This window comes from Paenibacillus macquariensis, assembly GCF_900156375.1.
In the GTDB taxonomy this organism is placed as follows: Bacteria; Bacillota; Bacilli; order Paenibacillales; family Paenibacillaceae; genus Paenibacillus_AQ; species Paenibacillus_AQ macquariensis.
Genome location: NZ_FTNK01000006.1, coordinates 230685 through 288355 on the forward strand (window position 1 = coordinate 230685; position 57671 = coordinate 288355).

Genomic DNA, 57671 nt, shown 5'->3' on the forward strand with positions numbered 1-57671 from the left:
GATACTCTCAAGAGCTCTTTCTGCTAGCACTTGATTCTTTTCTTGCTTGTTACGCATTCTTTTCTCTAGGCTAGGCAACAATCCGAAGTTTGCATTCATCGGTTGAAAATGATCTGGATCCGCATTCGTAATGTAGTGTGACATACTTCCTAAAGTACTTAGTTCAGGGAATACTAGGCATTCTTCACCTAGTGCCATTCTAGCTGCGTTAATGCCCGCTATAAGACCCGAAGCCGCAGATTCCACATAACCTTCCACCCCTGTCATCTGACCGGCAAAGAAGAGCTTCTCATTGCTTTTCAGTTGATACGTAGGCTGAAGGAGTCTCGGTGAGTTAATAAATGTATTACGATGCATCACACCGTAACGAACAATTTCTGCGTTCGCAAGTCCTGGAATCATGCCAAACACACGCTTCTGTTCGCCCCATTTAAGGTGAGTCTGAAATCCAACTAAATTATATAGTGTGCCCGCTGCGTTATCCTGACGTAACTGAACAACTGCAAACGGTAGTTCACCTGTATGTGGATTCACCAATCCCACGGGTTTCATTGGGCCAAACAGAGCCGTCTGCTTACCACGTTTCATCATGACTTCGATCGGCATACATCCTTCGAAGTAAATTTCTTTCTCAAATTCTTTAAGTTCAGCAACCTCAGCGGTGATCAGCGCATCATAAAATGCATTAAATTCTTCTTCATTCATAGGACAGTTTAAATAAGCGGCTTCACCTTTATCATAACGAGACGCTAAATATACTTTATCCATATCAATAGAATCTTTTTCTACAATCGGTGCCGCAGCATCATAAAAGTAGAAATACTCTTCACCCATTAATTCACGGATCTGTGCAGATAATGCAGGCGATGTTAGAGGACCTGTCGCCATAACAACAATCTCTGATTCAGGTATATGTGTAAATTCTTCATTAATGACTTCTATTAAAGGATGATTGTGAAGTGTATTTGTTATTTCTCCTGAGAACCCATCACGATCGACCGCTAAAGCCCCACCAGCAGGCACTGCATTTCTATCAGCTGCTCCAAGCACTAGAGAATTCAACATTCTCATTTCTTCTTTCAATACACCTACTGCGTTAGTTAAGCCATTGGCACGTAAGGAGTTACTACATACTAATTCAGCAAATTTATCCGTATGGTGTGCCGGCGTCTTCACAACTGGACGCATTTCATATAATCTTACTGGAACGCCACGGCTTGCGATCTGCCAAGCCGCCTCACTTCCTGCTAGTCCTGCTCCAATGACCGTTACTCTTTGTATTTCTGTCAACTTCATTACCCCCTGCAATTGTTCATTCTGCGATATCATCGGTGTCTTCAACTAACTCAACATGGTCACACACTGTACATTGTAATTTATTCCCTTGTTTATTCCGTTTCTCTACCATCATAGCATCACACTTTGGACAAGGCTTCAATGATGGACGATCCCATGATACAAAATCACATTCAGGGTATCGATCACATCCAAAGAAAATACGCCCTTTCTTGCTACGTCTTTCTACCACGTGACCTTCTTTACATGCAGGACAACTAACGCCTATATCTTTAATGATAGGTTTCGTATTCCTACAATCAGGAAATCCAGAACAAGCTAAGAACTTACCGAATCTACCTAATTTGTATACGAGATGTTTACCGCATTTTTCACAGATTTCATCGGATACTTCATCTTCGATCTCAATTTCCTTCATTTCTTCCTCAGCGACCGTTAGACGTTTCTCGAAAGATTCATAAAATTGTGCAAGTACTTTCACCCAATCTTCTGAGCCTTCACCCACGTGATCCAGATCTTCTTCCATATGTGCTGTGAATTCCACATCTAGAATCTCTGGGAAAAACTGTTCCATTTGCTCAATAACTAATTCACCCAACTCCGTTGGCATGAACTTTTTCTCTTCCATAGCAATATAGCCGCGTTTTTGTATCGTCTCAAGTGTCGGTGCATATGTACTTGGACGACCTATACCGAGTTCCTCAAGCGTTTTCACAAGACGCGCTTCCGTATACCGTGGTGGTGGTTGCGTAAAGTGTTGTTTAGGTTCTATTTCTGTATTCACTAATTTATTCCCCGCTTCAAGAGCAGGTAAGAACTTATCATCATCCGTTGTTCCGTCGTCATTTCCTTCTACATATACCTTCATAAACCCAGGAAAACGTACCTTAGAACCAACTGCTCGGAACGTCGCCGTACCCACACTAATATCGACAGAGAGTGTATCCAGTATGGCTGATGCCATCTGACTAGCAACAGCACGCTCCCAGACTAACTTGTAGAGTCTTAGTTGATCACGACTTAAGAATGCCTTAACACTTTCAGGTTCTCGTAGAACTGATGTTGGACGAACGGCCTCATGCGCCTCTTGTGCATTTGCCGATTTCTTAGAGAATTGACGTGGAGTCTCTGGTACAAAAGCTTCTCCAAATTTATTCCCGATAAATTCTTTGATTTCTTCGGCTGCAGAAGCAGCAATTCGTGTGGAATCCGTACGCATATATGTGATAAGACCCACGGTACCCTCTTTACCTAATTCGACACCCTCATAGAGTTGTTGAGCTACTGACATCGTCTTAGCTGCACGGAAATTGAGTTTTCTTGCTGCCTCTTGTTGTAATGAGCTCGTCGTAAAGGGAGCCGATGGATGACGCTGACGCTCTTTCTCTTTGACCTCACTTACCGTATAAGAAGCTCCATCAATCTCTTTCAATACCTCTTTAACATCCTCTTCGCAAGACAACACTTTCTTCTCACCGTGAAGACGATGAAATTTTGCTTCAAATGTCGTATCACCCTTAGCTAACTGTGCTGTGATACTCCAATATTCTTCGGGAACAAAGCTGTCAATCTCATTTTCGCGGTCCATAATAATCTTAACGGCGACAGATTGAACACGCCCTGCGGACAAACCCTTTTTGACTTTCTTCCATAATAGAGGGCTAATTTTGTACCCTACTAATCTGTCCAGGATTCTACGTGCTTGTTGCGCATTCACTAGATCCATATTAATTTTACGTGGTGTTTTAAAAGCATCCTTCACTGCTTGCTTCGTAATCTCATTAAACACTACGCGACAATTCTGTGTCAGATCAACATCAAGTGCATGAGCCAAATGCCAGGCAATAGCTTCACCTTCGCGATCCGGATCGGCTGCGAGATAAACATATTTCACTTTTTTTCGAGCATCTTTCAATTCTTTCAATATAGAACCTTTTCCGCGAATCGTGATGTATTTAGGGTTGAAATCATTCTCAACCTCTACGCCAATCTGACTTTTAGGCAAATCCCGTACATGACCCATAGATGCTTTAACGATATATTTACTTCCTAGATATTTGCCTATCGTCTTCGCCTTAGCAGGCGACTCTACGATGACTAGTGAATCTGCTGCCATGGATTCATCTCCTCTCCAACAATCAAACCATCATTCTGTCAAACAACCATATTATATGATCTTATATATAGCACCAGCTAATTGGGTAATTTGCTTTTTTATGATTAAAGATAACAGAACTGAATGCAAATGTCCAAAATCCCAATGGCTTAGTAACAGCAACTGATCTAGTGTAAAAGGACCCTGCTCGAGTATATGGTATAGTTCAACCTCATCAGTTGTCAAATCTTCAAACAATGAATTTTTCATTTTGGCCCCTTCTTTACTCCCTCCCTTAGGCTTTTCTTTGCTTATTTCAAGCAGACGAGATTCATACTCTTCCATTATATCTCTACCACAGGTTACCATCTTTGCGCCTTGCTTAATCAATTCGAGTGCACCCTTGCTCTTAGGCGAAGTTATCGGCCCAGGAACAGCATATACATCTCGCCCTGCTTCCATGGCTGCATCCGCTGTAATGAGTGATCCGCTTCGAACATCTGCCTCAACAACCAACGTACCTACACTCAATCCTGCAATAATTCGATTTCGCTGAGGAAAGAGACCCGGATGTGATGGGGTACCCAGTGGGTATTCCGTCACGACTAAACCACTTTTAGAGATTTTCTCAAATAAAGAACGATTTTCGGCCGGGTAAATAACATCCATTCCCGTTCCCATCACTGCAATCGTATTCCCACCACATGCGAGTGATGCTTCATGACATACACTGTCTACACCTTTTGCCATACCACTCACAATGGTTATATCCGCTTGACACAGCTCTTCTGCCAGAACTGATCCTACTTTCCGTCCATACGAGGTAGGGATTCGTGTACCTACCATAGCTATGCAAAGCGTCATTAGTAGATCGCGTTGACCGAGACAGTATAACACCCATGGCGGCTGATGTATTTCTTTCAATAAATCAGGATATTCATCATCCCATATCGTAATCACTTCTATTCCCCGCAAGGCAAGCTGTTCCCAGCGTTTCTCCATCCGTTCCTTCGACAATTGCCTAACGACAGATTCTGCCCTTTCTCGCGTTAAACCAACATTCTCCCAATCATGATGACTATAATTCAACATTTGATACGAAAGCGAAACATGTTTCAATACTCGATCAATCGTTTTCCAACCGATTCCATCCAATTCATGTAATGCGACAAGCATCAATCTTTCTTCATTAATACCCATAATTACCTCCTTAAATGGTTCGAGAAACCCGCTCCCGCAATGGATTAAGCAACACAATAGAAAAACGCAAAAAAAGCAACCTTCCATTCCTTAAAAGGAAATAAAAGGTTGCTTACCTTGTAAGCTCATTATACATGAAGAAATATTACTGTGTCATACATTTATCTAGCATACCGCGTTCTTCTAGAACGCTAACTAATGTAGATCCCATTTCTGATGGTGTAGGAGCGACCTTGATGCCACACTCTTCGAGCTTAGCAATCTTCTCAGCCGCAGTTCCCTTACCTCCGGAAATGATCGCACCTGCGTGTCCCATACGTTTTCCTGGAGGTGCAGTCACACCACCAATAAACCCAACTACAGGTTTCGTCATGTTCTCACGAATCCACTCTGCGGCTTCTTCTTCCGCTGTACCGCCGATTTCACCAATCATGATCACAGCGTACGTATTAGGATCTTCATTGAAAAGATTCAAAATATCAATGAATTCCGATCCTTTGACAGGATCTCCACCGATTCCTACAGCGGATGATTGACCAATACCACGAGTCGTCAGTTGATGAACCGCTTCATAAGTCAATGTTCCACTTCTAGAAACGACACCCACATGTCCTGCACGATGAATGTAACCAGGCATAATTCCAATTTTACATTCCCCTGGCGTAATAACACCTGGACAGTTAGGTCCGATTAGAACCGTCTTCTTACCTTCTAGATAACGAGAAACTTTGATCATATCCAGAACAGGTATTCCTTCAGTAATACAAATGACTAGATCTAGTTCCGCATCTACAGCTTCCATGATGGAATCAGCTGCGAAAGCAGGTGGAACATAAATCACACTTGCTGTTGCTCCAGTGGATTGTTTCGCATCTACAACGGTATTAAATACCGGTAAGCTAACCGTCTCACCGTTCTCCAATGTAATATCTACATTCGTACCACCCTTGCCTGGAGTTACGCCGCCCACCATTTGGGTTCCATAATCCAATGCGCCTTTGGTGTGAAATAGACCTGTCGCACCCGTAATACCTTGGGTAATGACTTTTGTATGTTTATCGACTAAAATGCTCACGATTACTTCACATCCCCTATCGATTTAAAGGTAATTATTTTACTAGCGCGACAATTTTTTGTGCACCATCAGCCATTGAATCCGCAGATACGATGTTAAGTCCTGACTCTGCTAAAATTTGCTTGCCAAGTTCAACATTTGTTCCTTCTAGACGTACAACCAGCGGACGAGTTAATCCAAGCTGTTTAGCAGCTTCAACAACACCATTAGCAATTACGTCACAACGCATGATTCCACCAAATATATTAATAAATATTCCTTTTACTTGCTCATCGGATAAAATGATCTTGAATGCTTCCGTAACTTTCTCAGTTGTAGCACCGCCCCCAACGTCGAGGAAGTTAGCGGGTTCTCCACCGTAATACTTGATGATATCCATCGTTGCCATAGCAAGACCAGCACCATTAACCATACAGCCAATGTTACCATCTAATGAAATATAACTAAGATCATATTTCGAAGCTTCGATTTCCTTCAAGTCTTCTTCATCTAAATCGCGAAGTTCAAGAATGTCTTTATGACGGAATAAAGCGTTAGAATCAAAATTAAGTTTAGCATCCAGTGCCATAACGTCACCAGAACCTGTAATGACAAGCGGATTAATTTCAGCAATTGAACAGTCTTTATCAACAAAGGCAGTGTATAATGCCATCATGAACTTGGCAGCTTTGTTCACTAGTTCGTTCGGAATATTAATCGCATATGCCAATTTACGAGCTTGGAACATTTGCAATCCTACGGCCGGATCAACCACTTCTTTAAAAATCTTCTCTGGCGTTACAGCAGCAACTTCTTCAATCTCAGTGCCGCCTTCCTCAGACGCCATGATAACAACACGTCCCGTATCACGGTCAACAACAGCACCTACGTAATACTCTTTTCGAATATCACAGCCTTCTTCGATCAAGAGACGTTTAACCTCTTTACCTGCAGGACCAGTCTGATGAGTCACTAATACTTTACCAAGAATTTCTTCAGCATAAGTACGTACTTCATCTAAACTTTTAGCTACTTTAACACCGCCAGCTTTCCCGCGGCCTCCAGCATGAATTTGGGCTTTAACGACCGTTACCGGGCTTCCCAAAGATTTGGCAGCTTCTACCGCTTCTTCCACGGTGTAGGCAACTTTTCCGTTAGGAACGGAAACACCATACTGTTTTAAAACTTGCTTACCTTGATATTCATGGATATTCATTAACGGATCCTCCTATCAACATGACTGCAACAAGTCGAGACTCCCAAGTAGAATTGGCAGTAGTCTCCTTAATACATGAGACTTTGCGCTTTTCTGCGAGAAATATAGGTTATGTATACTATTAAAAGTATACCTCTTATATTTAAATTGGAAATAAATATAAACCCAACTCATTGTATCATGTTTTTAAAACGCTTTCCTTAATATACTCACTTGAATAGACACTCTTTTGATATCGATTTCATCCCTTATTGCGAACAATTGGTAAATATAGTAAATAAATTCGAGTTAATAATAAACACTTTCTAGATCAACCTATCACATTGACAAATACTCCTATTCCAACTAAGCTTTATCTAATCATTTCATTCGCAAAAAAAAGGAAGCACCTTTTTCTAATGCGGTATACGGTCTACAGCGTATCCACTATATAGAAGAGAGGTGTTTTTAATTATGTACGGTAAAATGTATAGCGCTTGTTTATATGGGATTGATGGCGTAATTATTCAAGTCGAAGTGGATATCTCTAACGGCCTACCACAGACTTCTATTATTGGACTACCTGACTCTGCCATCCGCGAAGCCGTTGAAAGAGTTCGAGCATCCATTAAGAACTGTGGATTTCGATTTCCAATGCAAAGAGTTACGATCAACTTAGCTCCAGCGGACCTTCGAAAGGAAGGTTCAGCATTCGACCTAGCCATTGCACTCGGAATTCTCGTTACTAGTGGCCAGATTATCCTTCCATCAGATATCCGACTACTTATGATTGGTGAACTTGCATTAGATGGGACTTTGAGACCCGTGTCCGGCGTCCTCTCTATGGTAGATCGTGCGAAGCAAGAAGGCTTCAATGCCGTTCTATTGCCCGAGGAGAATGCTGCCGAAGCAGATCTAATTAAAAATATGAAAGTCTTTAGTCTAGGACACCTAAGAGAATTATTATATCCCAATGGCATTCTGCCTAAGACTGTGAGAAAGGAAACAGATCCTCCGGTCATTCTTCATTCATTAGATTATCTCCAGAAGCCCTCCTCCTCTGTGACTATCTCATCAGCTTCCAAAATCTACACAGCCGGTTGTGAAGATTATAGCGATGTGTTAGGTCAACAACCCGTCAAACGAGCACTAACCATCGCAGCGGCTGGCATGCATAATATTATGCTTATCGGTCCACCCGGTACAGGTAAAACCATGTTGATCAAACGTCTACCCACCATTCTACCTGCTTTAACTGAACAAGAATCACTAGAGACGACCAAAATATTCAGCGCGGCCGGCAAACTAAAAGAACCATCCACAGGCCTACTGAGACAACGTCCCTTCCGCTCACCACACCATACGATTTCATCTGGAGGACTAATTGGCGGGGGCACGATTCCTAAACCAGGAGAAGTAAGCCTTGCTCACCGTGGAATATTATTTCTAGATGAACTCCCCGAGTTCTCTCGAAATGTGTTAGAAGTCTTACGCCAACCTTTAGAAGACCGAGCAGTTACGATTAGTCGTGCACGCGCAGTGCATACATTTCCAGCACACTTTATGTTATGCGCATCCATGAATCCTTGTCCTTGTGGCTATCTTGGAAGCCATCATCCTGAACACCGTTGTACATGTAGTAGTTCACGTATTGCTCATTATCGAGCCAAAATTTCCGGTCCTTTATTGGATAGAATCGATCTTCAAGTGGATGTTCCTCGTCCAAAAGAGTGGACAAAAGAGTCCTTTAGCTTATCTTCACAAGAAATGAAAGAGCATGTGATGCAAGCACATAGCATACAATTGCGACGTTACCGTCACTTACCTTTCTCCTATAATAGTGAATTAGCAGGTAGACATCTTCGCAACTTCGCCGCTCTTTCCTCCGATACGGCAACGATGCTGCAAGAAACGCTGGAGGCATTAGGTCTTAGCATGAGAGCCTATGACCGCATTCTAAAATTAGCTAGGACAATTGCTGATCTCGATGGCAGAGATAAGATTGGATCTTCGCATGTCGCGGAAGCCATTCAATATCGGAATTTGGATCGGCAGCAAAATCCCGGGGAGGAAGTAATGTAATAAATGCATCTACATCATTACTTGATAGATTTCATATGAATTTAGTAACAAAAAGAATCACTGATCAAGGCTAATTTTCAATGCCGAAGTGATGATTTTATTTAGAATAGTCCTTTTTCAAGTACTTTGGATTTGAATTAGGACTAGCAAAAATATAAAAGCACATAGTCTCAAAGACTATGTGCTTTTAATACTGAAATAATCTTTAATTTCAAAAAGAGGAGTTCTTGATATTCGACTTATTATACTTGTTAGTTGAGAAAAAGATTATTTCAACTCTATGTGTATTAGCTTAGCTGAAGACTAAAATGCTTCCACGATGTGATCCAAACTAGATACCGTCATATCAGCATTCAGAAGTACTGCAATAACATCAAATCGAAACATTATGGTGGCGAAATCGATCTGTTTATATAATAGATAGACTTCAGCCGTTTTGCGTACTTGAATCATTTTATGTGTATTTACAGACTCTGCCGGTGTGCCATACCTCGTGCTTCCACTACGGCTACGCACCTCAACAAAGACTAAACAATCCTCTTTGCGAGCGACAATATCTAATTCTCCACTGCGGCAGCGCCAATTACGATCTATAATTTCATATCCTTGATCTACTAAGAAAACGGTAGCCTGCTCTTCTGCAAATGCACCTTTTTGCTTACGTGTGTCCCTCTTACGCGGCTCTTCCATCAGCTTGGCCTTCTTTCTTTGGCTAGTCCATCTGTACGATAGATGTATGAAAGCACTTCAGCCACAAGCTGATACAGTTCAGCAGGAATCTGTTGATCTAGATCCAATTGAGAAAGAACCTCCACTAAAGCTGCGTCTTCTTGGACAGGAATACCATTTTCTTTCGCTTTCGCAAGAATAGTCTCTGCAAGTCTACCGCTACCTTTAGCTACTACGATTGGCGCCTCGCTCTCCCCTGGCGTATATTTCAAGGCGACTGCCTTTTTCATAGAAAGAGCTGCTTCATCTTTCGTCTTGTCACTCATATCCGCATATCCACTCCTTTATAGGTAGGAGGAGTATATTCCGAGGTCACGCTACCTTGTTTGCCATCTACTTCAGCGACAGTAGGTATGGGTAGAGGTTCCGCTTTGAGACTTAACAGCTGATACCCAATAGAATGAATCGCTTGCGAGATCTCCTCACGACGATCTTCAATGAGGGATGTCATCCATTCATGATCATTATGAATTTTCAGACTGACGATTTTATCGACGACTTGTACATCTACAAGTGTTGACCCTAGATGTTTCATATCTAGATCGAACCATAGACGGCAGTTAGATGCATCGAGTTCCCCTTTTTTCCCCCGACGAGCCTGAATGTGAACAGATGCCGTCTCCTGACCATCCTGACCATTTAGGGGAATAAACATCGTGACTTGAGCAAACGGAGCAGTACGATCCGTATTTAGTAAAAGTTGTTGTCCTGTCATCTGCTGGACAAGCTGTTGTGCAGCTTCTCTCAGCGCTGGAGGCAGATCCGTTCTATCTAACATTTCAAGCAGAACGCCTTTTAGAGAATCATGCGCCGGCGTATCTGCACTATTACCATTCCCACCCACTATAGGCAAGGTGGTAGCTACATGAAGTATCGCATCCGATGTACCTTTGGCAACATGTGCAAAAGATGCTCCCTGCGCAGGCTGCGCATCTTGACCCTGAGTAGTCAAAGGCGCGTTAGCGGTTGGTTTTGTACCCTGTGGCTGATTTGTTGTCGGCGCGTCAATGCTTGAAAGAATCGCTGGAGGCACAGCATTCCCTGCGGTCGAAGTCGCCTGGGGCTGCGGCACTGGCACAGCCGCAGCCATGTTGCCTAGCGGCACATTCCCTGCCGCGGCTGTGCCCTGCGGCGCTTGTTGCGCTTGCGGCGTTGCGCCGCCGCGCACGGCCTGTTGCTCGTGCTCCGCACCGAGCAACTTCAACATGCGCCCCACCCAAGGTTCTTCACCTTGGGTTGGCGCAAGCTGTTGCGAAGCACCTGCGGGTGCTTCGCCCGTAAATGCCGCCGTCTGCGTAGCCGGCGGCACAATTGCTGCTGTCCCTCCGGGTGCAGCAGCAGTTGCACTTGTCGGCGGTGTTACAACGCCGGCGAAAGAATCAACCACTGGCATAGCTACGCCAGTGATGTTTCCACCGCCACTTGGCGAAGCCATGGCGGGTAGAACTACGGCCGTCGCGCTCTGCGACGGCTGATTAGACAACTGCGTGCCATGCAGCTGCTGAAGCACGTCCTGCAGCTTCGCTAGAAGCGGCTGAAGGGGTGAAGATGCGCTAATTGAACCTGTAGTTCCAGATGTACTCCCCTGCGGTGTAGTACCCTTCCCAACAGCTTCATTTGACATCCCTGTCAATGCTTGCGCCCCTTGAGATCCTTGTTGAACTTGCGCTCCTACCGTATTCCCTATTTTCCCAACCGTGTCTTGCGTGCCGCTTGCTCCTGACACTTGCGTTATTCCTGTACCTACTTGCGATTCTAACATTCCTTTTGATGGTAAAGATTCTCCTCCTTGTTTAGCTAACAAGGTAAGCTGCTCGCTAAGTCCGGATAACAATTGATGTAATGGAGGACCGAAGACAGCTTGTTGTAAACCTCTTACACTCTCACCGGTCATAGGTAGCCCACGCTGAAATGCGATTGCAGCAGACTGAAGCCATTGCTCTGGCGGAACACCCGCAGGCTTTTCCATCAGAATCGCTTTAAATAACGTAGCATTCTCCTTCGTTAACGGCACACCGCTGGCCTGTAGTGTTTGAATCATTTCACGATTCGCTTTCGTATCTGTCAAACCTACTGCGGTTAACACCTCGCCCATAGATTTAGCAGTTAACGACGTATATGGAGATTCACTTAGAGGTTTTAGTACCATCATGCCACTCTCATCTGGAGGTTGCACTTGCATCATCGTAGCTTGTCCCTGTTGTAGAGGTGTCTCTAACTTAGCATGCACTTTGACGCCCTGAATTTGGATTTCAGCTTCTTGACCATCGTCCGAGACGCTAAGAACTACGCCACGTACCACCTGTCCCGTCTTAACATCTAATTGCTTAACATCCCCAGCTTTGCTGTCACCCAGCAAACCACGGATTAATGATCCGATGTTCACAGTTCTTCCTCCGTTTTCAAATCGCTCTTTCTCTCTTTATCGGCGCTAGACTCCATTCGCTTAAGCACTTCTTTTTTAGAACAATGTCTGCTGCTCAGCTTCAAGATTTTTGAGGAAGCTACGACGATGCATCGGTGTTGCTCCCAAATCCGTAATTTGCGCTCTATGTAACTTCGTTGCATACCCTTTGTGTATGGAGATGCCGTATTCAGGATACATCGCTTCCCATGCGCCTTCACACAATCGATCACGTGTAACCTTTGCAATAATAGAAGCTGCCGCGATGGATTGACTGTTAGCATCCCCTTTAATGATAGATAGCTGAGGTATATCAGAATCTACCTTTTCTGCATCTACTAGTAGAAAGTTAGGTACAACCGATAAGTCGTCTAGCGCTCTTTTCATAGCAAGTCTTGATGCCTGCTTGATATTAATACGATCTATGGTAGCTGCATCCGCATATCCCACACTCACTGCTATTGCCTGCTCCATGATGACATCGTATAACGCATCACGCTTCTTCGCGCTTAATTTCTTAGAATCATTAACACCTTCTATAAGGAGACCTTGAGGAAGGATCACAGCAGCTGCTATCACATCACCAAATAGGCATCCCCGTCCCACTTCATCTATACCTGCAATATGTTGATAGGATTGCTCCCAATAAAATGACTCATGTTTCAGCAAATCTACCACTTCTATATCACTCATTCTCTTCACACAATCCTTCCGTACATATTTTGCATCAATCTGTACATTTATTTCACATCATTTTAACATATTCTCTTATCCTATATTTCAACAATAAAAAAACCACCGAAGAATCGGTGGCTTCAAACCTCTTATTTATTAATAAGGTGCTTCCATTGAGAATCGGCCTAATTTACCAGCTCGGAGCTCTCGCAGTAACGTCCCACAAGCTTTCTCCAAGTCAACTCTGCCACCACTAATGATACAACCACGTCTACGGCCAACCTCTTCCATAATCGCGATAATTTCATCAGGATTCTCGAAATCTGATGGTTGATCACATTGAAGATCAAAACGCTCTTTGAAAGGAGTCCAATAGTATTTCGCTAGATATTTGATTCCGAAAAAGGCTACATCCTCTGTATTGAGAGTTTCTGCCTTAATCGCTCCAGTTACCGCTAGACGATAACCTACATTCATATCTTCGAACTTAGGCCACAGAATCCCTGGAGTATCCAGCAGTTCCATTTCTTTGCTCACTTTAATCCATTGTTGACCTTTGGTCACACCAGGGCGGTCACCTGTTAGGGCAACAGCCCGTCCAGCAAGCTTATTGATCAATGTGGATTTACCTACGTTTGGAATACCCACAATCAATGCCCGAATAGCTCTTGGATTCATACCTTTAGAAATTTGCTTGTCAATCTTAGCTTTCATCAGCAATTTAAGCTGCGTTGGGATTTCTTTCATCCCCGTACCTGTTGATGCATCAACAGGGAAAGCTACATGTCCTTCTCTTTTAAAATAAGCTAACCATTCTCTCGTCACTTCCGCATCCGCTAAATCCGCTTTATTCAAAATGATAAGCCGAGGTTTGTCCCCGAGAATCTCATCAATCATCGGATTGCGGCTTGAAAGTGGAAGACGAGCGTCAACCAACTCAATGACTGCATCAATCAGCTTTAATTGTTCTTGAATTTGGCGGCGAGCTCTGGTCATATGACCAGGGAACCACTGAATCGTCACCGTCATCACCTCTTCTTCTTTACCACAACTAATCCATAACCTTCATGGGGTTTAATGGTTGATCCATTCCATATCTTTCACTGGCCAGAAAATTACATCTGCGCGACCTACAATATCACCAAGTGGAACATAGCCAATCATTCGACTATCCGTACTATCTGAACGGTTATCTCCCATTACAAAAATGTGTCCTTCAGGTACTTTACCATCTGGAAAACTTTCGTTAGGGAAATCTTTATTGTTATAAGTCATGTTTTCTTTGTGTCTGTTGTCTATTTCAGCTTGTATGTAGGGCTCTTTAATAGGTTCCCCGTTTACGTAAACGGTATCCCCTTCCACCTTAACTGTGTCTCCAGCGACGCCAATCACTCGCTTAATGAAATCCCTACCTTCGGAAGGAACATGGAAAACAATGACTTCGCCCTTCTTAGGCTTACGAATATCATACAAAATTTCATTAACAATTAGACGTTCTCCCGTATGAAAGTTAGGCTTCATAGAAGGTCCATCTACAATAAATGGTTTAAAAAGAAGCCACCGAATAAGTACAACTAGGATCACAGCGATCACAATGGCCTTAATCCACTCCACAATTTCATTATTTCCTTTTTTCGCTGGTTTATCATCATGCTCTTTTAATTCAGCTACATCTGGCTGAACTCCTAAGTCCTGCTGCATCATTCATCGCCCTCTCTGAACCTAATGAAATGCAAATGGATAAAGAATATAAACCCTCTTTTTGGCATTTAAGAAAACAAAAGCTCCTTAACGGAGCTTCATCACCTACTAAATATAGGCACAATTCATCCATATGCCCTATTTATCCTAAAACGAAAGGGACTTGAAATCAAGCCCCTTAACGTTGTCCGTTTATTAACGGCGAATTTCTTTAATTCTTGCTGCTTTACCGCGTAGATCACGAAGATAGAAGAGTTTAGCACGACGCACTTTACCGCGACGAGTCACTTCAATACTCTCGAGTTTAGGCGAGTTAAGCGGGAAAGTTCTTTCCACACCAACACCGTAAGAGATTTTACGTACTGTAAAAGTCTCACCGATTCCGCCACCACGACGCTGAATAACAACACCTTCGAACAATTGGACGCGCTCACGTGTTCCCTCGATAACTTTTACATTTACTTTCAAAGTATCTCCAGGGCGAAAGTTTGGCAAATCTGTGCGAAGTTGATCTTGAGTAATCGCTTGTAGGATATTCATTTTAGAATTCCCTCCTTCCATACAGGCGTTCTTGCCTCTTCCAAAGAAATAATATTCTTCTTCATTATCGACAGAGGACCACCGTATTCATACACAACAGGAGTAATTATAACATAGTTCTCTATCTGCTTGCAAGAATTTTTGTATTCTATCATTATAGTAAAATTTAACATGCAGAATCAATTGAATTTCACAAAGTACATAAACAACCATTGACAAATCATGGATACATATTAAAATAAACATAACGTTAAAATTATTTTAACGTTCATAAAATTTTATAGGAGTGTTCCCTATGACAGATGTTGCACTAACCAAGAAACCTGGACTAAGAGAATTAAAAGTTAACAATCCTTTTATGTTATTTCTTACTGCCAAGATCATCTCGCGCTTTGGTGATTCCATTGATTCGATTGCATATAGTTGGATGGTCTATTTACTCACAGGTTCCAAGGTTCTCATGGGTACCTTGTTTGCCCTTAATTTTGTTCCGGGAATATTATTCAGCCTCTTTACAGGTGTGCTTGTAGATCGATGGAACCCACGTATGATTGTTATGCTCGCTGACTTAAGCCGCGGCATTATGGTTATCATCACAGGATTACTATATTGGCGAGGACTTTTGCTTCCATGGCATTTATTCTTGTTCACATTTATCAACTCAACATTTGAATGTTTTGCTATGCCCGCAGAAATGTCCCTCGTCCCTCGTATACTTCCCAAGAATCTTCTACTCAGTGGCAATTCCGTCTCATCCTCTGCTGGGCGAATCGCCGAATTAGCTGGACTCGCAACTGCCGGAGCCCTTATAGGACTTATCGGTATGTCCGGAGCTATTATCATCGATGGATTAACTTTTGTAATCTCAGCTTTACTTATTGCTTGTATCCGGGTTCCACTTGAACCAACTACTCAGACAAGCACAAGTAATCAACCAACAACTTATTTTCAAGAATTTAAAGTAGGATTGAAATTTATCACTTCTCATAAACTTCTACTTATCATAATGTGTGTAGCAACCTTTGTTAATTTGTGCCTTACGCCCTTTAATGTCCTTAATACCGTTTATGTGAAGGAACTCCTTCATGCAGGTCCTATAGGATTATCTATCCTTGGTACCTCTCTTATTTCAGGTATGCTTATAAGTGGATTATGGCTTAGTGTCAAAGGTTCCAACTTTAGAAAAAGTGTTCTAATTGTTAGTGGGTTCATTATTCTAAGTATAAATTATGCATTATTATTTATACCTGTAGCTTTCCCTATCTACCCCCTATATTCAGCAGCAATCTTTATCTTCGGAATGGGCATAGCTGTTCCCCTCGTAAGCACACCAACAGCAACTTATTTGATGGAAGTTACACCGAAAGAAATGCTTGGTAGAGTCGGATCGTTATTCAATATGGTCTGTACCTGTGCTATGCCGGTGGGAAGTCTCATAGCAGGATCTGTTGCAGAATTCATACCTGTGCATATGCTGTACCTCATATTAGGTGGATTACTTATGATCCCAGTTTTCTTTTTAATAACACAAAAGAATTTTATGAAAGTATAATAGGTGGCATTCTTTGAACTTTATCTACCTACAGATTATAATGAATACGTGCATAATTTGCATAAATACCGGATCTTATGACTGAGGTGCACGTGGATGGATACAATCACATTAAAGACCCTTGCGGATATCAGAATATATTCGGATCCATACCGAATGGATATCATGAATGAATTCCAGAAGTTAGACAGACCCGCCACCGTCAAGGAAATTGCCGATATCATGGGTGAAGTTCCTGCCAAGGTATATTATCACGCCAAAAAATTAATAAGTATTGGCTTACTCACTTTGGACCATACCCAACAAATCAACGGCATTACAGCGAAGTATTATCAAGCCTTTCAGGGCATAATCGCTGTTAAACGTAGTGAAATTGACGCTCCTATCGAGAATGTTCTATCCGAAACACAGAAATTACTTGTTGATATCTATGACAAGAGCAAACAGAAATTTATCAGCTTGATGGATATCAATATCCCTTTCGGTAATATATCCAATCGATCTATCTACTTAACTAAAGAGGAAGCCGATCAATTCCATGTCATGATTAATGAATATTGTGATAAACATCAGAAACAACACCCTCATCTCGAACAAGCGAAATATGAAATCTTCGCCACGATCATCAAAGAATCTTCTGATGAGATGAACAAACCGTCCTAACTTCCTACATAATCATTCTCCACATAATTAAAGCCACCGAAGATCAAGATGTTATCAACACATCAGGATCCCAGTGGCTTTTTTTATATGATATTTCGATTAACGCTTACTCCTCTTACACCTGTTTCAGAAACTCTACAATTGTGAGAAGGCCTTTATCAAAGTTATCTAAATTGAAGTGTTCATTCGGTGCATGTAGATTCTCATCAGGTAAACCAAAGCCCATCAATACGACTGGCACATTTAATAGGCGACCAAATGTTTCGACAATCGGGATAGAGCCTCCGTCTTTAGTAAACACCGGACGAACTCCATACACTTGATTAAATGCATCCGCGGCCTTCTGAAGCATAGGTGAAGATGTATCCATCGTAAACGGATTTCCCTTTTCACGTTGAACAACCGATACTTTAGCGCCTACAGGGACATTAGCATGAATATGGCGTTCAATTTTATTCAATATATCTTGTGGATCCTGATGTCCTACAAGACGACAAGTAATCTTCGCATGTGCTTCTCTTGGAATCACAGTCTTTGACCCTTCACCTTGGAATCCACCATACACCCCGTTTAATTCAAGTGTTGGACGAGCTCCGGTTCTTTCAACGAAGGAGTACCCTTCCTCTCCATAAAGCGTATCCAGACCCAAATCATCCTGTAATTTGTTCTCATCGATCGCTTGCTTCACGAACTCCGCTCTCATTTCAGGAGAAAGTTCAGGGACATCCGCATAGAAGCCTTCAACACTCACTTGACCTTTATCATCATGAAGTGTAGATAGTAGAGAAACAATCGCATGGAGTGCGTTAGGAACTCCCCCACCAAAAGTACCCGAATGAAGATCGGTATTGGCTGTCGTAATCTTCACATCTAGCGAACAAAGTCCACGTAGTCCAACACATATCGCTGGTTTACCTTTTTCAAGCAAAGACGTATCAGAGATTAAGACCACATCTGCTGACAAAGCCTCCCGATGTTCTTCTAAGAATGAAGGTAAGTTCGGACTCGTTACTTCCTCTTCACCTTCGATACAGAATTTAATGTTTACAGGAAGCTCCTTCTCTTGCTTTAGAAGCGCTTCAACGGCTTTAATATGTAGAAATACTTGACCTTTATCATCCGTTGCTCCACGAGCATAGATCTTATCTCCACGAATAGTTGGTTCAAATGGAGGCGTCTCCCACAGATGGAGAGGGTCTACCGGCTGTACATCATAATGTCCATATACAAGTACAGTAGGCTTACCTGGGGCGTGTAAATGATCTGCACACACAATAGGATGTCCTTCAGTTTGATGAACAGTTACGTTCTCTAAACCTGCCTTAGTTAATGAATCTGCCAACCAATCAGCTGCACGTAATACATCTGACTTGTGTTCAGATAGTGCAGAGATACTCGGAATGGATAACCATTCTTTTAACTCGTTCAAATGTTGTTCTCTTAGGTTTTCAAAATAGACTTTATAATCCATCTTGTTCCTCCCCTTCCATTCTCATCTTCTATTGCTCCTGGTTACGAAGTTCTCGTAGATACTTCTTATCTTGAACCGTAAGTTCTAGCTTATCCAATAGGTCTGGACGACGAGTAAACGTACGCTTCAGTGCTTGTTGTCTACGCCACACATCTATATTAGCATGATGACCGCTAAGCAACATATCTGGCACCTTCCAACCTCGGAATTCAGCAGGTCGTGTATAATGCGGATACTCAAGTAGCCCCGTACTAAATGAATCTGTCACTGCTGACATCTGATTACCTAATACACCCGGCAATAACCTTACGACAGAATCAATAACAGTCATAGCCGGTATTTCACCGCCAGTAAGAACATAGTCCCCGACGGACAGTTCGTCTGTGACCAGATGCTCGCGAATTCGTTCATCATAACCTTCATAGTGTCCACATATAAAGATGAGATGTTCTTCTTTAGACAATTCTTCTGCTTTCTTTTGTGTGAATGTTTCTCCCTGTGGACACATCAGGATCACACGTGGAGGATTGATGGTAGATGTCTTGACATGTTCTACCGCAGCAAAAATAGGCTCCGGCTTCAACACCATACCACCGCCACCACCATAAGGCGTATCATCGACAGTGTGATGTTTACTTAAAGAAAAGTCTCTGAAATTAATCGCATTCAAAGACACAATTCCCTTCTCATTCGCCTTGCCTAAAATACTACTCTCGAACACCCCTGTGAACATCTCAGGAAATAAGGTAAGCACATCTACCTTCATATTTATAACAATCCTTCCATGAGGTAAATCTTAACCTTCTTGTTACTAACATCTACATCTAATACAACATCATCAATCACCGGGATTAGAATGTCCGAACCTGAGAGAGGTTTAACCACCCATATGTCATTTGCACCCGTAGACATAATTTCAGTAATAACACCTAGTGGCTTATCTTCATTATCATCCGTAAACACATTACATCCAATAATATCGTGATAATAATACTCGTTGTCAGGTAGTTCAACAAGATCATCCTGAGATACTTTGAGCGTACTGCCTTTATACTTCTCCACCTGATTAATATTCGTGAAGCCTTCTAATTTTACAATATAGGTATTCTTATGAAAACGTGCAGACTCTACAGTAATCCAAAATGACGGAGTTCCGTCTCCAGGAATCAAGTATAAACGTTTCCCTTTAGCAAAACGTTCTTCTGGAAAATCCGTAATCGCTAACACTTTAATTTCACCCTTAATGCCGTGTGTATTCACCAATTTACCAACTGTTAATAATTGTTCCGACATATTCTCCTCCTAAAAAAAGCGCTCGTTCGCGCATAATACTTTTGTCCATGCTAGTATTATGTCTTCAGCATGTACGAAAAAGGGCTAGGACATTCATCCTAACCCACTTTCGTAAATCTTTAAGATATAATATCCACGGTTACTCGTTTGTCCATTTTGACTGCTGCAGATGTGACAACCGTGCGTAATGCTTTGGCGATCCTACCTTGTTTACCAATAACCTTGCCCACATCATCAGGATGAATGGACAATTCATAGACAACAAGATGATCCTTCTCCACCGTCTTCACGGTCACATCTTCAGGATGATCCACCAAAGCCTTAGCAATAACACTAACTAATTCTTCCATAGATACCCCTCATCAGTCATTATTTCTGTAACTTAAGTTCATGGAATTTCTTCATAACGCCTGCTTTACTAAGCAAGTTACGAACTGTATCGGATGCTTGTGCACCTGTTTGAAGCCATGCCAAAGCTTTATCTTCATCAATTTTAACTACTGCCGGTGATTCAATCGGATTGTAGTAACCAATTTCTTCGATAAAACGACCATCACGCGGGGAACGGGAATCCGAAACCACGATACGGTAGAACGGCGCTTTATGGGCACCAATGCGTTTAAGACGAATACGTACTGCCACAAAATTCACCTCCTTCAATAAATAATAGTAGTATTAGTATTTTAACGGAAAGGAAACTTCATGCCGCCTTTTCCTGCTAATCCTTTTAACTGTTTCATTGCTTTTCCTTTAGGACCTTTAGGTCCCATCATATCTGAGAATTGTTTCATCATCCGACGCATTTCATCAAACTGTTTAATGAGACGGTTTACTTCGGCAATATTTGTACCACTACCAGTTGCAATCCGTTTACGTCGTTTGTGGTCAATCATCTCAGGATGCTGCTTTTCTTGCTTCGTCATCGAGAAGACAATGGCTTCAATACGACCCATTTGCTTGTCGTCAACTTTAATATCTTTCGCTTGTTTCATCTTACCCATACCAGGAATCATATCCATGATCTGATCAAGAGGCCCAAGCTTCTTCACTTGATCCATTTGCTCTAGAAAATCATCGAACGTAAACTCTGCATTACGCATCTTACGTTCCATTTCTTTCGCTTTCTCAACATCGATATTGGACTGTGCTTTCTCAATCAGAGAGAGCATATCGCCCATTCCTAGAATTCTTGAAGCCATCCGTTCTGGATGGAAAGGCTCCAAAGCATCAATCTTCTCACCAAGCGCAGCAAATTTAATCGGGCAACCCGTTACTGCTTTGACTGAGAGTGCAGCACCACCTCGTGTGTCACCATCTAACTTCGTGAGCACCACACCAGTGAGTGTAAGCTGAGTATTGAAGTTGTCAGCAACATTGACCGCATCTTGCCCTGTCATAGCGTCAACTACGAGCAATACTTCATCGGGATTAACTTCTGTATGAATCTGACGTAATTCCTCCATCAGCTCTTCATCAATATGAAGACGACCAGCGGTATCTACAATCAGATAATCATTTCCGTTATCCTTAGCATGCTGCAAACCTTGCTTAGCAATTTCAACTGGACTAACCTTGTCCCCAAGTGAGAAGACAGGAACTTTAATCTGTTCTCCCAACACTTCCAACTGCTTAATCGCAGCAGGACGATAAATATCCGCAGCGACAAGTAACGGACGACTATTCTGCTTCTGAAGCAGTTTAGCTAATTTGGCAGACGTTGTTGTCTTACCCGCACCTTGAAGACCGACCATCATTATAACAGTAGGACCTTTATTTGCCTTGGCAAGCTTAGCCTGACTTCCACCCATAAGCTCAGTCAATTCCTTATTGACGATGTCAATAATAATCATGCCTGGAGTGAAGCTGTCCATTACTTCTTTCCCAATAGACTTCTCTTTAACTTTGGCAACGAATTCCTTGACTACTTTGAAATTAACGTCCGCTTCCAATAGGGCAAGACGCACTTCACGCATCGCTTCGTTCACATCGTCCTCAGATACTTTACCTTTGCCACGAAGCTTACTAAATACGTTCTGTAACCTGCCTGTTAATCCTTCAAATGCCATTCGCTGCCACCCCCCTGCTACTATTCATATACCTGCAAACGATCTAATATTGAGATCAGCTTTTCCTTATCTTCTGTTGAAACATCTACTGTCGTAAGTACATGTCTTAATTGCTCTATTTCGTGGTTACGTTGTTCATACTTTTGTAGAAGACTCAATTTCTCTTCGTACATAGCAAGTACTTGTTCCGCACGTTTAATGTGTTCATAGACAGCTTGCCGACTAATTTCGAATTCTGCGGCAATTTCCCCGAGGGAAAAATCATCATGAAAATAATATTTAAGGAATGTCTGCTGCTTCTCAGTTAGCAGGTGTTCATAGAAATCAAACAACCGATTAATTCGATTTGTTTTCTCCAGCCTATCATCCTGACTCATCAAGGGCACTCCCTTCGTCAAGGAAAAACACTTTACACTCAACAAAACTAATATTACATAAAATAAAGAGAGATGTCAAGCAAATATCCTTGTCATCTCCCTTGGTTAATTTTTCTAGCTTCAAATCGTGATTATACGTTCATTAATTAGGTAGTAAATAAAGAAAAACGGAGAAGAAATGAAGCACACTACCTGCTAATACAAACAGATGCCATATAGCATGATGATAAGGAAACCCTCTCCAGACGTAGAATACCGTTCCAAGTGTGTACATGATTCCACCAAGAGCAAGAAGCAACATGCCTCCGTCTGGTACAACAGCCGTTAATGGAACCCAAGCAATCACAATCATCCAGCCCATTATAATATAGAAGATCGTGGACATGAATAGAAATCTTTTCACAAAAAAAGCCTTGAAGACGCAACCTATAATAGCAAAACCCCAAACAACACCGAATAAAGACCAGCCAAGAGGTCCACGAATAGCAACCAGTAAAAAGGGAGTATACGAACCGGCTATATAAAGATAAATAGACGAATGGTCAAAGAATTCGAACAGATCCTTTGTTTTGCCTTCCTTGAAGCTATGAACCAATGTGGAATTCAGATATAAAATGAGCATCGTCGATCCATAGATTGTAAAGCTCACAATATGCCACGGAGTTCCTTTGATACTAGCAAACACGATGAGTAATACAAGTGCCGCCACACTGAGGACCGCTCCAATCCCATGAGTAATCGCATTAGCCACTTCCTCACGACGGGTGTAGATGTGCGTATTCGCCATATTTAAAAGTCCTTTCGCTTTAAAACTTCTTGTTCCACATTATACACCTCTTAAATTAAGAAGTAACGTATCCACCTTTGTATATTTAAAAAAGGCATCTGCAGAACTGAGCCTCTGCAGATGCCTAACCGTAAAAGACTATTCCTCTGAAATGGAGGATTCGTCCGCATTCTCTTCTTCTTGAATCAATCCTGCGAATAATGCATGCACGAATTGCTCTGAATCAAAAGGCTGTAAGTCATCCAGCTTCTCACCAAGTCCTACTAATTTCACCGGAATGTTCATTTCCTGACGAATAGCCACAACGATTCCGCCTTTGGCCGTTCCATCCAATTTCGTAAGAACAAGACCTGTCACGCCACTCTTTTCCCCGAAGAGCTTAGCCTGACTTAAGGCATTCTGTCCCGTAGTAGCATCTAGTACCATCAAGACTTCATGAGGTGCACCTGGGATCTCACGTTGAATAACACGGAATATCTTGTTCAGCTCTTCCATCAGATTAGATTTGTTCTGTAAGCGCCCCGCTGTATCACAGATAAGAACATCTACTTGACGTTGTTTGGCTGCTTGAACAGCATCAAACATGACAGCTGCAGGATCTGAACCTGCCTGCTGTTTGATGACTTCAACTCCAGCACGTTGTCCCCACACTTCAAGTTGCTCGATTGCTCCAGCGCGGAATGTATCTCCAGCTGCTAATAGAACTTTTTTACCTTCTTGTTTAAATCGATGTGCCATTTTACCAATCGTAGTTGTTTTCCCTACGCCATTCACGCCTACAAATAAAATAACGGTTATCCCGTCTTTATTCATATTTAGGGAGTTATCATCATCACCACGTAGCAGTTCCATCAATTTTTGTGACAAAATCGGTTGGAGCTCCAAAGCATTCTCAATTTTCTGCTTCTTCACTTCAACTCGCAATTCCTCAATTAAGGTCATAACCGTGTTAACACCGACGTCTGCACCGATCAGAATTTCTTCTAGTTCTTCATAGAATTCTTCATCTATTTTCTTACGACGAATCATAAGATCAGATACTTTCTCTACAAGTCCCTTACGCGTTTTCTCTAGCCCATCACGAAATTGCTTCGTTACAGCTTCTGTTTTACTTGAAATACTTTCTTTCAGCTTTTTAAAGAAACTCATATGCTTCCTCCATCTCTATATCTGTAGTTCAAACAATCTAGTATGTTAAGCAATTTCCGCTTCTTCATTCTCTAACTTCACTGAAACCAACTTAGATACGCCGCCCTCTTCCATGGTAACGCCATAGAGTACATCCGCTTCTTCCATTGTTCCTTTACGGTGAGTAACGACAATGAACTGCGTCTGTTCAGAGAATTCACGTAAATATTGAGCAAACCGAACGACATTAGCTTCATCAAGCGCGGCTTCTACTTCATCCAGGACACAGAATGGAACCGGCTTAACTTGCAGGATAGCGAATAAGAGCGCCATTGCCGTCAAAGCACGTTCTCCACCAGAAAGAAGTTGTAAATTCTGTAGCTTTTTGCCTGGAGGTTGTGCAACGATATCAATTCCCGTATCTAACATATTCTCAGGATCAAGGAGAACAAGGTCCGCTCTCCCTCCACCAAATAGCTTCATAAATACAGTACCAAACTCTCGACGAATGGCATCAAAGGTCGTTTTGAAACGCTTAGACATTTCGTCATCCATTTCGCGGATCACTTCATAAAGTGTCGTCTTAGCCCCAATTAGATCTTCCTTCTGTTCACTCAGGAATTGGTATCGTTCGTTGACCCGTTGGTATTCTTCAATCGCTCCAAGGTTCACTTCACCCAGTGAAGATATGCTACGTTTCAGTTCCCGAACCTCGTTCTGAACAGCTAGCACATCTTCAGGAATTGGATACCGCTGCTTGGCTAATTCGTAACTAAGCTCATAATCTTCACTCAGTTTCTTGAGGATGTTATCTAATTCCACATCCAGTCGATTCACACCAATCTCGGTCTGGCGAAGCTGTTCATCAACAGTACGAAGCTGCGTTCGTTGCTCCCTGGTTTCGTTCTCTTGTAGTTCCAGCTTCTTAGACAGTTGCGTACGTGTTGCTCTCTTGAAATCAAGTTGTTGCGATGACTCTTCCTTCTTCAGCTTGTACTGATTCAAACTCTCAATTTGCCCTGCAGCTTCATTAGCATTCGTAAGTAGATCGGCTTCAATAGAAGCTAACAAGTTCTTCGTTTGGCGTAAATCCCGATCCTGTGAATTGAAGTCAGTCTGCAATCGACGTAGTTGCTCTTCGAGAGAGAAACATTCCTGATCTAACTTGCCTTCTTTTACTTTCAGTTGTGTTAACTGATTCAGGAGTTCATCTTTTGCTGATTCACTCGCTTTACGTGTGAACTCAGCTGCTTGAAGTGCCTGATGCGAAGATTTCTCTTTTTCTTCTAATTCAGCCAACTTCTTCACAGCCTGTTCACGACTAAGCTCAAGTCCTTTGTTCTCTTCTGTAAATCCATTCTTCTCTTGACCCGTCATTTCAACCTGTTCCAACACATGTCGTAATTCGTGTTGAAGTTGCTTCAGATCCCCTGCCGCTTGTTGCTCTTCAATCCGCTTATCATCACCCGCTTGTCGAAGTTCATCGAGCTTCGTCTGAGTCTGAGTGAGTTGTGTCTTGAGCTGTTGAATACTCTCTTGAAGTTTGATCAACTGTTTCTCCGTATCCACAATCTCTTGATCTAAAGCATCCAATTGACGTTTGCGGCTAAGTAAACTGTTATTCTTCTTATGTTGACTACCACCGGTCATGGAACCACCTGCATTGACGATATCACCTTCAAGTGTGACTACTCGATATCTGTATTGGCATTTAGAGGCTATTTTATTGGCGTCTTCTAACGATTCCGCAATGATAACATTGCCCAGTAGACTACCAATAACAGGAGCATAGGTTGCATTGTACTGTACCAAATCTGCTCCTATACCTACAAATCCGTTAGCCCCTTCAATGACAGAGCGATCACTTGACGAGATATTTCTTGCCCGCATAACATCTAAAGGTAGAAAAGTTGCTCGTCCAAGTTGACGTTGTTTCAGAAAGGAAATAGCTTGACGAGACACCGATTCATTATCCATAACAATATGTTGGAGCGATGCACCCATGGCCGTCTCCATAGCTAATTCTAACTTCTCTGGTACGGTAATAAGTTCCGCAACAGCTCCGTGCACACCACTAAGTACAGATTTACGAGAAGCTTTGAGTACTTCTTTAACGCCCAACATAAATCCATCGAAATCGTCTTGCATTTCCTTCATGGTATCACGCCGGGAAGTTAGCGCTTCACGTTTCTGCTCCCATTTACGAAGTGTACCTTGGCTTTCCTCTAACAGTTTCTGCACGGATTGATACCGTTCACTCTCGGTAATATATCCTCCACGCAAATCTCTGATTTCATTCGCAAAATTCTCTATAGAAGCATCTAGAGCGTACTTTCGCTTTAACAACTCTTCTTTCTGACTCTCCCATTTACCTGTCTCTTCTTCAGCACGATTCATTCGACGAGACAGTGTTTCCTTCTGCTGATCTGCATAACGGATTTCATTACGTGCCTGCGCCATTTCATTCATAAGTTCAAGCAGAGAACTCTTCAGGGTTTCTTCCTGTTGCTGGTTAATGCCACCGGTTACGCCAACCAACTTCGCTTCTTCCCCAGATAAATGATGACGTAATTCCTTAAGTTCTTCCTGTAATGCTTCGAGCTTACTCTTTGTAAGAGACAATTCGGTCTTTCGATCCTCGACCCGCTCATCCCCTGTATTTAAGGTCGTAGCTAACTGCTCTTTGTGGCCCTCAAGATTTCGCTTCCGTTCCCTGAGCACTTCACCGTAACCTTCACTCTTCTCATAAGCTTCACTATACTGAAGCAATTCATCTTGTAACAACTCTACATCTTGTTCCAGCTTACGTAGTATAGAACGATCGCTTTCCAGCATCGCATCATGAGCAGATACAACGGTAGATAGTTCAAGTTGTTGCTCTTGTAAGCCCTTAAGCTTACGCGTAGCTTCGGTCCAGTGCGTATGAATTTGTTCTATTTGATGAACATACATCGAAATTTCTTTACTTTTCAACTGTTCACGAAGTTGTTTGAAGTGTATAGCTTTCTCGGATTGATCTTTTAATGGACCAATCTGGACTTCCAACTCACTCACTAAATCGTGAATACGCAACAAATTTTGTTCCGTATCATCTAGTTTGCGCATGGCATCCTTTTTGCGAGATTTATACTTTACGATCCCTGAGGCTTCTTCAAATATGCCCCTACGGTCCTCTGAACGAGTACTTAGAATTTCTTCTATTCGTCCTTGTCCGATAATCGAGTACGCTTCTTTACCAATCCCTGTATCCATAAACAATTCGGTAATGTCTTTCAGACGACAAGATTGTTTATTAATCAAATACTCACTGTCTCCATTACGATGTACCCGGCGTGTTACCGTTACTTCGTTGAAGTCGAGCGGAAGTACATGATCCTCATTATCCAAAGTCAGTGAGACTTCCCCAAAATTAACAGCTTTACGCGCGTCACTGCCGGCAAATATAATATCTTCCATCTTGCCGCCACGTAGTGATTTAGCACTCTGCTCTCCTAACACCCATCGTATGCCGTCGGAAATATTACTCTTACCGCTCCCGTTAGGACCGACCACAGCCGTTATTCCTCTAACGAATTCCATCTCCGTTTTATCGGCAAAAGATTTGAAACCTGCTAATTCAATCCGTTTCAAAAACATATTCCCCAAATCACCTCTAAACCTAATAATACCACAACTTCTTCAAGTGAAAACACTAATTAAAAGAGCAAAAAGCAGTCAATGGCTAATAATACGATCCATCTTACGTGACTGCTCTTTGCTCTTAGGTTATGAATCGTGCTAGCCTTCAAATCCTTAGGATTTGGCTAGCTTCAAATGACCGAGTGCAACTGATGCAGCTTGCTGCTCGGCTTCTTTCTTAGATCGACCAGTACCTCTTCCGATATGTTCATTTCCCATAAAAACTTCAGAAACAAATTCACGTTCATGTGCTGGTCCTCGCTCTTCAACGATCCGATATTCTAACAGCCCCATATTATGGTGTTGTGTTAATTCTTGTAGTTCAGTCTTATAGTCGCTCATTTGGAGCTTCCCATTCTCTGAAACTTGAGGAAATACATATCGTTCTAAGAATGAGCGAGCCGCTTCAATTCCTTGATCCAAATATAAAGCACCGATAAAGGCTTCAAATACATCCGCAAGTAACGCAGGGCGAGTACGCCCTCCTGTTAATTCCTCACCTTTACCTAACAATACATATTGTCCAAAGCTTAAGGCTTCCGCAAACTTAACTAGTGAAGGCTCACATACAATAGCTGCACGCAGTTTTGTAAGTTCCCCTTCAGGTTTAGTTGGGAAAAGACTGTACAAGAATTCAGATACCGTAAGTTCCAACACAGCATCCCCTAAAAATTCTAGGCGTTCATTATCATGATACTGACTGAAACGGTGTTCATTGACGTAAGATGCGTGAGTAAAGGCCTGCTTCAAAAGAAGCTTATTGTGGAATTGGACATGAAGTTGCTGCTGTAAATGCTTCAGATCACCGCTCAACAAATTGTCCCCTTAAACATCATATTTTTTCAAAATAATCGAAGCGTTGTGTCCACCAAATCCAAAGGAATTGGACATCACAACATTCAAATCTGCTTTACGCGCAATATTTGGAACATAATCCAGATCACATTCCACATCAGGTTCGTCCAAATTAATCGTAGGAGGAATGATCTGATTCTGCAAGGAAAGAGCACATATAACAGCCTCTACACCACCCGCAGCACCAAGTAAATGACCTGTCATGGATTTCGTAGAACTAACGGCTACTTTATAAGCATGATCCCCTAAAGCCATCTTAATGGCTTTGGTCTCGGATTTGTCTCCTACACCTGTTGATGTTCCATGAGCATTGATATAATCAACGTCTTCAGGACTAATTCCTGCAGTCCTTAAGGCCATCTTCATACAACGAGCCGGACCATCCGGATCAGGATCAGTCATATGGTGAGCATCTGCACTCAGACCATATCCAATGACTTCAGCGATAATATTCGCACCGCGCTTCTGTGCATGTTCCAACGATTCCAAGACAAGAACACCAGCGCCTTCTCCCATGACGAATCCATCACGGTTTGTATCAAAAGGACGACTCGCTTTCTCGGGCTCATCATTACGTGTAGACATCGCACGCATAGCACAGAATCCCGCTACGCCCGTGGGGCGTATAGTTGCTTCCGCTCCTCCACAGATCATTACATCAGCTTCACCACTCTGAATCCATCTGAAAGAATCACCAATCGCATGTGAACCAGAAGCACAAGCAGAGACAGAAGCCGAATTAGGGCCCTTAGCTCCCAAGAGAATAGATAAGTGTCCTGAAGCCATGTTAGCAATCATCATCGGAATGAAGAATGGGCTTACCCGTTTGGGACCCTTCTGCAACAGAATATTATGCTGATCTTCCCATGTTCCCAGACCACCAATTCCAGAACCAATAATTACACCAACACGCTCCGGATCGGAATCTTTAGAAATATCTAGACCACTATTCTGCAAAGCCATCACGCCAGCTGCTGCTGCAAACTGAACGAATCTATCCATCTTCCGCATTTCTTTACGGTCAATGTACTCTTCAGCATCGAAATCTTTCACTGAAGCTGCAATTCTGGTGTTATAGTCACTAACATCAAAGGACTCAATCTGTGAAACACCAGATTTCCCAGCTACCAGGTTACTCCATAAACTCTCTAAATCTTTGCCCAGGGAAGTCACAACGCCCATCCCGGTTATCACTACTCTATGATTCAACGCATTCACCTCTATAATAGACTGGATATGCATATTTTTCGTATATAACATGTAAACAACGCTCTAAAGAAGAGTTTGTCCCCAAATATATGGAGAAGTCCCGCCTAAAAGCAGAACGGGACTTACCAATGAATTATTTAGGTGTGAGATTGTATGTACTTCACAACTTCTCCCACGCTTGTAATTTTTTCTGCGTCTTCATCAGAAATTTCAATATCAAACTCATCTTCCAATTCCATTACCAATTCAACAACGTCAAGAGAATCAGCACCAAGATCATCTTTAAAAGATGATTCTAATGTAACCTCCGCTTCGTCAGCACCTAAGCGATCGACGACGATGCGTTTTACACGTTCCAATACATCGGACATCCGGTTCACCTCCTCCTCTTTGGTATTATACGAGAATTTTTTTCAAAATGCTACATCACCATTCCGCCATCCACATGTAATGTCTGGCCTGTCATGTAGGACGCGCTATCAGAAGCTAAGAAAGCGACCACTTTGGCGACCTCTTCTGGCTCCCCTAGGCGTGCTAGTGGGATATCAGCTATATACTTGCTCCGCAAGTCTTCTGATAACTCCTTGGTCATATCTGATTCAATAAAACCAGGAGCTACACAGTTAACGGTAATCCCTCGCGAAGCAAGCTCACGAGCAGATGATTTAGTAAGACCAATCACACCTGCTTTTGCTGCAACATAATTGGCTTGACCTGCATTGCCAAGAACACCTACAACGGATGAAATATTAATGATCCGTCCATAACGTTGCTTCATCATCGGACGGGTAACTGCTTTTAAACAGTTAAACACACCTTTGAGGTTCGTTTCAATAACAGAATCAAATTCTTCCTCTTTCATACGCATAATTAGATTATCTCTAGTAATGCCTGCGTTATTCACAAGAATATCAATACGGCCCAAAGCGTTGATAGCTTCCTTAACCAAATTCTCAGCTTCTTCACTCTTACCAACATTCGCTTTCAGCGCAACTGATTCTACGCCTAACGCTTGAATCTCAGCAACAACTTCTTGTGCAGCTGTCTCATTTCCTGAATAATTGACAACCACATTCGCACCTAAACCGGCTAAGTTTAGAGCGATACTACGCCCTATCCCACGAGAAGCTCCCGTTACAAGTGCAACTTGTCCGCTTAAAGGTTTGGACATCATAAATTCCTTCTTCCCCCAAATATCTATTGTATACTTTCCAAAGCCTCTTAGGCTTCTATAAATGCATTCTCAACACTTTCAAGACTATTGATGTTGATTAGCTTCACGGTCTTATCAATCTTCTTAATTAGGCCTGTTAATACGCTACCTGGCCCGATCTCAACAAAAGTATCTACCCCTTGTCCGATAAGATAGTTAATACTATCTTCCCAAAGAACAGGTGAATAGACCTGTTGCACTAGAAGACTACGAAAAGTTTCCCCAGCGTTAACAGTCTGTGCAGTTACGTTAGCTACAACAGAAATCTTTGGTTCCTGAAAGGACACGGCGTTCAGTTCAACTTCAAGCTGTTCAGCCGCTGACTTCATCATAGAAGAATGAAAAGGACCGCTGACTTCAAGCGAAATCGCTCTTTTTCCGCCCGCTTCCTTCACACGCTCACTTACCGCAGCAACACCCAATTGTGAGCCTGAAATGACAATTTGCCCTGGACAATTGATATTAGCTAGTTCAACGACATGTCCGCTCTCACTAACCTCAGCACATAATTGTGATAGAGCTTCACGGTCAGCTCCTAATACCGCTGCCATAGCCCCTTGCCCACCAGGAACGGCCTTCTCCATAAAGTTACCACGAGCTCTCACAGTGGCTACCGCATCCTCAAATGTTAAAACCTCAGCTGCCACAAGAGCGCTGTACTCACCCAAACTGTGCCCTGCAACATAGTCTGCTTGTATCCCTTTAACACGTAATGCTTCTAAATAAGCAATACTTGTAGCTAATAAAGCAGGCTGTGTATTAAAAGTCTGTTTCAACTCTGCATCCGGGCCTTCAAAAATCATAGTAGATAAGTCAAAACCTAATACTCTATCAGCTGTTTCAAAGATCGCTCGGGAAGTAGGAACGGCATCATAAATATCTTTTCCCATACCTACTGACTGAGCGCCTTGTCCCGGAAACACAAATGCCACTTTACCCATGATTCATCTCCTTAGATGACAAACTTTTAATTATATATTGTAAAATATCAATGTTTATGCTGAAATCTGATCATTTCTTACCATACAAGTACGCAAGCTCCCCAAGTCAATCCACCACCGAAGCCAACCATCAAGACGGTGTCTCCTTCTTTCATTCGGTTCTGCTCAGCTGCTTCTACAAGAGCAAGCGGAATTGAAGCTGCTGACGTATTCGCATATTTATCCACGTTAATGACGCATTTCTCTGGAGGTAAATCTAAACGATTCATCGCAGATTGAATAATACGTATATTGGCTTGATGAGGAACAAAGAGATCAATATCCTCTTTCGTCTTACCCGCCTTAGTCAATACGGCTTCCGTAGCCGAACCCATAACTCTTACTGCAAATTTAAATACTTCCCGACCATTCATATAAATGAAATGGTTCTTATTTTCGATCGTTTCCGGCGATGAAGGTAAACGTGAACCCCCACCTGCAAGATTTAGTAATGGACCACCTGAACCCTCTGCTCCTAGATCAAAGGACTGGAAGCCGCGTCCTTCTGGCACTTCACCAATTACAACGGCACCCGCTCCATCTCCGAACAATACACAGGTATTACGGTCCGTATAATCGGTAATTCTAGATAAGCAATCAGCTCCAATAATAAGTGCGTTATTATACATGCCAGTCTTAATAAAATTCGTTGCTGTTGCTAAGCTGTACACAAAGCCAGAACATGCAGCAGACAAATCAAATGCAGCTGCATTCTTAGCACCTAACTTATCTTGAAGAATACAAGCCGTGGATGGAAAGAACGTATCTGGTGTCACTGTAGCCACAATGATTAGATCAATTTCATCTGCTGTCATTCCAGCGGATTCCAACGCCTTTATAGCCGCTTCATAGGCAAGATCAGATGTGGCTTGCTCAGGTGCAGCAATGTGCCGTTCTTTAATTCCGGTCCGGCTAACAATCCATTCGTCATTCGTATCTACTATTTTTTCCAAATCGCTATTCGTCAATATCTTCTCAGGAACATATTTACCTGTCCCTATTATACCAACTGCCCGTAATCCATTCATGACGTCACTCACTTCCCACTGATTTCCTTCGATATACTCGGTACCAATTCATTCTCAAGGGCAATTCTAGTCTGTTTCACTGCATTCTTAATGGCATTACCATCAGATGAACCGTGGCTTTTCATAACTAGACTACTTAATCCAAGCAGAGGAGCAGCTCCAGATTCAGAATAATCTAATTTCTTCTTCAGTCCTTTTAACTGTGGCATCAGTAAAGCTGCGCCCATCTTACTTTTAAATGTTTGACTGAACTGTTCTTTCAGCAAGCTGAACATAGCTCCAGCTGTACCTTCAATGCTCTTCAACAATATATTGCCGGCAAATCCATCACATACGAGCACATCACAGTTACTTGCCATGACATCACGCGCTTCTACATTACCCACAAAGTGAATTGGCATCTCCTGCAAAAGAGGAAAAGCCTCCTTCGTCAGTTCATTACCTTTGCCTGGCTCAACGCCCACATTCAACAGACCTACACGTGGCCTTGCAATTCCCTGTACCTTCTGACGGTACAAGCTACCCATTAAACCGAACTGAGCTAAGTGTTGTGGCTTAGAATCCATATTAGCGCCAAGATCTAGGGCAATCACTCCAACATCATCTAGCGTAGGAATCATAGCGGCAAGCGCCGGTCGTTCTATGCCTTCTATTCGACCGACCACAAGTAATCCTGTGGTCATTAGAGCGCCCGTATTTCCCGCGGAAATCATAGCATCCGCTCTACCTTCTTTCAACATCCGTCCCGCAACAACCATAGAGGCATCTTTTTTACGACGTACAGCTTTTACCGGTTCATCGTCAGAATGTATCACTTCACTCGCATGCTGGATACTAAAGTTAGAAGGGATATCCCTCCCGCTTAACAGGGGTTCGATTTGAGCTTGGTCCCCCACGAGTATAATCTCTATATCATTCCATTCAGCGGCAGCTGCCAGCGCCCCATCTATATTAGATTGAGGAGCATGGTCTCCACCCATAGCATCAATGGCGATCCTCATGCTGCATTCCTCCCTCGCTGTTCTCTTCACCCGTTGACCTATAAATGAGGAAATTGCCTTGAAAGACCATTTCTTCACCCACATAGGTAAACACTTCAACCTTAGCTTTGCCCTTTTGGCCAGCCATATCTCTGACATATGCTTTAGCTATACATTTCTCTCCCAAATGAACGGAGCGGAGGAATCGAATATCCGACGAAGCTGTCAGCGCAATCTCATCATTAATGACTGCAACGGCTAATGAGTTCGCTTGTCCAAACACATAATGTCCACGCGCTATATGTGTGCGTGAGAATACATGTTCATCTCGAATTTCGAATATGGAGATGCCACTCTTGTCTAATTGCAAATCCACAATCTCCCCCATGACTTCATTCAACGGTAAAGAGCGAACTTGATCATGCGAATGTTCCGCCATCTGCTTCATCCGTTCGCGAAGTTCAGGTATGCCTAGCTCCATCCGATCTAAACGAACGGTCTGGATACTAACCTTCAATTCTCGTGTTAGTTCACGATCCGTGACAAACGGATTCTGCTCGATCAACTCCATCAATTGCCGATGGCGCATCTTCTTAGGTAATCGTTCGATGACGGTACACCTCCTTACATCATATGTACAATTTTATAATTACATTTACATTTATTTAGAAATGAGAATAATAGAAACCTCATCAATCATCTTAGAACCTGGTACTAATATGTAGTATAAATCATGCTGTCTCAAAAAGAAAGTCCCCTCTAACACAATCGTTGTTGAAACAAGTATAAACTCACTTTTATATAAAAAAAATAGTACCTCACCTAGATGAAGTACTACTTGTTTGTTGATTACTGCGAAATAATTTCTCTTGATTTGTACGTTCCACAAACTTTACATACGTGGTGAGCAAGCTTCAATTCTCCGCATTGTTCACATTTCACCATACCCGGCACTGTCAATTTAAAATGAGTACGACGCTTATCACGACGTGTTTTGGACGTTCTTCTTTGAGGTACTGCCATGTTCATCCACCTCCTTATTTCAATCAACTCGTCATTAACGAGAGGAATGTTACATCACTATTCAAAAAAATCCTTCAGTACTGCAAGCCGTGGATCGACTACTTTCGTGTCGCAGTTGCAAGTACTTTCATTCAAGTCTGATCCGCATCTCTGGCAAAGTCCTTTGCAGGAAGCCTTACAATACGAAATCTGGGGTAGGTGCAGCAGAAAAGCTTCTTCCACAAATGGGATAAGATCCACCACATCATCATTGACGAATAAGGTATCGCTATCTTCATCCTGAATCTCTTCAGACTGCTTCTTCACCAACTTGAAGACTTCGTGAAACGGAATGTACAATTGCTTAGGAACTTCTGTCAAACAGCGTGAACACGCCATATCAACTTGTCCAGTAAGCTTGCCTTGAACCTCAACCGTATCGTCGCCTACAAATGTTGCTTCTAAATCAGCATGAACCAATTCTGAAGCAAGAATGTCTGCGCGACCTTTAATCGCACGATCCACATTTACTTGTTCAAGAAAATGTAGGGGTCCATCTAACTTTACAATTTTGCGAAATTCAAATTGCACTCTTATCACTCCAAACAAACAAAAATTATTATACCGAGATATGAGTAGGTTTGTCAACTATAATCACATTACATACCGTTATTCTTTCTGGAACTGATGATAATTATGATATATTTTTAAAGAACCCTATAATCAAGAAATGGATTCTAAGTCATTATAAAAACACGATCAATAAATATACCAAAGGAGTTGAGTTCTGAAATGGGTACTGTTGTAGGCATTATTGTAGAATACAATCCATTACATAACGGTCATGTTCATCATTATAACAGAGCCAAGGAGATTTCGGGAGCAGAACATTCGATTGCTATCTTAAGTGGACCTTTTTTACAACGCGGTGAACCAGCATTATTAAGTAAGTATGCACGCGCAGAGATGGCTCTTGCAATGGGTGTAGACCTTGTTGTAGAGCTACCCATCCATTATGCGGTTCAGCCTGCGGAATGGTTCGCATACGGCGCTGTATCCTTACTAGAAGCCACTGGCATTGTCGATTTCCTCTGTTTCGGCACAGAGAGCGGTTCTCTTGTTCAATTGCTACCCCTAGCGAAGCAACTTGCCAACGAGAATAATAAGATGAAACAAGAACTTAGCCGATTATTAGACCAAGGCATGAATTACCCAACTGCCTATAGCGCTGCAGCTGGTATTCTCTCTACCGACATTGAACAGAAAGAAGAAGTCCGTCAACTTCTGCTACAACCTAATCACACATTGGCACTTCATTACCTTATTGCTCTCGAACGCTTAGGAAGTTCCATTATTCCTTTAACTATTCCTAGAGAGAGTGCTGGATACCATGACATCACGCCAACTGAATCAGCCATAGCTAGTGCTACCGCCGTTCGAAAACTTATCTTGGATGACCATATTGAAGCAGCTGCTCCATACGTCCCACCTTACACCCTTGATATTATGCGACGTGAATTCACAGCTGGTCGTGGACCTCTCCATTGGGAGTCATTCAGACAGCCTCTGATGCTTCTATTGATGACACATACCACATCCGAGTTGTCTAAGTTGCACGAGGTCACGGAAGGCTTAGAACACCGGATAAAGAAGCTTCTGCCGACTCTCTCCTATGCTACAGTAACAGAATTACTACATAGCTTAAAAACAAAACGCTATACCCATACTAAATTACAACGTATGCTTGCCCATATCTTACTTCACCATTCGAAGGACGAAATGTCTCCCACACAATTATCAGATGGCCCCGGATATTTACGTATTCTCGGTTTTAACCATCATGGACAATACCTTCTCAAACGAATGAAAAAGACTGCGTCATTACCCATTGTCATGAAACCTTCTGCTCTTAATCATGATCATCTTGAGCGAGATTTACAGGCGGCTTCTGCCTATGCCAATGCCTACAGTCAACCTAATACAAGGGAAATATTCCGAGATTATTATGAGCCACCAATCAGGATGTAGTCTGAATCTTCTCCATATACTTCAAAGCGTCTTCCAAGGTAGACACTGGAATAAGCTTAATTTTCGTTCCAATCTCATCAGCTTTGGCTTTGGCCTCATCATAGTTGTCTTTTGGAACGAAAAATAACTGCGCTTTCTCCCGATCTGCTGCAACAATTTTGTGTTTGACCCCGCCAATAGGTCCCACTTTTCCATCTACAGAAATTGTACCTGTACCTGCAACACGGTAGCCTTTTGTCAGATCACCAGGTGTCAATTGATTATAAATCTCCATCGTGAACATAAGTCCTGCCGAAGGTCCACCGACCTTTGTACTTACAAATTCAACCTGTTTCTTAGGGTCTTTCGCCGTCACCTTCTGCATCGTGCCAATCATAATGCCAAGCCCAGGTCGATAGGTGTTCGTCTCACTATCTTTAATTGATACCAATGGGACCTTTTCTTCTAAGACAAGACCCGCTCTCTCTAACTTTACGGATACAATATCTCCTACTTTCTTACTATTTAGGAGGTTGGCCAAATCAACCGTATCCATGATTGGATCCGAATCCACTTCCATTACTTTATCGCCTGGTTGAAAATACTTGTTATTACTTCCATCCTTTGGAGTAGAGAATACAAAGAGATATTCCGTTTGTATTTGGTAGGGGATATGTGCTTGCTCATACGCTGCTTCTACAGCAGAAGATTGTGAGTCGCTCATATAAAATAATTGTTGCGCTGCATATTCCTCTTTACTCTTTTCACCCAATCTAGATTGCTTCTTATCCACCTCAGCGTTCGGATTAAAAGAAGATAGCGCCAGTAGCGCAATATTAGCGTAACTTGCTGATACCGTTGTCATCATGAAGGTTCCACGTTCCGTGGTATCCCCTTCTTTCACCATGATCATTGGCTTCACTTCATCAGCGCTACCTGGTTGATAAATAATATATGGTGTTGGCATGAACACCATAACATAACAAAGAAGGGCGACCATAAAAATATACCTAAACACCCGTATTGTTTGCGATTTATTGTTGAGTATCTTCATGTTCTTCCCTCCCCCTTTGCATCTTCTAAGTTCAAAAAGCTGGTCTTATGTCCCTGCGTTACGCATAAATTGGGTAATACATAGCTTGTTTCATGTTGGTTCTACTATGTTTACTCAAATGAGGTGATTCCATGTTCAGTCGTAGTAAATATTTATTCAGAGCTCCTACAATAACGTTAATGTTAGGCATCCTTTCGTTCCTACTCGTCATTGGCATCGTTAGCTCCCCTGAACAAACCTTTCGGGCTTCATTAGAGGGACTGTCCATGTGGTGGCATATTGTTTTCCCCTCACTGCTTCCCTTTCTCGTACTATCTGAAATCCTTATAGCCTATGGATGGGCTCATGGGATTGGCGTACTTCTGGAACCACTTATGCGAAAAGTATTCGGCCTACCCGGAGTCAGCGGATGGGTATTAACGATGGGAATGACGACAGGTTTCCCAGGTGGAGCCCATTCCACATTGCAATTAGTCGACCAAGGAGATCTCACGCCTCGTGAAGCAGAACGAATAACATGGCTATCTCACTTCTGCAATCCGATGACGATCATTATTTTCATAGGAATCGGGCTATTCGACAAGCCTTCAACAGGTTACTGGTTACTCGGCATTCACTGGATATCTGGCTTTTTTGCTTTTCTGACCTATACGTCTTTTAGAAAGTTACTCAGAAAAAAAGGAACAGACCCTCTGCTCCTCGAAAGAGGTATTCAAGGCCCTCGCCTTTCTTTGATACAAAGAGTATGGAGGGCTATTGACAAAGCTCACGTTCGTGATGGACGAAGTTTCGGTAAACTTCTTGGTGAATCCGTAAGCCATGCAGTTCAGGCACTGCTAGTCATTGGAGGATACATTATTATCATGGCTGTCATCATCCATCTTGTTAGCTATTATATTATTCCCGGCGTACCTGCCTATTACATATCTGGCATATTCGAACTTCATTTGGGAGCGAAAGCTCTCAGCTCAGCGTCTACGCTTACACCCGTCATCCAGTGGTCCTTGTTGTCAGCCATGCTTGGATGGAGCGGTCTATGCGCGATGATCCAGTCCATCTCTCCATTAATGAGAATCGGAATAAGACGTATTCCCTTTGCTATGATTCGTTTGTTACATGGCGCTTATGCCTTTGGGCTTACACTATTGATATGGAAGCCACTGCATCTCTTTGTCCTTCAAGCTGAACCCACATTCAGTTATTCACCAAATTACACTAACCAAATGTCACCCAGTTCCCTTATCTGGTCCCGCATACCTCTCATGCTGGAATGGCAAGGGTTCGTACTGATCGGTCTACTTCTATTATCATTAGGCGTCGTCCTAGTTACTGCTCGGAGATCCCATTAAACTTGTGATGTAACGCTTGTCCCACTTCGGGAGATACCCATTCGTTCAAGTCCCCATTATATTGAGCAATTTCTTTAACTAGACTGGAACTCAAATAGGAGTATTCAGGATTGGTCATCATGAAGATTGTCTCTGCATCAGGGTTCAACTTATGATTTGTTGAAGCTAGTTGTAGCTCATATTCAAAATCCGTGACCGTCCGAATACCACGAACAATAACATGCGCTCCTTGCTCTTTCACATAATTAACTAGCAGTCCACGAAAACTGTCCACTTGCACATTGGGTATGTGTGATGTCACCTGTCTCAAAAGCTCTTTACGTTCATCAACTGAAAACAAGGCGTTCTTACTGACATTGTTCAGCACAGCCACAATAAGAACGTCAAATTGTTTAGAAGCACGTTGTATAATATCCATATGTCCCAGGGTTACTGGATCAAAACTTCCGGGATATACGCCAATGCGTGGAACATTATTCTGTTGTTTCATGATGATCCTCCTCGATCTGATGAACCTGTGTTTCCATTTTATTTAACTCATATCGGTAAATCGTAATTCCACATTCCCCGTATATTGCTTTACGAGTACAGGAGAAATGCCCGAACTCATCCGGATACTCATATTTAGAATCATGTTCTATCACGATGGTTGCGAGATCTTGAAGTAAAGATCTCTCATGCATTTGCTGTAATAACTCGTCAGCGTTCTTCATGCGATATGGGGGATCCAAGAATACCGCATCCATCCGCACATCGCGTTTCGCAAGGACTTTGATCGCCCTTTCCGCCTCATTACGGAACACTTCTGCTTGAGTATCCAATCGCGTTGCCTTAAGATTCGCACGAATCGTCTCGATACTCTTAGGATCCATATCTATGAATATGGCATGTTCCATGCCACGGCTTAATGCTTCAATGCCCAAACCGCCCGTTCCAGCAAATAAATCCAGTACGGTTCCCCCGTCGAAATAAGGACCTATCATGCTGAATACAGCTTCTTTAACTTTATCTGTCGTTGGTCTTGTCCCTGTTCCAGGAACACTCTTTAAAGGTCTGCCCTTCGCGCTTCCCGATACAACTCTCACTCGCTTTGTTCACCCATTCTATTTCAAAAGTTCAATGCTTCAATTAGCATTTTTATGACGATATCGTACCACACAATCGTACACTTTGAAAAACAAACGACTCGGAAGAAGTTGTTTGTTTTGAATATTATGTATAAAAAAGTTCTCTCAGGGAATGCTTATTTTATCGACATCAAGAAATTGTCGTAGACAACCGCAAGAAGACTTACGTTTCCCCATAAGCTCTTCGTCCGGTTTCTCCTCTCCCATGAGGACGCCCTGCAAGGGGCGTCCAATTTTTTTTGTTTATAAAACCCTTTGTTTATATGCCTTTTCTTCAATAATATCGACATTATTATTATAAGAAAAAAGCTGATTGTAGACCAAATAAAAAATGATACTTCATAATGCATGCTATTAAATGATAAAAAGCCTCGGATTATTCCGGGGCTTTTTTTTCTTTCTATTATCAAGGTCTTTGCTACGACGATATTTGACTCTTCCACATAGTCGGAAAATAATATGTAAAGTATTACTGATATGCCTAAGAGATTATATCCATTTGAATTAATAAGGACAGTTGGCATTCAACACGAATATTTGTTCCTGTTTAGAGTTTGGAGGAATCGCTATGACTCTACCTAAAATGATTATGGTTGCTGATCGTTATAGACTCCAGCTTTAAAATGGTAACATTCACCTTATTCTGACAGACTATAAATACATTACATGAATTAAAAGTACCCCAACCGATGGGGATATGTTGCGGGGTTAAACATATTGAGAAAGATCATTGTTATTTTATTAATTGTTGCGTTACTGGATGTAGTTCCGGTGCAGCTAATACCGAAAAATTAACATCATTAGAGAGTAAAGTAAGTGAACTATCGACAGAGAATACTGACTTAAAAAAGCAGTTATCTGAAGCAGAACAACAAATTGATGACCTTAAATTTGGTCCTGACAAACTGCTTGCTGGAGCTAAATCTTTATTTGAAAGAAAAGACAGCAAGCGGCCGTTGCTAATTTAAGAAAAACTGTCGATGAGGTCACAGGAACAACATACTATGAGGATAAGACAAGTCCGAAGTACATAAATGATAATGGATTTTACGCTATGATCTCTAAAAATAAAGATGGTGTGCCTGTCTTATTTGTTCGGTTTTTATATAATGGTGATGATTGGGTTTTTATAAATAAATACATTATTAAGGCTGATGATAGCACGTTTGAAGTAACGCCAAGTTATGGTGAAATCACTAAGGATAATGACTACGGAGAAGTTTGGGAGTACTATAGCGCCGTAGTAGATAAGAACATTCACGAAATTATTCAGGCTGTTATCAGTTCGAAGAAAACAATAATCCGTTCCCAGGGAGATGACAAGAGAAACGATCGTACTGTAACTACTGCCGAGAAGAAAGCACTACAAACTATGCTTGATGCATTTAAAGCCATGGGTGGAAGTGATGTTCAGTTCACTCTATAACCAACAAAAGAAACCCGCCGACCATTTAAGGTTAGTAGGTTTCTTTTGATATTCCCTAACAACTCGTTATACTTCTGCCGCTATAATATCCTCATACTTGATCCACTCAGAATCATCACCAAAGCTCAGCTTAACTTGCTTACCGTATGTGTCAACTCTGGTTACCATTCCAGTGACTTCCCTATTTTCAAATGAACCAAAGACATGGATTGTAATAGGTACGTGCTCCCTGATCGATTCGGATAGCGCATGCTCTACTATCTCCCATTGCTGTTCATCGAGGTTTGGCTTTACTCTCCTGTTTATCTCCTCTGCTTGTCTAAAAGCAGCTTCGCGGTGTTGAGGAATTATAAACCGAGATGACTCATAAACCCCATTACCTTGTAGCTTCTTACTCACTATTAGTCCCCTCCCATTATGATGTCCAATATGTTAAATCGTTCGCTATTACGAGAGGTGACGGTGGTGTTACTCCATCTCGATCAGAATCTTCTAAATAATTATGCCCTCTAGCTTAGATTTATCTTCCCAAAATATATACCGTTGCTGGGTTAAGTTCACCATTGCAGCTTATTATTCTATAGTTTCTTACGTCTTTATTACCAATAAAAACAAAATTGATAGACAATATGAGAATATCCTTCCTGTACCAAAAGCATATTGGGATAAGAATATATGGGTACAGACCATAAGGTTTGTGCTTTTTTATTGCACAGTGTGTGTCTTATGCGTCATCACTCGCTACTCGCTATACCCTGTTGTGATTCCCGAAACACTTCCCATTCTCCGCTGTCAATATTCTTTTGCGCTTCCTCGGGCTTTACCTCTGAGTACGAATCCGTCCGAATAAACAGCTTGGATCATTCCGGTAGGCATCCCTTCATCATCCCAATAGCGTGAAATTAGTATCTTACCTAATCTTGGAGCGTTGCCGAATTCGCAACCATCAATGTCTTTGATCTGGAAATTTTGAACTTTGTTTATATGTTACATCCGTTATCGCTCCTTTATAGAGTGCTTATATATCCTAAATATTCACTTTTAGGCTGACGCCCAATTCATTTTATAGGCAGCTGCATAGGATGCTGTATAAATTAATTAGGAGGTTTTATTTTGAATTATCCAATGCATCAAATGCACAACCCAATGCACAACCCAATGGACCACCCAATGCACCACGCTATAACGGTCCACCCGGTCGATCCATACGTCGTTGAAGCTTTAAAGTGTCATCTGGGAAAAAATATTATGCTTGAAACAACACGTGGAGCCATCACCGGATGTGTCACTGAGGTAAAACCAGACCATGTTGTTTTAGATGCTAGAGGCAGGAAGTGCCTTGTACGTATTTGCGAAATTGTTTGGATGATGCCTGAATAGATTGCTAATCAGAAGAGCTGTGAAATCAGCTCTTTTTTTATACCCTCATACTTAATATTCAATACAGGGTGTAACCTAAACCCACGTAAGTTCTGGCAGCTCGACCCATATCACAGCACCTTGTGGGTGTTTATAAGGTCTTGGTTCAGGGTAGGTTATTGGGTTTTTCAAGACCCACGCATATGGCTGCTTATATGTTACTGGTACGTCAGACGGTATGCGGTGTTCTTCAGAGCTTAATCCATACATCGCTGGTGTTAACAGCATACAATCAACTAAGTCAACCGTTCCATAAATTAAGCCGCTGCCACTCTTTATAATCCCAATCGTTCCAAGTATATGTGTTTGTCTATCCCGGATCTCCCATGTCTTTTTACCGGACAGGATCAGGTCAGCCCATTTTGGTTTAATGATTAGACCGTTCATGTTGTCGCTCCTTTATGGTTATTTATTTGGTATAATCTTTAAGAGGTGAAAATGATGAATGGTAAATTATTTGTTACTATAATGGTTATTGTCTTGCTGATAATTGGCGCTTGTTCTTTGTACATAGCTCAACTTATTAATTCCGTTTAGGGTATGGGTTATATATTCAATACAGGGTGTAACCTACTCACATAATCCGTACTGGCTGGAGCATAAAGGCACATCTTCGAACTCAATCGCTTTTAATAGGTCTAGTTGTTTTCCACCATATGCAGTCTTTGACCATTCAATTTGGTTATCGATCCCAAGCCCGTCCTTATTTGCGAAAAATGATGCTCCATTACGTTTGGATACCTGTTTAACGATCTCTTCCCAGCGTGCAATTCTTGCAACTTCTTCCGGATATCTTCGTGCTATTTCAAAGAGTTCCGCCTCACCAGTGTTGATACACGGCATACATCCAACGCGTCCCATGCCTTCTTTGTAGAGCGGATTAGGTTCAATACCATGCTTGTCGTGCATCGCAAACACTTCTTCAACTTTCCAATTCAATAGCGGACGATAGATTTCATAGCCCTCTGGAGTGCCTTCTCTTTCGGGTAGCTTAGACCTCGCATAACTCATACGATTTCACGATCTCAGACATACATCAGCTACTTTATTAATCAATCAAGGAGTTCATGCTAAAATTATTTCTGAGCGTCTAGGTCATGCTGATATCACTACGACGATGAACGATTACGGCTATGCGTTACAATCAGCAGACAAAAGCGCTGCCGATAAACTGGATACGCTTTTCAGATCAACTGTATAATTTGTAGACCAATTGTAGACCGAATGTAGACCAAAGGATATCAAAGGATACAAATAGATCATAATAGATGATAAATCAAATGCAATAAAATACAGCAGATAATAAGGTTTATGAGAAAATACTAGCCGGTTATCCTCATCTCCCATGAGGACGCCCTGCAAGGGTCGTCCAATTTTTTCCTAAATTAGCAGGCTCTCCTTAATGAAGTAAGGAGAATAATAAAAAGTCGCCTTTCCATTCAACAAACAATGGGAAGGCGACTTTCTCAATTTAAAATCATGATTTTTTCGGTGGCCTCGAGTCATTCAAAGGTCTTTTTTATGTAAATAAAAATAACCTTGATCTATGCCTCGATCGCGCTTTCGATCTTCTTCTTTTTGGTTAATATGCCCATGAATCCAGCAATAATGAAAAGAACCCCAGAAAGGATATAGAACATAGAAATACTTACGAATCCTGCAATACCACTAATGAGCATCAACCATCCGGATAACTTCGGCTTGCTTTTAGCAAATGCAGATCCAACTATACCTAAAATACTAAATAATAACGCCGCTATTGCCAACCCCGTAATCTGAGAGGTGCCACTATCCGAAAAAGCAGCGTCTATACCTCCAATAAACATAGCGAGTATTGAAGCGATAATTCCAAAAATCCCAGCAATTAAACCCATCGCAAACATTGTTTAACCCCCTAATTAATAAAGTAGTACTATAGAACCATTCTACACAATCCAACATATTCCTTTTTTTATTTTAAATTTTCATGATCAATGAATTTCATGTCAAATATCACCCTCACTAACAGTATAAATAGCCCCATTAGGTGAAATGACAGTCATTTTTGTAAATTTTCAAGATCGACTAGTGGTTCATTCGAACTAGCAAATCTTTTATTACAAATAACAACCCCGCAAGCAATAGGCCCACGGAGCTTAATTAGATTAACGACTATTCGCTCTCTTTCTCAATTACCTGCAATCGCTTCTCAAGATCAGCAATCTGAGTCGTGTTGCCCGCAATTAATTTAAGGAAATTATTTCTCAACTTATTAATAACCATAGCGGTTTCTTCACGTGTGATCGCTGCACCTGGTCGTGTTCCATCAAAATAACCGTTCGCCTTCGCTTCTGCCCAATTGTCAGCTGCCCAGGCACTAACAACATTAATATCTCGTTCTGTCACTGGCACATCTCCCCCTCCACTGGCTTTTTTATATGCAGCCTTTAATTCTGCCAACGTTCCATTGTATTCATTAAGATCTACCGGTCCTGAAATCCCTGCTACAGATCGACTACCGCTGGAACGAGTTCCCCCGGTGGAACCATCGCTGTACTGCCATATCGTCCATTCTCTCCATGCCTTGACATCCCATGGGACAGCCGTTCCATATCGAGCAATCCATAGTGAATACTTCCCTATTTCGAGATCGAATTGTTCCGCAAAACTATTGCCGGTATAGAGAATTGGAGTGACTCCAGTAAGTCTCTTAATCTCTGAAAGAAACGTTTGTGCTATCAGATTAACTTGCGCTGTTGAGATGCCATTTATTACTTCATAGTCTAGTACCGGAGGGAGATCAAATATCTGTACTCCTCCAGCTGCCCTTATCGCAGTATAATGGTCATTGGCTGCCGCCTTCGCAAGCGTAACAGTCGTTACGGATTTGTCTAAATAATGATAGGAACCTACCAAGATACCTGCACCTTTGGCAGCTGCGACGTTCTTCAGAAACATGCTATCTATGGAACTTTGAGTCGCCTTGATGTATGCGAAGTCAATCCCATCAGCCGCTACCTTAGTCCAGTTAATCACACCCTGATGATGTGAGACATCAATCCCCTGTAAATTCGTGCTCTTTCGCGCTTGCATTCATATCCCTCCTTCCTCTCCTTGATATAGTAGATTCTTTATATATATCAACTGCTTGTGTTTTTCGTCTGTCAGTTACACTATAATCTGATAAAATAATATTGAAATACTCGAGCTTCATAAATATAAGAACAAAATGTGGAGGTTATAACCATTGACTACCCAAATATATTTTGCTTCTAATAAATTAGGTGCGATTACCAATCATCAATTACAATTAATGCTTGACCGATTTAGTCTCGGCACATTAATTTCTTCAGAAAAAACGGCATTGGGTATCATGGGACAAACCATGAATGTATCATCATCGACAGGTGATTATATCCTAAAAGGCAACCCTCTTTTTTTTGGACAATTCTTAGAAGAAAGGTTCTTTGTAGACCATTTGCATCAACATACTACACTCCAAGTTCCCTCACCTTATCTTATCGATGAAACTGAAGATATTTTCGGATGGAATTATTCCATCATGCCACGTCTTCCAGGTATTCATATGAATGCACCTGATATTCAACCCTTTCTCACAACCACAGAGGATAAAGAACACCTGGCTGAATTAATGGCCAACACATTAGTTGAATTACATCATTGGAAAGTTGCGCAGTTCGGAGAATTCGATCCACTGACTCGTACGGTTCGTCCTTTCGAAGGCTCATACAGGACATGGCTGTATTCCACCATTAGATATTGGATAAATGATGCTACCAAATACTCCATAATAACCGCCCAAGACTTAATATGGGTGGAACATATACTTCAAAGTTCGCAGAATGTTTTTGATGATCTACATTTCCCAACATTTGTCATGGGTGATTTCAAACCTGAGAATTTCCTTATTCACAAGCATAACGATGAATGGACAATCAGTGGCATATTCGACTTTACCACATCCTATTTTGGAGATGGCCTCGCAGACTTACCCAAAATAACTACTATGTATTTAGAGAATGGGGAAGAAGCTCTGGCAAGGAAATTCCTCTCCAGTTATGTAAATTCAACAGAACATCAAACATTCAGAGACCGCTTCAGAGTTCACATGCTTCACAATTGCGCGTTAGTATGGGGATGTGCCAAAGCAACCCAACAAGTCACATGGGATGAAGAACTTTCTTTTGCCGAATGGGCTAAGAGATACACCGAATTCTCAATTTAAAAATATAATTCATTTAACCTGGAAGCATCCCGCTCCCAGGTTAAATGAATTATATGCTTATTAACACCATCCTAGGCCAAGAGTAATGATGACCAATAGAATGAAGAGTACAAGAATTGCTCCTGTAGAACCGAAAGGTCCACATCCAACGCCTCCAACGCCTCCAACTCCTCCAACACATCCGCTCATGAATTTTCCTCCTTTCGAAAGGAAGTCTATTTATCACATTTATAAACGTATTGGAGACTGAAAATCATTCTCCATCTTCCTGTCTATCTTGATGTTTGGGTTGATTGGTTTGGCTTACAGAATAAACGCGCGTGTAATTATAACCAGCAAAATGAAGAGTACCAAAATCGCACCTGTTGATGTGAAAGGACTCGGGCCAATTCCATAACCAACTTCGCTCATTCCAATTCCTCCCTTCCCTTTAACATATTGTAGGATATGTTATTACAGGTCTCATGGGTCTGGACATTTCCCCATTTTCAAATCATAATTCAAGCCCAAATCAGCCAAAAGGGAGACCCCTAATCAGAGCCTCCCCATGTTATTCTTCTATACAACAACCTGAATATCACAATTCTTTTGCCGCTTGAACCCGTTTTCTCTGATCCACGAGACCAGAATCCCCGTGCTCTCGATACTTCCTCATCCACACTTTAAGTCGTCCAATGTCAGCAATTCCAAGTTCAGTTGCTACTTCTTTTTTGGTCATCCCTTGAAGTCGCATATCTACTGCCTTTTTCTTCGTATCGAAACTGTAAGAACTGAAAACTTGCCCTTTCTTGGCCAATATAATCACCTCAAGGTATTTATCGGACACAAGAGGTATTTTATGAAAGCATTTTCACATTCTTCTCCAAAAATGATGATTTCACCCGAGAGTAAAAGGAATTGTTGCTTGACCCTTCACTCCTGTCTTGACACGAAAAAGATTCCCAGACAATGGATGTGCTTCCAAAAGCTCATATTTCATTCCCGTACAGGCTGTTGTGATGTAGAGATCTTCCAATTCTCTACCACCAAATACACAAGATGTCACATGACCAGAGGGTACCACTATTTGATCTAACAACTGACCTGTGTCTGGATTCCAGCGTGCTACCCTTCCCCCATTCCACTCCGCAATCCAAAGCATACCTTCCGCGTCTACTGTCATTCCATCCGGATAACCTGCATCATCTGGCATCTTAAAAGCCATTCGACGGTTACTTATCGTTCCCGTAACCCGATCATAATCAAATGCATCTACTTGTCGAGACGGCGTATCAATAAAGTACATTGTACTACCATCGACGCTCCATCCTAGTCCATTTGATATAGAAACATCATCCACAACCTTACGAACAGATAAATCATGATCTAGACAATAAAGTGACCCGCAGTTCACTTCACCTTCGAGGCTCATGGTTCCTGCCCACAATCGCCCAAATGGATCGCATTTACCATCATTAAATCGATTGTTTGGAAGATGTTGTTCTGGATTAGCGATGAACGTTAAAGTTCCTGTGGACAATTGATATTTATGAAATCCTTCATATAATACAACGATAACCTCATCTTCACGAAAAGGAACAACAGCACCAATGGATTGCCCTATTTCATAGGTAACATCTTCCCCCGAATCAAGATAATAGATATGTAATAGATGCAGTTCAATATCCACCCACAACAATCTGTTACTCTCTGCATCAAAACTTGGGCCTTCACCTAGCGTTGCATTTGCATGAACGACGACTTCCAATGGTTCCATCAGATATACACACACTCCTTCTACATACCCCATTTACTTCATCACATACATTCTAATATGGGAAGTTGTCCCAGTCGATAGTCTAATAACTATTCTTTTCAACACTAATTCTTATATTTAGCAATACATCCCTGTGATATAATAGAATCAACTAAAATTTGTAATCAACGGGGTTGTACACATGGTAAGTCAATCGATGAGAAACGTCGGAGTTTTTGCACACGTAGATGCAGGAAAAACGACTACAACGGAACATATGTTATTTAAGAGCGGCACGATTCGGAGCTTGGGAAGTGTAGATGATGGAACTGCCCAAACAGATAATCTTGACATTGAACGACAACGGGGAATTTCAGTTCGTGCTGCCACCACGTCTATTATCTGGAGAGACATCTATATTAATCTGGTAGATACTCCTGGGCATGTGGATTTTCTGTCAGAAGTAGAACGTTCAATAAGAGTCATGGATGGAGCTATATTAATCGTATCTGCTGCTGAAGGCGTCCAATCACAGACAGAGACCATATGGCATGCGCTCCGCTCCCTTAGCATACCCACCATTATATATGTGAATAAAATGGATCGAGTCGGAGTATCCGTACCTGATGTATTAGAGCAAATTAGACGCCTTCTCTCCCCATCGACAGTCCCACTCCAAGTTCCACAAGGTGCGGGGGAAGATTTCACAGGAATACTACCTATTTGGAACACACTGCAAGACGATCAGAATAGCGAATTAGACTTATCCACAGTCATAACATCGGTCGCAGACCATGATGATGAGCTCATGTTACGCTATATCGAAGGTGAGCATATACCCATAGAAGAACTTCAGAATCGATTCCAATCCCTTACGAAAAGTGGGCACTTATTCCCCCTATGTTTTGGTTCTTCCCAAAGGGATATTGGTGTGGCTGAGCTCATGGATGCCATTACCACGTATCTACCGTCCCCAATGGGTGATGTAGAAGCTCCTCTATCAGGCATCATTTTCAAAATTGAACGTGATAAAGCCATGGGACGCACTGCTTATGTGAGACTATTTAATGGATACTTAAGAAACAGAGACCTAATCCATAACGTTACAAGAGATATCCATGAGAAAATCACACAAATCCGAAAGCTTGAGGGAAGAAAGTTCGTAGATTTAGGACAGGTATTCTCAGGAGATATCGCTGCTGTCTATGGATTAAGTCAAAGTAAAATTGGCGATGTTCTAGGAAGTACTGTGGGTGTACCTTCATCCCCCGAAATCGCCATTCCTTTACTTACCGTACAAGTACATGTCCAAGATGAGCATCGCTATTCCGACTTAGTAGAAGCACTACAAGAGTTAACAGATGAAGATCCACAACTCGATTTACAATGGCTTCAAGATGAGCGTGAGCTACACCTTAAAGTCATGGGAGCGATCCAACTAGAGATTTTATCGAGCTTGCTTATGAGTCGCTTCGCTCTTGAGGTAACATTCGACCAGCCATCCGTCATCTACAAGGAAACGCCAACAAAATCCGCAGAAGGATTCATTGCATATACCATGCCTAAGCCTTGCTGGGCCGTACTTCGTTTCCAGATTGATCCTCTTCCACGAGGAAGCGGACTGGTATATCAGTCGGAAGTCCGATCCGACGATCTTCTTATACGATACCAGAATGAAGTGGCTCGCCGTGTTCCCGAAGCCCTCCTCCAAGGACTTCATGGATGGGAAGTGACTGATCTCAAAGTAACATTAACCGAAGGGGAACATCACGTATGGCATACACATCCACTTGATTTCGTAGTGGCGACTCCTATGGGGATTATGGATGGACTTGCTAATAGTGAAACAACCCTTCTTGAACCTTTGCTGAAATTCAGAATAACTACACCAGAAGAATATGGGGGTAAAGTGCTAAGTGATCTCGTTCAAATGAGAGCTGAGTTTGAACCCCCTTCTATTATCCATGGAAGAATTATGGTGGAAGGCATTCTGCCCGTAGCTACTTCTCTTGAATATCCAATAAAGTTACGCTCAATGACTGGCGGACGAGGGGTTATGTCTTCTTCCTATGCTGGATATCAGGCATGTCCACCCGATGTACATGTAGATCGTCCAAGACGTGGCGTCGATCCACTTGACCAATCAAAGTATATTTTAAGTGTACGAAATGCCTTATCGTAGCCGTAAGGAAAATTATTAATGAACGGTCTTCATGAAAAATAAGGAGGAAAATATGCTGAAATTTATTGGTTTCATGTTTTTATGGAGGTTAGTAGGGAATCCATTCCTTGCTATTCTCATTATTCTGGTCATCGTCTATCTACTTGATCGCCGTTATGTAGGTGTATTTCCTAGCCTAACAAAACCTTACAAAAGAATGAAGCGAATCTCCACACTACGTAGAGAGATTCTAATGAATCCTAATGATGTCACTTCCAAACATGAGCTTGCTCGTCTCCTCATCGAACGTAAGAAGTTCCAAGAGGCACTTAAACTCCTTGATTCCATACAAGTACAATTCGATCATTCAGCAGAATACTGGGATGATCTTGGTACCGTCAATCTAAGACTAGGTCACGTCCAAAAGGGTGAAGAATACATCCTTAAAGCACTCGCCATTAATCCACGTGTGAAATATGGCCAACCTTACCTTCGGTTAGCCGGAATATATCAACACTCAGATCAACAAAAGGCAGAAAAATATGTTAGAGCATTCCAGGATATTCATTCTTCTTCAAGCGAAGCATCCTATCTATTAGGAATGATGTATAAAGAAATGGGCCGTAAGCAAGAAGCTAACGATGCGTTCCGTGAATCAATTGATATTTACCGTTCTCTTCCTAAATACAAAAAACGCCAAGAACGGAAATGGGCCGTTCGGAGCGTTTTTCGAAAAATGAGTTAACACATTTACACTAAAGAGCCATATCCTAACCGATTTAATTGTTCTGCAATAATGCTGTAACCATATCCATTCGGGTGAAAGTGGTCGAGTGAGAGTAATGCTCTCTCTCGACCCTTGAAAGAAGCATAGATATTAGCAACCGCAAATGTACCGTTCGTATAGCTTCCTAAATACTGATTGTATTGTTGAACATAATAGGATGCCCCTTCTAATTGAGGAAAGGGGTTATATAATCCCACCGCCCGGATGATGTAGGGTCGTTTGGAATTCTTCTTCAACTCGTAAATTATTTTGAGTATTCGAGAGAAATTGGTTTTACAATTAGAGAGTGCTTCATGAAAGTCACGCCCAGATAGATTACCTGCTGATGACTTTGCCGCCCGTATCAGATCGTTACCCCCAATGGAAATCGTTATGATATCGGCTTGACTCACTAATTGTCTGAACGAGGGATTTCTGCTTATATAATCATACAATCCTTGCGAAGTTAATCCATTCACCCCTAAATTATCATACGCGACAAAAGTTCTTAGATGACGCTCTGCTAACCTTCTGTATACTGGGACAAATCCGTTTCCCGGCAAAGCCCCAAAACCAACTGTCAATGAATCTCCAATCGCGGTGTATTGGAATGCCACATCATTCAACCTCCTAAACATCTCTATTCGAACTATCTAGATACCATAGTTTATGAATGTTGGATCACCTCTGCTACGGGAGAATGCCCTGCTTATCTTGTACAATTGTTAGAAAATAATAGACAAGAGACTATCGATCTTATCGATAGTCTCTTGTTTGTACCCGCCACTAGCCGAATAACAGGTATGTTGGTAGGCATGATTGGGTCAGTTGAATAAGTAGCCTGTGATCATGCGGGTAAGTTCAGTTTTCAGACGATCAGCTGAGACGCTTCGAGTAGAAAATACAACCGTATCTACAATGCTTTGCATCGCATCATAAACAACAATGGATGCTGCCTCCAGATCCTTAACCTTTAACTCCTCTTTTCCCATCTGCAAATAATTCAATGTTTTACGACGACCTAGGTCATGTTGCTCATCCATGAGCAATTTAATTTCCTCATCCGCTTCATACATGACCGCAAGCTCTTTATGAAATTGAGAATATACCCCATGTGAAGCTATAAGACTGTCAATCAAATAGGTAATTGCCGCTTGTTTGTCATGACTATGAAGTTGCACTTCTACAAGTGAGGCTTCCACTCGTTCCAACAATGCGTTGTTGTAAATTTTGAGAACATCAATGAAGACAGCTCTTTTATCTATGTAATAGGAATAAAAACTACCTGTCGATACACCGGCAAGCGCAGCAATTTGTTTCGTATTTGTGCGGTGAAAGCCTTTATCGGAAAAGAGCTTCATTGCAGCCTCTACAATGGCTTCTTTAGTTTTGATACTCCGTTCTTGTTGGGGAGTCCTTATTTTATCTTCCATCTCTTTCATTGTCACTTCCCCTTTTATATCGATTGTAGGGGTGGAAGTTTCCAATGTCAACCGAAACTGAACCATGGTTCATATTATCATTGACAAACATGAACTGAAGTTCATATAATCAGAAAAGATGAACTAGAGTTCATCTTTAATGTGAAGGAGTGGTGACGATTGAGTGCTGGGATGAAGAGGGCTTTTTCTTTCACGGCCATTGTGCTGGGATATTTCATGGCTTTACTGGATACGACGATCATTAACATTGCATTACCTGAAATGACTCGTCATTTCGGAGGCACAGTATCGCAAATTTCATGGGTTATGAACAGCTATAATTTAGCTTTCGCTGTGTTCATATTGATTGCCTCACGATTGGCTGATCAATTTGGACGAAAAAAAGTTTTCCTCATCGGAATTATACTGTTCACGTTAGCGTCACTATTCGCTGGATTCTCGACGAATCTGGGAACACTTATTGCTCTGAGAGTCCTCCAAGGGTTGGCGGGAGCTATCATTGTCCCGATCACGATTCCTTTAACAACCACGACATTCCCCAAAGAAATGCATGGAGCAATCATTGGTATCTGGGGAGCTATCGCTGGCCTTGCAGCAGCATGTGGTCCTTCACTCGGTGGAATAATCACAGAGAAGCTAAACTGGCAGTGGATCTTTTTTGTAAACGTCCCGCTCGGTCTACTCAGTCTTATACTCACGATATTCTTCATTAAGGAATCCAAGGATGAGTCCGCAGGCAAAATGATCGACTATGCAGGAATGTTTGGTATAACAGGCGCCATGTTCTTCATAACGTATGCTCTTATAAAAGTGAAGGATTTCGGATGGGACTCGAGCTTCATCTTCATCCTATTCACGTCAGGACTGTTATTTCTACTATTCTTCTTGCTTACGCAGTGGAAAGGGAAGGCACCTATGCTCCCTTTATCACTTCTTAGAATTAAAGCTTTTGACGGAGCAGCACTGACCTTGCTAGTCGTGGGCGCGGCGTTATCAAATATAGCAATCCTGACGTCCTTCTTTCTCACTAAAGTCATGGGCATGACCGAGCTTAAGGCTGGGTTGATTCTGTCCATCCTCGCCGTCGGATCTATTGTATCCTCTGCGGTGTCTGGACCATTATCGAATAAATATGGAAGCCGCCTATTCGGTGCAATAGGCGTTACGCTCATCATCATTTCTACTTACTCACTCAGCGGATTGGATATCCATTCCACAGTGATGGAAGTGTTATTGCGACTTGGGGCGGCCGGAATCGGCGTAGGCTTTACAATGGCGCCAGTGATGTCATCAGCGATCCGTAATGTACCCGAAGATAAGGTTGGCATATCATCGGGCGTCATTAATATGACCAAGGCCCTTGGCAGTGTGCTTGGTGTGGCTATTATTGTGACAGTGCTACAGCAGAATATCACGAATCAGCTGGAGTCAGCTCGCATTCATGCTATTCAAACTGTAGAACAGAATGCAAAGTTTGCGCCATTTGTAAAGGATTTACTTAAGACAACAATAAATGCTTCTGGGAATAAGGAGCCATCAGGTTCCAGTGGAAGGTCCGGTACGGAGAATATTGCCGTCATCATCTCTGCACAAGCGGAAGTAACCGCGGCGAAGCTATCCTTAGAACAGAAATCAGCATTTGTTGCATCTGTTAAGGATCAGATTCAGGAAGCAGAAAGACTCATGCCACAAGTAAACAATGAAATCAAACAATCATTGTCCAAGGCGTATAGCACTACCTTTATCTTTGCTAGTTATTTGTTGCTCCCTGGCATTTTGTTTGCACTGATGAGTGATCGGAGAAGAAAGATGGGGGCTGGAGTGAAGCTTTCACCTGTAGTTAAAGATGCAGCGGGAGATTAAAATTATATTGGAAAAGGATGCCGGACTTCTTTTCAGAGTCTAGCATCCTTTTTGTATTAACATAGTTTAGATCTTCATTTATAAAAGCTTTGCCATGTAATATTCATCAATAAGTGTATTATCGATTTTTATCGAGTGTTTCTTAGTTCCTTCAATGATAAACCCTTGTTTTGTATATAACTTCACCGCAAGTTCGTTATGTACCATTACAGTTAATTCTAACCGTTGTTTGTTGTGTTCCCTCGCCCATGTCTCAACGCGATTTAATAGCTTAGTTCCAATTCCTTTACCCTGATAATCAGCAAGAATTCCAATAGCAATAGATAGGGAGTGGTTAATACGTTTAATGCTTGAGCCCATACCCGCTACGAAACCAATAATTCGCTCACCTTCGATCGCAATGAAAAATATGGTGTCTTTAGCTTTCTTGATTCTCATAAAGCTTTGAGTTTGTTCCCCTACCGTTACAGCTCTTTCATTGGGTTCATATAACATGAACTTAGTCTCTTCATCTAATAGCTTAGTAAATTTAAGGAACTCTTCAGCGTCATTGACTTCAATGTTTCTTATAATCATGTGTCTACACCTTTCTTGCAATCCAGATTGTCCATCTATCCCTCTCCTGAATCACTTTAATATTCTCATCCAATTTAGTGCGAATGAATTGTATTAATTCCTCAACTTCTTCGTCATTCAATTCGTGAAGAATAGATCTTCCCGTTCTCCCCCTAAGGTCTTCTTCTAACTCACTGAACTCTTGATATGTTTTTCTAGCTTCCGAGAATTGAACTTCCTCTACCATTTCAAATTCATTTCTGGTCAGTGCATTAATAACTTCATCACTTGAGAATCTTCTACGCGTTTCTTTTTCAATCAAACGAGGATATTTCTCAAAAAAGTGCCCTCTGATATGTGTTTCACTACCGGGTAATAGGCAATCTTCAGGTGTTCGATCTTGGACAAATAAGACTCCGCCTGGTTTTAGAATTCTTGCTGCTTCTTCAAAGCATAAATCAATTTCAGTAATATGATGAATTAGTGCACGCTCTAGGATTAAGTCAACAGATGCATTAGTTAGTCCAGTGTCCAAAGCATTTCCTTGTTCATAAGAAATATTATAAAAATCATTACAATTCGCCATAGCCCCTTCAAGATTCGATCTTGAAAAATCCATAGCAATGACGTTACTTGCGCCCAGTTCAGATAACACTTTCGAATAAATCCCCCCTCCACAACCCAGATCAAGGGCGGTGAATTGATCACCGTGAATATATTTCTTTATGAGGTCATTCCAATCTCTATCCGCAATTCTAGTGGTGTATGTAAATTTATTATTTTCGTCATGAAAATTAATTGTCATTCGATTTCCTCCTTTCTATTATTCGATTACCTCATGATCAATCACCTCAGTGACTCGGTTGTCTTATAAATTCTTTAAATCGAGTTCCTTGATAGGAAAGTTCACCTTGATCTCCAACCGTCGTTAACCCGTAATAGTTACCTCTGACATGCATTTCTTTGCGCGTGCTATCTTCAAATTCAAAAGTTATAAAATAATTCGTACTTGCGCTTGAATCTCCTGATCCTCCCGAGACTTCCGTTCTTTTATCGACTACCTTACATCTCTGTACCATCATCTCAGCGGCATTATTTGAACTCCAAGTCTTTAATCCTTTAATAATCGCATAAGAGAATGCCCCTATTACTAACGTTATTAATAGCCCTCCAAATAATATAAAAAACAAAGGCAATTCGCTAATAAAACCAAAGAATCCTGATCCTGGCGGTCCACCAAAATTATTCATTAACAATCTCCTCCAATGCTGGTCCTATGATGGTCATTT

At 41.9% G+C, this 57671-nt stretch carries 61 protein-coding genes and 1 pseudogene (1 of these 62 only partly in view); 13 read left to right on the forward strand and 49 right to left on the reverse strand.

From position 1 onward, the window contains the following. From trmFO to sucC, 5 genes are all read right to left on the reverse strand, one after another. Window positions 1-1290 carry the 5' portion of an FADH(2)-oxidizing methylenetetrahydrofolate--tRNA-(uracil(54)-C(5))-methyltransferase TrmFO gene (gene trmFO, locus BW961_RS13515; protein ID WP_068580417.1) on the reverse strand. 45 nt of this gene lie to the left of the window's left edge, so only the first 1290 of its 1335 coding nucleotides appear in the window; it begins with the start codon at window positions 1288-1290; the stop codon falls past the left edge of the window. A gap of 22 nt (window positions 1291-1312) precedes the next feature. Further along, entirely contained in the window at window positions 1313-3412 is a 2100-nt protein-coding gene (gene topA, locus BW961_RS13520; RefSeq protein WP_068580419.1) for a type I DNA topoisomerase, read from the reverse strand. A gap of 51 nt (window positions 3413-3463) precedes the next feature. Next, entirely contained in the window at window positions 3464-4591 is a 1128-nt protein-coding gene (gene dprA, locus BW961_RS13525; protein WP_068580421.1) for a DNA-processing protein DprA, read from the reverse strand. A gap of 145 nt (window positions 4592-4736) precedes the next feature. Further along, window positions 4737-5666: a succinate--CoA ligase subunit alpha gene (sucD, locus tag BW961_RS13530; RefSeq protein ID WP_068580423.1), complete on the reverse strand. Its 930-nt coding sequence runs from the start codon at window positions 5664-5666 to the stop codon at window positions 4737-4739. Window positions 5667-5700: 34 nt separating this feature from the next. Continuing rightward, entirely contained in the window at window positions 5701-6861 is a 1161-nt protein-coding gene (gene sucC, locus BW961_RS13535) for an ADP-forming succinate--CoA ligase subunit beta (protein ID WP_068580425.1), read from the reverse strand. Between the two features lie 453 nt (window positions 6862-7314). Between sucC and BW961_RS13540 the strand changes: the two genes are divergently transcribed. Further along, window positions 7315-8922, forward strand: a complete 1608-nt coding sequence (locus tag BW961_RS13540; RefSeq protein ID WP_068580426.1) for a YifB family Mg chelatase-like AAA ATPase — start codon at window positions 7315-7317, stop codon at window positions 8920-8922. 303 nt (window positions 8923-9225) lie between these two features. On the opposite strand, the gene BW961_RS13545 is transcribed toward BW961_RS13540, so the two are convergent. The 7 genes from BW961_RS13545 to rplS form a co-directional block, all read right to left on the reverse strand. Next, window positions 9226-9612, reverse strand: coding sequence for a YraN family protein (locus BW961_RS13545; protein ID WP_068580428.1), 387 nt, complete (start codon window positions 9610-9612; stop codon window positions 9226-9228). Next, a complete protein-coding gene (locus BW961_RS13550) occupies window positions 9612-9917 on the reverse strand; it encodes an EscU/YscU/HrcU family type III secretion system export apparatus switch protein (RefSeq protein WP_068580430.1) in 306 nt (101 codons plus the stop codon). Before BW961_RS13550 ends, BW961_RS13545 begins: the two co-directional genes overlap by 1 nt. Beyond that, window positions 9914-12037 (reverse strand): hypothetical protein, encoded by a 2124-nt coding sequence (locus BW961_RS13555; RefSeq protein WP_068580432.1) that lies wholly within the window; start codon window positions 12035-12037, stop codon window positions 9914-9916. Before BW961_RS13555 ends, BW961_RS13550 begins: the two co-directional genes overlap by 4 nt. Before the next feature lie 75 nt (window positions 12038-12112). Then, entirely contained in the window at window positions 12113-12787 is a 675-nt protein-coding gene (locus tag BW961_RS13560; protein ID WP_326111374.1) for a ribonuclease HII, read from the reverse strand. 99 nt (window positions 12788-12886) lie between these two features. Beyond that, on the reverse strand, window positions 12887-13753 hold the full coding sequence (gene ylqF / locus BW961_RS13565; RefSeq protein ID WP_068580437.1) for a ribosome biogenesis GTPase YlqF: 867 nt from the start codon (window positions 13751-13753) through the stop codon (window positions 12887-12889). Window positions 13754-13804: 51 nt separating this feature from the next. Beyond that, window positions 13805-14431: a signal peptidase I gene (gene lepB / locus BW961_RS13570; protein WP_068580583.1), complete on the reverse strand. Its 627-nt coding sequence runs from the start codon at window positions 14429-14431 to the stop codon at window positions 13805-13807. Between the two features lie 195 nt (window positions 14432-14626). Further along, window positions 14627-14971, reverse strand: a complete 345-nt coding sequence (gene rplS, locus BW961_RS13575; protein WP_068580439.1) for a 50S ribosomal protein L19 — start codon at window positions 14969-14971, stop codon at window positions 14627-14629. A 295-nt stretch (window positions 14972-15266) separates the two neighbouring features. On the opposite strand from rplS, the gene BW961_RS13580 reads away from it, so the two are divergent. Together BW961_RS13580 and BW961_RS13585 are read left to right on the forward strand one after the other, a co-directional pair. Then, window positions 15267-16523 (forward strand): MFS transporter, encoded by a 1257-nt coding sequence (locus tag BW961_RS13580; RefSeq protein WP_068580440.1) that lies wholly within the window; start codon window positions 15267-15269, stop codon window positions 16521-16523. A 96-nt stretch (window positions 16524-16619) separates the two neighbouring features. After that, window positions 16620-17186: a winged helix-turn-helix domain-containing protein gene (locus BW961_RS13585; RefSeq protein ID WP_068580442.1), complete on the forward strand. Its 567-nt coding sequence runs from the start codon at window positions 16620-16622 to the stop codon at window positions 17184-17186. A 115-nt stretch (window positions 17187-17301) separates the two neighbouring features. On the opposite strand, the gene BW961_RS13590 is transcribed toward BW961_RS13585, so the two are convergent. The 20 genes from BW961_RS13590 to BW961_RS13685 all read right to left on the reverse strand — a co-directional run bounded on the left by BW961_RS13590 (window position 17302) and on the right by BW961_RS13685 (window position 35844). Further along, window positions 17302-18657 (reverse strand): dipeptidase, encoded by a 1356-nt coding sequence (locus BW961_RS13590; RefSeq protein ID WP_068580444.1) that lies wholly within the window; start codon window positions 18655-18657, stop codon window positions 17302-17304. Between the two features lie 28 nt (window positions 18658-18685). Continuing rightward, a complete protein-coding gene (trmD, locus tag BW961_RS13595; protein WP_068580445.1) occupies window positions 18686-19423 on the reverse strand; it encodes a tRNA (guanosine(37)-N1)-methyltransferase TrmD in 738 nt (245 codons plus the stop codon). Window positions 19424-19425: 2 nt separating this feature from the next. Beyond that, a complete protein-coding gene (rimM, locus tag BW961_RS13600; RefSeq protein ID WP_068580447.1) occupies window positions 19426-19950 on the reverse strand; it encodes a ribosome maturation factor RimM in 525 nt (174 codons plus the stop codon). A 119-nt stretch (window positions 19951-20069) separates the two neighbouring features. After that, window positions 20070-20300, reverse strand: coding sequence for a KH domain-containing protein (locus tag BW961_RS13605; RefSeq protein ID WP_068531806.1), 231 nt, complete (start codon window positions 20298-20300; stop codon window positions 20070-20072). Window positions 20301-20319: 19 nt separating this feature from the next. Continuing rightward, window positions 20320-20592 (reverse strand): 30S ribosomal protein S16, encoded by a 273-nt coding sequence (gene rpsP, locus BW961_RS13610; protein WP_068580449.1) that lies wholly within the window; start codon window positions 20590-20592, stop codon window positions 20320-20322. 41 nt (window positions 20593-20633) lie between these two features. Next, complete coding sequence (gene ffh / locus BW961_RS13615; protein WP_068580450.1) at window positions 20634-22016, reverse strand: signal recognition particle protein; 1383 nt, start codon at window positions 22014-22016, stop codon at window positions 20634-20636. 20 nt (window positions 22017-22036) lie between these two features. Then, the gene (locus BW961_RS13620; protein WP_068580452.1) at window positions 22037-22393 is read right to left on the reverse strand and encodes a putative DNA-binding protein; all 357 of its coding nucleotides are present in this window, start codon (window positions 22391-22393) and stop codon (window positions 22037-22039) included. 142 nt (window positions 22394-22535) lie between these two features. Beyond that, a complete protein-coding gene (gene trhA / locus BW961_RS13625; protein WP_068580455.1) occupies window positions 22536-23180 on the reverse strand; it encodes a PAQR family membrane homeostasis protein TrhA in 645 nt (214 codons plus the stop codon). 138 nt (window positions 23181-23318) lie between these two features. Then, window positions 23319-24329, reverse strand: coding sequence for a signal recognition particle-docking protein FtsY (gene ftsY, locus BW961_RS13630; protein ID WP_068580457.1), 1011 nt, complete (start codon window positions 24327-24329; stop codon window positions 23319-23321). Window positions 24330-24374: 45 nt separating this feature from the next. Next, window positions 24375-27944 carry a chromosome segregation protein SMC gene (gene smc / locus BW961_RS13635; protein ID WP_068580460.1) on the reverse strand — a complete coding sequence of 1190 codons (3570 nt, stop codon included), beginning with the start codon at window positions 27942-27944 and terminating at the stop codon, window positions 24375-24377. A gap of 156 nt (window positions 27945-28100) precedes the next feature. Next, complete coding sequence (gene rnc / locus BW961_RS13640; protein ID WP_068580461.1) at window positions 28101-28799, reverse strand: ribonuclease III; 699 nt, start codon at window positions 28797-28799, stop codon at window positions 28101-28103. Between the two features lie 12 nt (window positions 28800-28811). Next, window positions 28812-30050: a beta-ketoacyl-ACP synthase II gene (gene fabF, locus BW961_RS13645; protein WP_139331649.1), complete on the reverse strand. Its 1239-nt coding sequence runs from the start codon at window positions 30048-30050 to the stop codon at window positions 28812-28814. Between the two features lie 137 nt (window positions 30051-30187). Then, on the reverse strand, window positions 30188-30421 hold the full coding sequence (acpP, locus tag BW961_RS13650; protein ID WP_068531791.1) for an acyl carrier protein: 234 nt from the start codon (window positions 30419-30421) through the stop codon (window positions 30188-30190). A 50-nt stretch (window positions 30422-30471) separates the two neighbouring features. Continuing rightward, window positions 30472-31221 (reverse strand): 3-oxoacyl-[acyl-carrier-protein] reductase, encoded by a 750-nt coding sequence (gene fabG, locus BW961_RS13655; protein ID WP_068580463.1) that lies wholly within the window; start codon window positions 31219-31221, stop codon window positions 30472-30474. Between the two features lie 50 nt (window positions 31222-31271). After that, entirely contained in the window at window positions 31272-32204 is a 933-nt protein-coding gene (gene fabD / locus BW961_RS13660) for an ACP S-malonyltransferase (RefSeq protein ID WP_068580464.1), read from the reverse strand. Between the two features lie 77 nt (window positions 32205-32281). Further along, window positions 32282-33271: a beta-ketoacyl-ACP synthase III gene (locus BW961_RS13665; protein WP_068580587.1), complete on the reverse strand. Its 990-nt coding sequence runs from the start codon at window positions 33269-33271 to the stop codon at window positions 32282-32284. A gap of 8 nt (window positions 33272-33279) precedes the next feature. Continuing rightward, window positions 33280-34272, reverse strand: a complete 993-nt coding sequence (gene plsX / locus BW961_RS13670) for a phosphate acyltransferase PlsX (RefSeq protein ID WP_068580467.1) — start codon at window positions 34270-34272, stop codon at window positions 33280-33282. Further along, the gene (fapR, locus tag BW961_RS13675) at window positions 34256-34861 is read right to left on the reverse strand and encodes a transcription factor FapR (protein ID WP_076576869.1); all 606 of its coding nucleotides are present in this window, start codon (window positions 34859-34861) and stop codon (window positions 34256-34258) included. The genes plsX and fapR overlap by 17 nt, the downstream gene beginning before the upstream one ends. A 239-nt stretch (window positions 34862-35100) precedes the next feature. Further along, on the reverse strand, window positions 35101-35274 hold the full coding sequence (rpmF, locus tag BW961_RS13680; protein ID WP_068531780.1) for a 50S ribosomal protein L32: 174 nt from the start codon (window positions 35272-35274) through the stop codon (window positions 35101-35103). A gap of 57 nt (window positions 35275-35331) precedes the next feature. Continuing rightward, window positions 35332-35844: a YceD family protein gene (locus BW961_RS13685; protein ID WP_068580471.1), complete on the reverse strand. Its 513-nt coding sequence runs from the start codon at window positions 35842-35844 to the stop codon at window positions 35332-35334. 201 nt (window positions 35845-36045) lie between these two features. On the opposite strand from BW961_RS13685, the gene BW961_RS13690 reads away from it, so the two are divergent. After that, the gene (locus BW961_RS13690; protein ID WP_068580473.1) at window positions 36046-37281 is read left to right on the forward strand and encodes a nucleotidyltransferase; all 1236 of its coding nucleotides are present in this window, start codon (window positions 36046-36048) and stop codon (window positions 37279-37281) included. Here BW961_RS13690 and BW961_RS13695 read toward each other — a convergent pair. Beyond that, entirely contained in the window at window positions 37271-38314 is a 1044-nt protein-coding gene (locus BW961_RS13695; protein ID WP_068580475.1) for a SepM family pheromone-processing serine protease, read from the reverse strand. The two genes, BW961_RS13690 and BW961_RS13695, sit on opposite strands and share 11 nt — an antisense overlap. Before the next feature lie 131 nt (window positions 38315-38445). Between BW961_RS13695 and BW961_RS13700 the strand changes: the two genes are divergently transcribed. Next, complete coding sequence (locus tag BW961_RS13700; RefSeq protein WP_068580477.1) at window positions 38446-39663, forward strand: nucleoside recognition domain-containing protein; 1218 nt, start codon at window positions 38446-38448, stop codon at window positions 39661-39663. Here the strand turns inward: BW961_RS13700 and coaD are convergent. Together coaD and rsmD are read right to left on the reverse strand one after the other, a co-directional pair. Beyond that, window positions 39641-40153 carry a pantetheine-phosphate adenylyltransferase gene (coaD, locus tag BW961_RS13705; RefSeq protein ID WP_068580479.1) on the reverse strand — a complete coding sequence of 171 codons (513 nt, stop codon included), beginning with the start codon at window positions 40151-40153 and terminating at the stop codon, window positions 39641-39643. The genes BW961_RS13700 and coaD overlap by 23 nt on opposite strands. Beyond that, window positions 40137-40748, reverse strand: coding sequence for a 16S rRNA (guanine(966)-N(2))-methyltransferase RsmD (gene rsmD / locus BW961_RS13710; protein WP_068580481.1), 612 nt, complete (start codon window positions 40746-40748; stop codon window positions 40137-40139). Before rsmD ends, coaD begins: the two co-directional genes overlap by 17 nt. Before the next feature lie 731 nt (window positions 40749-41479). Between rsmD and BW961_RS13715 the strand changes: the two genes are divergently transcribed. Further along, a complete protein-coding gene (locus BW961_RS13715; RefSeq protein WP_068580483.1) occupies window positions 41480-41758 on the forward strand; it encodes a hypothetical protein in 279 nt (92 codons plus the stop codon). Between the two features lie 86 nt (window positions 41759-41844). Beyond that, window positions 41845-42216, forward strand: coding sequence for a hypothetical protein (locus BW961_RS13720; protein ID WP_068580485.1), 372 nt, complete (start codon window positions 41845-41847; stop codon window positions 42214-42216). 66 nt (window positions 42217-42282) lie between these two features. Here BW961_RS13720 and BW961_RS13725 read toward each other — a convergent pair whose 3' ends face one another. Beyond that, on the reverse strand, window positions 42283-42615 hold the full coding sequence (locus tag BW961_RS13725; RefSeq protein WP_068580488.1) for a YolD-like family protein: 333 nt from the start codon (window positions 42613-42615) through the stop codon (window positions 42283-42285). Between the two features lie 714 nt (window positions 42616-43329). Between BW961_RS13725 and BW961_RS13730 the strand changes: the two genes are divergently transcribed. Then, window positions 43330-43596 carry a DUF2642 domain-containing protein gene (locus BW961_RS13730; RefSeq protein WP_244555951.1) on the forward strand — a complete coding sequence of 89 codons (267 nt, stop codon included), beginning with the start codon at window positions 43330-43332 and terminating at the stop codon, window positions 43594-43596. 75 nt (window positions 43597-43671) lie between these two features. On the opposite strand, the gene BW961_RS13735 is transcribed toward BW961_RS13730, so the two are convergent. Further along, window positions 43672-44022, reverse strand: coding sequence for an ASCH domain-containing protein (locus tag BW961_RS13735; protein ID WP_068580490.1), 351 nt, complete (start codon window positions 44020-44022; stop codon window positions 43672-43674). Window positions 44023-44205: 183 nt separating this feature from the next. Continuing rightward, on the reverse strand, window positions 44206-44646 hold the full coding sequence (locus BW961_RS13740) for a phosphoadenosine phosphosulfate reductase domain-containing protein (RefSeq protein ID WP_082867326.1): 441 nt from the start codon (window positions 44644-44646) through the stop codon (window positions 44206-44208). Between BW961_RS13740 and BW961_RS13745 the strand changes: the two are divergent. After that, window positions 44645-44836 (forward strand): annotated as a pseudogene (locus tag BW961_RS13745) (tyrosine-type recombinase/integrase); the annotation flags it as partial. The gene BW961_RS13740 and the pseudogene BW961_RS13745 overlap by 2 nt on opposite strands. A gap of 343 nt (window positions 44837-45179) precedes the next feature. On the opposite strand, the gene BW961_RS13750 reads toward BW961_RS13745, so the two are convergent. Both BW961_RS13750 and BW961_RS13755 read right to left on the reverse strand, forming a co-directional pair. Beyond that, a complete protein-coding gene (locus BW961_RS13750; RefSeq protein ID WP_068580494.1) occupies window positions 45180-45518 on the reverse strand; it encodes a DUF4064 domain-containing protein in 339 nt (112 codons plus the stop codon). 268 nt (window positions 45519-45786) lie between these two features. Next, window positions 45787-46707 (reverse strand): glycoside hydrolase family 25 protein, encoded by a 921-nt coding sequence (locus tag BW961_RS13755; RefSeq protein ID WP_068580495.1) that lies wholly within the window; start codon window positions 46705-46707, stop codon window positions 45787-45789. 154 nt (window positions 46708-46861) lie between these two features. Between BW961_RS13755 and BW961_RS13760 the strand changes: the two genes are divergently transcribed. Continuing rightward, window positions 46862-47860: a phosphotransferase family protein gene (locus tag BW961_RS13760; protein ID WP_068580497.1), complete on the forward strand. Its 999-nt coding sequence runs from the start codon at window positions 46862-46864 to the stop codon at window positions 47858-47860. A 60-nt stretch (window positions 47861-47920) separates the two neighbouring features. Here BW961_RS13760 and BW961_RS30910 read toward each other — a convergent pair whose 3' ends face one another. The 4 genes from BW961_RS30910 to BW961_RS13770 form a co-directional block, all read right to left on the reverse strand. Next, the gene (locus BW961_RS30910) at window positions 47921-48049 is read right to left on the reverse strand and encodes a YjcZ family sporulation protein (RefSeq protein WP_211269746.1); all 129 of its coding nucleotides are present in this window, start codon (window positions 48047-48049) and stop codon (window positions 47921-47923) included. A gap of 114 nt (window positions 48050-48163) precedes the next feature. Next, the gene (locus tag BW961_RS30915) at window positions 48164-48271 is read right to left on the reverse strand and encodes a YjcZ family sporulation protein (protein ID WP_211267831.1); all 108 of its coding nucleotides are present in this window, start codon (window positions 48269-48271) and stop codon (window positions 48164-48166) included. 166 nt (window positions 48272-48437) lie between these two features. Beyond that, window positions 48438-48656 (reverse strand): helix-turn-helix domain-containing protein, encoded by a 219-nt coding sequence (locus BW961_RS13765; RefSeq protein ID WP_068580591.1) that lies wholly within the window; start codon window positions 48654-48656, stop codon window positions 48438-48440. An 81-nt stretch (window positions 48657-48737) separates the two neighbouring features. Next, the gene (locus BW961_RS13770) at window positions 48738-49616 is read right to left on the reverse strand and encodes an SMP-30/gluconolactonase/LRE family protein (protein WP_068580499.1); all 879 of its coding nucleotides are present in this window, start codon (window positions 49614-49616) and stop codon (window positions 48738-48740) included. A gap of 181 nt (window positions 49617-49797) precedes the next feature. On the opposite strand from BW961_RS13770, the gene BW961_RS13775 reads away from it, so the two are divergent. Both BW961_RS13775 and BW961_RS13780 read left to right on the forward strand, forming a co-directional pair. Beyond that, window positions 49798-51777, forward strand: a complete 1980-nt coding sequence (locus tag BW961_RS13775; protein ID WP_068580501.1) for an elongation factor G — start codon at window positions 49798-49800, stop codon at window positions 51775-51777. A 52-nt stretch (window positions 51778-51829) separates the two neighbouring features. Then, the gene (locus BW961_RS13780; RefSeq protein ID WP_068580503.1) at window positions 51830-52501 is read left to right on the forward strand and encodes a tetratricopeptide repeat protein; all 672 of its coding nucleotides are present in this window, start codon (window positions 51830-51832) and stop codon (window positions 52499-52501) included. Window positions 52502-52506: 5 nt separating this feature from the next. Here the strand turns inward: BW961_RS13780 and BW961_RS13785 are convergent, their stop codons facing one another. After that, entirely contained in the window at window positions 52507-53139 is a 633-nt protein-coding gene (locus tag BW961_RS13785) for an SGNH/GDSL hydrolase family protein (RefSeq protein ID WP_082867327.1), read from the reverse strand. A 207-nt stretch (window positions 53140-53346) separates the two neighbouring features. Beyond that, on the reverse strand, window positions 53347-53964 hold the full coding sequence (locus BW961_RS13790) for a TetR/AcrR family transcriptional regulator (RefSeq protein WP_068580507.1): 618 nt from the start codon (window positions 53962-53964) through the stop codon (window positions 53347-53349). 159 nt (window positions 53965-54123) lie between these two features. On the opposite strand from BW961_RS13790, the gene BW961_RS13795 reads away from it, so the two are divergent. Next, window positions 54124-55827, forward strand: coding sequence for an MFS transporter (locus BW961_RS13795; RefSeq protein WP_082867328.1), 1704 nt, complete (start codon window positions 54124-54126; stop codon window positions 55825-55827). Window positions 55828-55905: 78 nt separating this feature from the next. On the opposite strand, the gene BW961_RS13800 is transcribed toward BW961_RS13795, so the two are convergent. The 3 genes from BW961_RS13800 to BW961_RS13810 are packed head-to-tail and all read right to left on the reverse strand — an operon-like array spanning window position 55906 to window position 57632. Continuing rightward, complete coding sequence (locus BW961_RS13800) at window positions 55906-56400, reverse strand: GNAT family N-acetyltransferase (protein ID WP_068580595.1); 495 nt, start codon at window positions 56398-56400, stop codon at window positions 55906-55908. A 7-nt stretch (window positions 56401-56407) separates the two neighbouring features. Continuing rightward, window positions 56408-57187 carry a class I SAM-dependent methyltransferase gene (locus BW961_RS13805; protein WP_068580508.1) on the reverse strand — a complete coding sequence of 260 codons (780 nt, stop codon included), beginning with the start codon at window positions 57185-57187 and terminating at the stop codon, window positions 56408-56410. Window positions 57188-57233: 46 nt separating this feature from the next. Further along, window positions 57234-57632, reverse strand: coding sequence for a DUF2500 domain-containing protein (locus BW961_RS13810; protein ID WP_068580510.1), 399 nt, complete (start codon window positions 57630-57632; stop codon window positions 57234-57236). Between the last annotated feature and the right edge of the window lie 39 nt (window positions 57633-57671).

Bases quoted from the DNA above. Each gene is read 5' to 3' on its own strand.
- fabG (WP_068580463.1), bottom strand. From the start codon at position 31,221: ATGTCCAAACCTTTAAGCGGACAAGTTGCACTTGTAACGGGAGCTTCT.
- ffh (WP_068580450.1), bottom strand. From the start codon at position 22,016: ATGGCATTTGAAGGATTAACAGGCAGGTTACAGAACGTATTTAGTAAG.
- trmD (WP_068580445.1), bottom strand. From the start codon at position 19,423: ATGAAGGTAGATGTGCTTACCTTATTTCCTGAGATGTTCACAGGGGTG.
- BW961_RS13585 (WP_068580442.1), top strand. From the start codon at position 16,620: ATGGATACAATCACATTAAAGACCCTTGCGGATATCAGAATATATTCG.
- BW961_RS13540 (WP_068580426.1), top strand. From the start codon at position 7,315: ATGTACGGTAAAATGTATAGCGCTTGTTTATATGGGATTGATGGCGTA.
- BW961_RS13580 (WP_068580440.1), top strand. From the start codon at position 15,267: ATGACAGATGTTGCACTAACCAAGAAACCTGGACTAAGAGAATTAAAA.
- BW961_RS13550 (WP_068580430.1), bottom strand. From the start codon at position 9,917: ATGAGTGACAAGACGAAAGATGAAGCAGCTCTTTCTATGAAAAAGGCA.
- plsX (WP_068580467.1), bottom strand. From the start codon at position 34,272: ATGAGGATCGCCATTGATGCTATGGGTGGAGACCATGCTCCTCAATCT.
- BW961_RS13805 (WP_068580508.1), bottom strand. From the start codon at position 57,187: ATGACAATTAATTTTCATGACGAAAATAATAAATTTACATACACCACT.
- BW961_RS13690 (WP_068580473.1), top strand. From the start codon at position 36,046: ATGGGTACTGTTGTAGGCATTATTGTAGAATACAATCCATTACATAAC.
- BW961_RS13750 (WP_068580494.1), bottom strand. From the start codon at position 45,518: ATGTTTGCGATGGGTTTAATTGCTGGGATTTTTGGAATTATCGCTTCA.
- BW961_RS13755 (WP_068580495.1), bottom strand. From the start codon at position 46,707: ATGCAAGCGCGAAAGAGCACGAATTTACAGGGGATTGATGTCTCACAT.
- ftsY (WP_068580457.1), bottom strand. From the start codon at position 24,329: ATGAGTTTCTTTAAAAAGCTGAAAGAAAGTATTTCAAGTAAAACAGAA.
- rplS (WP_068580439.1), bottom strand. From the start codon at position 14,971: ATGAATATCCTACAAGCGATTACTCAAGATCAACTTCGCACAGATTTG.
- BW961_RS13740 (WP_082867326.1), bottom strand. From the start codon at position 44,646: ATGAGTTATGCGAGGTCTAAGCTACCCGAAAGAGAAGGCACTCCAGAG.
- dprA (WP_068580421.1), bottom strand. From the start codon at position 4,591: ATGGGTATTAATGAAGAAAGATTGATGCTTGTCGCATTACATGAATTG.
- smc (WP_068580460.1), bottom strand. From the start codon at position 27,944: ATGTTTTTGAAACGGATTGAATTAGCAGGTTTCAAATCTTTTGCCGAT.
- lepB (WP_068580583.1), bottom strand. From the start codon at position 14,431: ATGCAGCAGGACTTAGGAGTTCAGCCAGATGTAGCTGAATTAAAAGAG.
- BW961_RS30910 (WP_211269746.1), bottom strand. From the start codon at position 48,049: ATGAGCGGATGTGTTGGAGGAGTTGGAGGCGTTGGAGGCGTTGGATGT.
- BW961_RS13695 (WP_068580475.1), bottom strand. From the start codon at position 38,314: ATGAAGATACTCAACAATAAATCGCAAACAATACGGGTGTTTAGGTAT.
- BW961_RS30915 (WP_211267831.1), bottom strand. From the start codon at position 48,271: ATGAGCGAAGTTGGTTATGGAATTGGCCCGAGTCCTTTCACATCAACA.
- BW961_RS13700 (WP_068580477.1), top strand. From the start codon at position 38,446: ATGTTCAGTCGTAGTAAATATTTATTCAGAGCTCCTACAATAACGTTA.
- BW961_RS13810 (WP_068580510.1), bottom strand. From the start codon at position 57,632: ATGAATAATTTTGGTGGACCGCCAGGATCAGGATTCTTTGGTTTTATT.
- coaD (WP_068580479.1), bottom strand. From the start codon at position 40,153: ATGAAACAACAGAATAATGTTCCACGCATTGGCGTATATCCCGGAAGT.
- sucC (WP_068580425.1), bottom strand. From the start codon at position 6,861: ATGAATATCCATGAATATCAAGGTAAGCAAGTTTTAAAACAGTATGGT.
- BW961_RS13770 (WP_068580499.1), bottom strand. From the start codon at position 49,616: ATGGAACCATTGGAAGTCGTCGTTCATGCAAATGCAACGCTAGGTGAA.
- fabD (WP_068580464.1), bottom strand. From the start codon at position 32,204: ATGGGTAAAGTGGCATTTGTGTTTCCGGGACAAGGCGCTCAGTCAGTA.
- BW961_RS13780 (WP_068580503.1), top strand. From the start codon at position 51,830: ATGCTGAAATTTATTGGTTTCATGTTTTTATGGAGGTTAGTAGGGAAT.
- rimM (WP_068580447.1), bottom strand. From the start codon at position 19,950: ATGTCGGAACAATTATTAACAGTTGGTAAATTGGTGAATACACACGGC.
- BW961_RS13720 (WP_068580485.1), top strand. From the start codon at position 41,845: ATGATCTCTAAAAATAAAGATGGTGTGCCTGTCTTATTTGTTCGGTTT.
- BW961_RS13715 (WP_068580483.1), top strand. From the start codon at position 41,480: ATGGGGATATGTTGCGGGGTTAAACATATTGAGAAAGATCATTGTTAT.
- BW961_RS13545 (WP_068580428.1), bottom strand. From the start codon at position 9,612: ATGGAAGAGCCGCGTAAGAGGGACACACGTAAGCAAAAAGGTGCATTT.
- topA (WP_068580419.1), bottom strand. From the start codon at position 3,412: ATGGCAGCAGATTCACTAGTCATCGTAGAGTCGCCTGCTAAGGCGAAG.
- trhA (WP_068580455.1), bottom strand. From the start codon at position 23,180: ATGGCGAATACGCACATCTACACCCGTCGTGAGGAAGTGGCTAATGCG.
- BW961_RS13775 (WP_068580501.1), top strand. From the start codon at position 49,798: ATGGTAAGTCAATCGATGAGAAACGTCGGAGTTTTTGCACACGTAGAT.
- acpP (WP_068531791.1), bottom strand. From the start codon at position 30,421: ATGTCCGATGTATTGGAACGTGTAAAACGCATCGTCGTCGATCGCTTA.
- BW961_RS13590 (WP_068580444.1), bottom strand. From the start codon at position 18,657: ATGGATTATAAAGTCTATTTTGAAAACCTAAGAGAACAACATTTGAAC.
- rpmF (WP_068531780.1), bottom strand. From the start codon at position 35,274: ATGGCAGTACCTCAAAGAAGAACGTCCAAAACACGTCGTGATAAGCGT.
- BW961_RS13605 (WP_068531806.1), bottom strand. From the start codon at position 20,300: ATGGAAGAATTAGTTAGTGTTATTGCTAAGGCTTTGGTGGATCATCCT.
- BW961_RS13620 (WP_068580452.1), bottom strand. From the start codon at position 22,393: ATGAGTCAGGATGATAGGCTGGAGAAAACAAATCGAATTAATCGGTTG.
- BW961_RS13790 (WP_068580507.1), bottom strand. From the start codon at position 53,964: ATGAAAGAGATGGAAGATAAAATAAGGACTCCCCAACAAGAACGGAGT.
- BW961_RS13735 (WP_068580490.1), bottom strand. From the start codon at position 44,022: ATGAACGGTCTAATCATTAAACCAAAATGGGCTGACCTGATCCTGTCC.
- BW961_RS13665 (WP_068580587.1), bottom strand. From the start codon at position 33,271: ATGAATGGATTACGGGCAGTTGGTATAATAGGGACAGGTAAATATGTT.